Here is a 57,671-nt window from a genome sequence, read left to right as displayed (position 1 = left end):
CCAACAGTTCAGGATCGACCCTTGCCTCAACCTTGCGCCCATAGGATCGTTTCATTGAGGCGCTAGCATCTAGGGCAAGCCCAGTCCGCCAACCCTCGGCAAATTTTCCCTGTGGCTCCATTGAGATCGAGAATTCCACTCGACATTCAGCTATTCCCGAATTTATCCCTGACATATTCCGCCAAACATTCACCTCGCCAAACTCTGCTGCCACTAGATTGGCTGGCATTTGGAAGCTTTTTGATTCAAGTCTTACTTCGTTCTTGCCTTCATTTTTAATTTTATTTTTAATTTCACCATTGTCTGCACGTTCTAATTCAATAGGTTCGGAATTATTCTCATGTAGCATGGCATTCTATTTCTCTTGTTTTTTAATTGCTAATTTATCTAAAACCAAATAATAATTATCAAATCTTGCTTTGCAAGATTTGATAATTATTATTTAGTTCTTAATTATTTACACGAAGTCTATAACGTCTTTCCATTGTTCAGACTCCGTAATCAGAGGAGCCTCTAACTCTGGAGGCAAAGCTTCCGTAATGTCTTGAGTAACATTGCCGCCAGAAAACTCTAGGGTAAAAGCCGTTGAACCCGCAGGCAACTTGAAACGCATCAGGGCAGGGACACCGAAGTTATACTCTTCACAAACCGTTCCCGACTGATTGAGAATGCGTCCATAATGCGTCACAATCGTTTCCGCTGACACAAATTCTTTAAAAATCTGTTCGAGAATCTGGATATCATCAGCAACTTGATAATCCCATAGGTCAATCTCACGACCTGCGGCATCTTTTACAAAGCTGCCTTCAAACATATTGTCTAGTTCTTCTAGTTGTTTTTCATCAATCTCTTTGCCAACGCCGATTAGCAAAAGTTTGATAAATGGTTTGGTTTGATCGGCAATCTCTAGAGCATATTTAAAGCAATATTCCTTCACATCTTCGAGATCTTCGATAATGCCATCGGTGATGATTAGACAAATTGCCGCAGGTTGCTTGACCCCGATCGCAGGTGCGTCTTTATATTTATTAATGAAATATCGTAAAGTCGGTAATAGTTTCGTCCCTGTTCCCCAAGGAATTTTGGGACCTTTGATCGCAATTTGCTCGATCTCTTCACCGCTAAAGCTGCCCAAGTCTTCGATCAGTTCACCTGCTGCGCCACAAGCCCAATTGATCAAGTCAACTTTACCAGTAGCTGCAAAATTGGCGAGATACTTGACCATCACCCTTGTTACTGGCTCGACGACATTGTGAGTAACAGCGGCACTGGCAAAAAAGCTACTGACGACACCACTGATGCCATACATTTTTTTCATCGAGGCAGAACCGTCTAAGGCTAAGCCAACTCTTGCGCCTTCAATGTCTGGAACCATCAGAATAGTTGCAACGATGTCAATATCTCCATTGTTTTGGGGATAAACATTGACTTCACCAAAGGGCTGAACGACACTTTTTAACTGCATACTCGGACTCTCTGATATTTCACATCAAAATATTAACGTATATGGCTTTAACTAGTGGCGATTTAACTAAAAACCGAAAGTATTAGGCTCAATAGGTGTTTCGGGGAGGTAAGGAAAGAAGAGAGTGCCGCAAAGCACGACGATTAAGCCTTCCTTTGCGCTCTTTTTTTAACTTCTTCGGGTTTGTTTGAGATGAAGATGCGATCGCCTATTTTTACCAGTTATGCGTTATCCTAGACAAGCTGTTAAAAAAACACACGCTTGAGGTTTCGGGTGTTTAGAGTTACTCGTAACTACTAGATTCCATCTCAGGCGCAAGGATAAACCCGAACAATAGGAGAAAAATTAAATGGGAGTCGTAACCCTAGCCCAGTTGCTAGAGTCTGGAGTTCACTTCGGGCATCAAACCCGTCGTTGGAACCCCAAGATGGAGCCATACATCTTTACTGAGCGTAATGGCGTTCACATCATTGACTTAGTTCAAACTGCTCAATATCTCGAAGAAGCTTATGTTTATTTGCGTCAAGCATCTGAACAAGGCAAGAAAGTATTGTTTGTGGGTACAAAGCGTCAAGCTGCTGGTCTAATTGCTCAAGAAGCAGCCCGTTGTGGTAGCTACTACATCAACCAACGCTGGTTGGGTGGAATGCTCACCAACTGGACAACCATCAAAACTCGTGTCGATCGCCTCAAGGATCTCGAACGTCGCGACGAAAGCGGTGCACTCGATCGCCTTCCTAAGAAAGAAGCATCGACTCTACGCCGTGAAATGGAAAAGCTACGCAAGTACCTTGGCGGCATCAAGCTTATGCGTAAGCCACCCGACATCGTGATCGTGGTTGACCACAAGCGTGAGTACAACGCTGTCCAAGAATGCCAAAAGTTGAAGATTCCCATTGTGTCTTTGCTTGACACCAACTGCGATCCCGATAGCGTTGATATTGGGATTCCCGCAAATGATGACGCAATTCGCTCGATCAAGTTGATCGTTGGCAAACTTGCAGATGCAATCTACGAAGGTCGTCATGGCGACATCGAAGACATCGAGTATGAAGTATCTGCTGAAGATGCTGAAGCTTATGTTGAAGATGAAGCGATCATTACTGGGGATGAAGAAGAAGCTGCTGCTTAATGCTTCTTTACAGTGCAAAGCTCTGTAAACACATAAAAAAAGGATGCGCGTCGCGCATCCTTTTTTTATGAAATTTTGCCTAATAAGACCGATCGCTTTGCACCTGTGACACTAGGTAAATTGCCCGCACGTTCTTTGAGACGCAAATATCCCAACACGGCAAAGGCGATCGCCTCTTTACTATCACCACTCATCCCAAAGTCATCGGTGCGCTTAACGATCGCGGGAGCTAATAAATCCTGTAAGCGCTCCATCAAATAACCGTTGCGCCCACCGCCGCCACCAATCAAAACTTCATCGGGAAATACAGGCAGAAAATCACGATAACTTTTAGCGATCGCCCTAACTGTAAATTCGGTAAGCGTAGCCAAAATATCGTAATTACTCAAATCTTGACATTCGACTAAACGCGCTTCTAAATAGTCGGGACTAAATAGCTCGCGACCTGTAGATTTCGGTGGTGCAATTACAAAAAATTCTTGCTCTAACCATTTATTGATTAAATCTAAATCTGGCTTACCTTGTCGAGCGATCGCACCAGCACGATCGAAAGGCTCACCAAATAATTTTTGAGTTGCCATATCCATCAATACATTGCCAGTACCATTATCAAAACCAAAAACTTGATCTTGATTCTCCATTGAGTTGGGAGGCAAATAAGTTAGGTTACTGATCCCGCCAATATTTTGGCAGACGCGATATTTAGTAGGATCTGAAAGCAGCAAAACATCTAACATCGATACGAGTGGAGCGCCCTGACCTCCAGCCTCAATATCGGCAACCCGAAAATCGCTGACAGTCTTGATCCCCGTCAATTCAGCAATTACTGCACCCCGCCCAAGCTGCACCGTGTAGCCCATTTGCTCCCCAACAGGAGGACGATGAAATACAGTTTGACCGTGAGAACCAATCAAGTCGGGCTGCCGATCGCCCTTTTCCATAATGGCGATCGCAGCTTGAGCAAAACTCTCGGCAATGCGATCGTCAAGTTCACATATTTGCTGTAGCGATCGCGTTTCCCCTGCACAAACCGCTAATATTTCAGCTCTGAGATCGGCGGGGTATGCGTAAGTATGCCCTGAGATTAAATTGGTTGCGAGATAGTTGTTGCGATCGCTAATTTCCACTAAGGCTGCATCAATGCCATCGACCGATGTCCCACTCATCAATCCGATCGCTAATATTTTGTTATTTGGTGCATTAATCATGAATTTTAACTAAAAAGATAATTGTGATCGCCTTTATTGATTTACTAAGCCTGTTTCCGATTGAGCATCTCAATCATCAGCCTGATACTTTCAGCTTGAGTCTGAGCAACAATGGCTTGCTGTCTGGTGATTTCTTTGATTTCTAGTAATTCGGTGTGAAGAGATTCGCTTTGAGCTTGTGATTTAATGGCTTGCTGTTTAATAATCTCCTTTATTTCAACAAGTTCGGCATGGAGAGTTTCACGCTGCTCCCTTGCCTCCTCTCTGACGCTGTTTATCTCAGCTTTGACTGTTGGCAGTTCGAGGTAAAAAGCCTCTATGAGCCTACCTATTTGTTCGCCTTGCTGGTCTATCTTGTCAGCTATCCGATCTACTTTGTCGGCAAATCGGTCTAATCGTTCATCTGTCCATCTTTCAGTCATTGTTTTACTATCTTATTTATTTTCATTTTAACTCTCTGCGATCGCCAAAATAGCCTTATCTTAAGGTGATTTGTTTGAGGAGAGTGTATAGACTTCGTGAAGATAATTGCATAGGTTATAGCTGTTTTTGAGCAATATACTCGCTAAATGCGATGTATTCACCACTTTTATACTCTTCACGTACCTTTTGCATTTCTGATGCTGTCTTATCGTTTTCTATCCAGTCATTTTCTTCTACTTGTGCGATCGCCTCATCCAGAATTAGCAAGAGTTGATGTTTTTCTTTTAAGCTCAGAGCATTGATTGACTCAATAGCAGAGTGTAATGCTTGGGTCATAATTTACACCTTATAGATTTTAAACTTGTTAACTATTTTACTGGTCTGCAAAGAGATCGCAAATTTCCACTAGAGCTGCATCGATGCCATCGACCGATGTACCACTCACTCATCTCCCCAATTACTAATATTTTGTCCGCTATTTGGTTTGCCAATTCTACAGATAAGTATGATGTATGTTGATGAATCTATTATCGGATAATAATGTTTATTTTCTTAGATATTGATGGAGTGCTTGTTCCAGAAAAAAAGTTTGACAAGCCTGTTTCACAGGAAGAATATATGAAATTCGACACCTATTGCCTGAATGAATTTGAAAATGTTCTTCGGAGCTTTGAGCAGGCAAAAGTGGTGATTAGTTCTTCATGGCGCGAAATTTTTCCATTTGAGGTGATTCCGCCATTATTTTCGCTAGATATCAGGGCGCGTATAGTTGGGGCAACCCCTCTTTTAGAAGCTAAGATTATCCATAATTTCCAGTTTCTCCGTCATCAGGAAGTTATAGAATATCTCTGCCAAAATCAAGCAGAAGATTCTCATTGGGTAGCAGTTGATGATATTCCCGAACACTATGCTCCAGACTCACCAGTTGTCGCAACTGACCCTTATATCGGATTTGATCAAAATGCAGCTAAGCAACTTGTCCAGTATTTAGGCTCATTTAGGAAATAAAAAAGGGCGCAAAGCGCCCTTTTTTATATTCAAGTAAATTTTACTTCATCCACTCGGTGTGGAAAAACTCGCCTCTGGGCTTGTCGGTGCGCTCATAGGTATGAGCACCGAAGTAATCGCGCTGAGCCTGTGTCAAGTTTTGAGGCAAGCGATCGCGTCGGTAGCTATCGAAATAATCGAGAGATGCACTAAACGCGGGGATCGGAATACCCAACTGTGCCGCAGCCATGACGACCTTACGCCAAGCAGCTTCTTTGGTCAGAATAGTTTGCGTAAAGTCAGGATCAACTAACAAATTAGGCAATTGAGGATTGCGCTGAAAAGCTAGCTTGATCTTGTCAAGGAAAGCAGCACGGATGATGCAGCCACCTTTCCAAATACGCGCAATTTCGCCAAGATTTAAGTCATAGCCAAACTCGCGAGAGGCTGCACCCAAAAGCGCCATACCTTGAGCGTAGGAACAAATTTTGGAGCAGTAAAGGGCATCACGTACCGCATCAATAAATTCTTGGCGATCGCCTTCATATTTACCAGAAGTTGAACTGATTAGAACCTTCGAGGCCGCCACCCGTTGTTCCTTATAAGAAGACATCACCCGCGCAGTCACCGCCGCGATCATCGTGGGGATCGGTACGCCAAGATCAAAGGCACTTTCCACAGTCCATTTGCCTGTTCCCTTTTGACCAGCCGCATCCACAATCTTGTTGACTAATGCATCCCCAGTGAGCTCATCATTTTTTGTGAAAATATCCGCTGTGATATCGATTAGATAAGAATCAAGCTCTGAACTTTTCCATGCGGTAAAGGTTTCATGCAACTCACTCGCACTCAGTCCCAAGCCAGTACTGAGCAAATCGTAAGCCTCAGCAATCAGCTGCATATCGCCATATTCAATGCCGTTATGCACCATTTTTACGTAATGCCCCGCACTGCCCTTGCCAATGTAGGTCACGCAAGCACCATCATCGACTTGAGCAGCGATCTTGGTCACGATTGGCTCAATCTCTGCATAGGCAGACTTTTGACCACCAGGCATCATGCTGGGCCCATTGAGAGCGCCTTCTTCGCCACCACTTACACCCATGCCGATAAATTTAAGATTGATCGCCTCTAGCTCTACGGTGCGGCGTTCGGTATCGCCAAACAGCGAGTTACCGCCATCAATAATGATGTCGCCTTCGTCCAAAAATGGGATTAGCTCTTGAATTACGGCATCAACGGGAGCGCCAGCCTTAACCATAATCAGCATCTTGCGGGGTCGCTCTAGAGATGCGACAAAATCAGCGATCGTGAATGTGCCCTTAAAATTCTTGCCAGCAGCGCGGGTGGCAAGAAACTTATCCGTCTTGTCGCGACTACGGTTATAAACACTCATCGAAAACCCATTACGCTCGATGTTTAGAGCAAGGTTTTCACCCATCACCGCCAAACCAATCAATCCAAAATTTTGCTTGTCAGACGTCATAAAATCCTCACTATCCATGAACGAATATGCTTCATTCCCAAAATACAGACCCAGAATATAGGCAAATTGCCTAACTTACAGTGCTTTACGCTCAACACTAAACCAATAAACTTTTTGAAAGTGTTGCTTTGCAACACTTTCAAAAAGTTTATTGTAGTTCGTTTGATCGAAAACTGCTGTATGCACAAAAGTATCGTAATCGCTGATTTAGTGGGGATCGCAAATCCTTTGTAAATCCTTAATACCATCAGCCACAAAAGTGCTATTTACGTATCATAAAAACAAAAATGAGAGGTGGCGCAAAGTGCCGCCTCTCATTTTTGTTTTTTATGTTCTAGAATGACGATATCTATAGAACAGACAAAGAGGACAGAACAGACTAAGAGGACATTTTGCGCAGTTTTCCCCTACTGTTTACGCGAGATCTCCGTGAAATTCTGTGAAGTTCTTAGTTAAGTATTAACAGGACTGACTGAGAACGGTGTATGCTTGTTCTAGCTAAGATATCTAAATCTAAATCTTAACTAATGCTAGATTTGGTAGTTATTGCTAACCAAAATAAAGCCATAAAGCCAATTAGCAAGGGGATTGGTTAGACTACCTAAATATTTTATTTTTTTGCGGAACTTAGTTTAGGTAGGTTTTAAATATGGGGTTATCTCAGTCTTAACTGAGATAAGTATCAACTAAAATTCTTTCTTATACAAATTGTATAAGATAAATGAATTCGATGTTAATTTTTATCACATATTTTTTCTAGCAATTGCTTAGTAAGGTCTAGTCCGCAATTAGACAGCTTATTTTTCTGGAGGTTCAGATGAGTAAAATCAATAAGTCCAGCCAATCCGATGACTCAAATAGTAAATTACCAAAATCTGTTACACCTAAACCTCCGATTAAAGACTTGCCTAAATTAGAAGTTGTCAAAGTTATCGCTCCCAAGGCTCCAGAGTCTACTCCGTCTGAAGAGCAGGAATCATTACAGCAGAGAGAGGAACCAGTTAAATCTGTGTCATCTGTTCCTAAAATTATCCCTGCTGCAGCAAGGTTAAAACTACCTAACTTAAATCGGGGTGGGAATATTCAAACTGTCACAGATAATCGAGCTGAAGAGTCTCAAGAAAATAAAATCTGTTTGCAGCCAATTCCAGAACCAACAGAGCCATTTCAGTACAGAGCGATCGGCGTAATCAACGGCAAATATATTGCTAATGAAGACAACTTTGCGAAAGGATATATCCTGACGACAGATGGTTCTCAAGTTGATGCCGTATTACTGGGGAAAATTATTTCCATTGTTAAAAAACGCTTAGAAGGCGATCTCGAATATTTGTGGGTAGTCTATCCGCGCACAAATGACAAAGCTGGTAAGTTACATGTACAGATATCTGGCGTGTGGGCTCCTGTTGAGCTTGGAAAGACCGATCTACCAATCGATCCTAATGTTCAAGATGGTTATTTTTCGGTGCGGGGTGAGATCTCAAGTCAGTCGATTGAGGATAACTCTGTAATCGTTAAGGTACGCCGTACTGAGCAAAAGTTTGACAAGCAAAAAGATAAGGTTACCAAAGAGTACACTAAGTTTAAAGTCCGCCTCACGGGGCTGCTGCCAACCGATGCTGTGGGGCAGTTCTGGAGTGTGAATGTCCAACGGCAAGGGGATGTTTTGACAATTATTGATGGTGAATTTATTGGGATTATTCCCTATAAAGGTAAGCGGGGATCTCAATTTAAGGGTCGTCCTAGCGGTGGCAAGTTTGCGCCAAGGAAGTACAACGATCGCCCCTATAGCGATCGCCCATTTAAGCCTTCCTATGCGAGTGATGGAGGCGAGGGTTCTATATATCCACCTCGTCCAAGATTTTCTTCTGAAGATCGTCCACCTGTTCCAAAACCATTAATTAAGCGCAAAGATCCAACTGATAGCTAAAAATATCTAGCAACAGTTATAAAACCAAAACGATGAGAGTCGGCGCGAAGCGCCGACTCTCATCGTTTTGGTTTTATGAAGAATTTCTCGCATTGCGAGAGATTCTTTTACGGTTGCAATACCATGCTCCATTCTTTGTTTTGGCTGTCCCAAAACGGAGCGTCAGTTTCGCCAACAATATTTGGTCCCCAGTAAGTGCGGGAACCATCGGTAGCAAAGGCGAAAATTACATCACCTTTACCGATCGCAATTTTATAATTTGGCAAAGACAGCAAAAATCCTTCTTTGCCGCCCTCATTTGGGGCAAAGTCCCAATTTAGTGGCTCGATCGCTTGCCAAACATTTTGAGAGGTAATACGCGAAAATAAGACAATCCGCACAGAGCGATCTGTACGATTGCCAACCCGAAGGCTACCGATATTTTCGCCATCATTGAGGCTGGGGCGCGTAAAAGTTGCAGGCAACGGCGGAACGATTACCTTAGCCGCTTCCGTATTTTCGGGAATATCACGGACTGGCTGTGGGGCAAAACGTTGCCATAGGGAAACACCTGTCAGGGCAATTAGCATTCCCAGACACATCGAATAAGCATGTTTGACATCAAGAGTTGGTATCACAGCTTAGTTTTTGATGTTTATATTGCTATTTTATGCTTTTTGATTGGTGAGGTCGAAATTATACCCAAATCTCTTAGGATTTATAGCTGTCGTCACAAGAGTTATGAGCGCGCAGCGCTCATAACTCTTGTTTAGTTTTTGCGGGCGATCGCTATTTCTTAAAAATTAAAAAAGACATGCCCCGCATGTCTTTTTTAATTAATCTTTTTCGCGGGCGATCGCTACGCCGTGAGATGTACCGAGGCGAGTTGCACCTGCATCGATTAAAGCGATCGCTTGCTCTCTAGTACGAATCCCCCCTGAAGCTTTAACGCCAACCTTCCCCCGTGAAATTTCCTTGAGAAATTTCACCATTTCAATCGTGGCAGCCCCAGCCCAGCCTGTGCCAGTTTTCAAAAAAGCTACTCCCGCATCCATACAAACCTCGGCAGCGAGTTCCTGCTCATCGGTTGTGAGCAAGCTCAATTCTAAAATAGCCTTGACGGGTTTACCTGACTCCTCACAGATTTGAGCAATGTCCTGATGTAATAAATTAGTTTGACCAGTTTTTAACCAACCAAAATTAATCACGACATCTAATTCCGTTGCACCATTTTCCACAGCTTCCATAGCTTCATAAAGCTTAACGTTTGAGGTGGTCGCGCCGCTGGGAAAACCAATCACTGTGCAAATTTCCACCTTAGTTTTGAGTAGTCGTTCTGTTACGCGCCTGACATTGCAAGGGTAAACGCAGACGCTAGCAAATCCTAAGCGATCGGCTTCTTCGCAAACACGATCTACCTGTTCATCACTGGCGACGGGATCTAATAGGGCGTAATCAATGTATGGAGCAGGGTTGATATCAGTTTGAGGCATAAAACTATACACACTTAGGCAAGCGAGAGGTTACATTGGAGATTAGTGACGATAACTTCTTATAATTACTTATTCACGTCATTTCTCACGACTTATTCTCGACTGATTAAAATTAAGCAAATATAGGCAGATATTAAGTAAATATGCATATTTCTGAATTAGATGAACTGGAAGCTTCGGTTAGCGACTTGCTGACGATGGCAAAGGTAGAGTTAGAGCAAAATCGACTGCAACAACAGCGCGATCGCCAAATCCAAGAAGCAGTAGCTCAAATTGAAGCAAGATTGAAACCGCTACTTGCCAAAGTCGAGCAGATGCTCCAAGAATATAGCCGCGAAGGAACACATCAAGACAGCGAGACTAAGCAAAGGCTAGAAAAAAAGGCTGCCGATATCCGACAGGAAATCGCTGAAGCCCCTACTCTAGCAGCCCAGCTAGCAGATCGCCAATTGATCTTGAGTGAAGAAAGACTACTAGATGAACGAATAACTGAACAAACGGCTCAATGGCGACTGGAATTAAAGGCCGATCTATTGGAGATGATCGAAGAACAACGCGATTTCTTTAGCGCTACCGACGCTTCGATCGCAGTTCGGGGATATGCCAATGACTTAAAAGCGATTGGTGCACTCGAAGAAGTCGTCGAGGCGTTGATCAATCAAATAAATTCCCACAGTGAAGAAGGTCCTGTTGCTCGATTGCGTGGCAGCCACGAACAAACTCTCACCTTTATTTACAACAAAGCTCTCGAAAATCGCTCCCGTGTTGATCGCGCCCCCGATGTCCAACCTACAGCAAGACATCGCAAGTCGGAAAAACGTCCTGCACTATATACCGATCTCAGTGGCAAGGTTTTGGTATTTGGTGGACACGATCGCTTACAAACAGCCGTAAAAAATAGGCTGCGCGATTCGGCAATTAATTTAATGTGGTATACCGAACAAGATGGCTTGCAACTTGCTGCTCAAGGTGAGAGTCAAATTTCAGGTGGCGATCTAATTATTATTGTGACGGGTTATGCAAGCCACTCACTCACCGAAAGAGCGATCGAGGCTTGTCGTCGGGCTAATAAAACCTATGAAATTGTGAATACAACAGGTATGACCAGACTACTCGAAGTAATCGAATCGGGACTAAAAGCAAAACAATTAGCGCGTCACTGGAAACAAAACTAAAGTCATAACCGCGCTTTGCGCGGTTATGACTTAACTAACAATTAAGCTTCAAAATTTATGCCCCAAACATCTCGCAATTCATCGCAGCCGCCTAAAAGATCTAAAAGGTCTAGCTTTTGGAAAGAAACGGCTCAAACTGTAGGATTAAGTGTTGCTCTAGCATTGGGCTTTCGGGTTGCTGTTGCTCAGGCTTATTATTTACCGCCTTCTGGATCGATGGAGCCAACTTTACAAAATTACGATCGCGTCATTGTTGATAAATTGAGCTATCGGTTCCAAACACCACAGCGATTTGACATTGTGGTATTTGAGCCAACTGAAGCAGTAATAAAAGGTTGTGGACTATCAGCCGAAAAGCAAAAAAGTTCGTTGATTAAGCGGGTGATTGGGTTACCAGGCGATCGCGTGGAGATCAAGGAAGGCGTGACTTACATCAATGATCAGCCGATATCAGAACCATATTTAGTCAAAGCACCTGAATACGATTTGCCTTTAACGACAGTGCCTGCTAATTCCTACTTTGCTTTAGGTGACAATCGCAATAATAGTTGTGATGGGCATATTTGGGGTTTTGTGCCAAAGGAAAACATCATTGGCAAAGCTACCCTTCGATTTTGGCCTCTAGCCCATTTTGGCAACATTGATCGGAAAGACTAACTTGATATGGAAAAACAAGCTATAAAAGTGCTCACGGCTGTAGACATCGATCGCATTGTCGAGATGGACTGGGAGGATCGCACCACCTTTGATACGATTTACGACCAATTTGGCATTTCTGAAGTGGATGTGATTAAAATCATGCGTAAGTCAATGAAACGCTCATCTTTCTTGATGTGGCGAGAAAGGGTAAGTGGTCGTAAAACTAAACACGCAAAGACCTCTGAGGCGCAAAGATTTCACTGTAGCCAACAAGATAAATTCAAATTAAAGAGGTAGTCTATCTCAAACAATATTCTAAGTCCTTGTGCAAAATAAATTACCCAAACCCGTAAAGTTACGCCCCTCAGGGGCGTAACTTTACGGGTTTGGGTGTGTAATTAATTATGTGCATATACTTATGAATACTATTCGATGGATGCGTGCAATTCTTTCCAGTATTTTCATTCTAATTGGGTTGATTTTTGGCACATATTTTTATATCAAAGAGCACTCTTTAGTTGCAGTCGAGCCTCAAGGATGTATCGTCAGGATTTCGCCAAAAAACAACATTACGATTCTTCCTTTTGTCGATTTGCAATACCCACAATAGCGATCGCTATTCCACAAAACCTATACCAATTCTCGAAAGTGTAGTCACACTTTCGAGAATTGGTATTACAGCAGTTTGAGGATCAAATGAGCCAATAAATTCTTTAAAAATGTTGCAAAGCAACATTTTTAAAGAATTTATTGGCTTGGGTTCAAGATCGCTGTACAAGGGCACTAGCAATAAAAAGACCATAGATACCTATCTTTAGCAAGATTGTTATTTCAAAATATTCTGTTACATTACTTAATACAAAGTGGTTGCTCGGTAAAAATGAAATGATTTTAAAATTTATTGTTCTTTTACTTAGCGCAAAAGTTTCTCGCAAATATAAAGTAGTCCCACAGAGAAAATAAGAGTCTCAAGGGATTTAAGGCGATAAGAACAGGCTCAAAAGCAGATTAACTTTGCCTTTTTCCATTGTTGACAATTTACTTTATTTGCCTTCCTGCACTCCCGATTTGAATTTGATTGAGCGGCAATAGAAATTTTTGAAAAAGCAATTTTTGCATACCAGATATTATTCTGATTTTTTGCTTTTCTCCTCGGCGATCTCTGATTGTTTAGCTCAACCACAGATTCAGTTTAAACTTGAAATTGCTTCCCTTCATACTTGTACAGCAATTCCCGATCAAACGAACCACAATAATTTTTTTAAAAGTGTTGCTTTGCAACACTTTTAAAAAAATTATTGGTTCGGGTTTGAGCACAAAGCGCTATAAGTTTCAGTCTTTTAATAAAACTCAAGTTGTAACCGTTTAAAACATATAAAAATTTATAGCTACCTGTATTCACTCAATAGACGAGAGACGGCGCTTAGCGCCGTCTCTCGTCTGTTGAGTTTTAAAGTATTGTGACTATAAAAGTCCAGTTGGTAAACCATCTATACTTTGCTGATTGTTTTTTTGCCAATATTCATAGATTCCCTCTTCACCCCTTTTTTCTGCCCATTCTTTTAAGACATGGCGATCGCCTGAAAATTCATAAAAGGGAACCGCAAAGCCACAGGATGTTTGTACAGATTCGACTTTGACACTCACGATTTGGCGAGTACCCGCGATCGCAGGAAATAGTGATATATATTCTTGCCATGCGGTATCTCTGGGGCGAATCGGTTTGCCTTGACCATAGAGACGCAGGATTAGAGGCTTCTCAGTGAAACTACATAGCATGATGGTGACTCTGCCATTTTCTAGCAAATGAGCAGCCGTTTCGTTGCCGCTTCCTGTGAGGTCGAGATAGGCGATTTCGGATTCGTTGACTACTCGTAAAGCATCCATTCCTTTTGGCGACAGATTCACGCGCCCATCATTAGGAGCACTTGCCACAAAGAAAATATGCTGAGCTTCGATGAATGTCTGTAGCTCGGTCGTCAGGCGATCGTAAAATTTAGCCATCCCTTTAACTATCCAATCCTCTTGTATTTCTATAATTGGTAACAATAAATTTTCATAACATCAAACCCATATTTTTTGTAAGAGCCATGCGAAGCATGGCTCTTACAAAAAATATAGTGGTTTGCTTGTTTGCAATTTTCTGCCGCCAATTTGGTTCGTGAGTATTTTCAATAACTCATCGTTAAGCATTGTATAGCCTTGGCTATTGAGATGCAGAATATCACGGCTATAGATTGGGCGAACCTTGCCACGCTCATCTGCTAAGAGTGTTGCTGCGTCTAGAATAATAACTCGATCGCTCTTGAGGGATTTGATAAATTGATTAATCTCAATAATTGCGCGATCGGCTTCCTCTGACCAATTAGCTCGTAACGATTGAGATAACTCGCTAGTCGGGAAAATCGTAGTGAGAATGACGGTTGCTTTTAGTTCTTGGGTTAATCTATCAACAATTTTTTGAATATTTTGTTTGCAGTTATTGATTACATTCCGCGATTCATTGGGAAAAGCTGCAAAATCTCTCAGGTCGTTCACACCGACTTGGACAACCACGATTTGGGGAGACAACGACGCAACATGAGTAGATAATCTTCCTAATACTTGGTCAGTAGTTTGTCCATTAATGCCGCGATTGATAAATTCAAAGGGGATATTGGCGATCGCTGGCCAAGCCACTGCACGGGAGTCCCCAAAAAACACGACTAAAGGTTTGCTTAGATCGCGGTTTGACAGATTGGGATTGGTAGGATAAGTTTTCAATTCGTAGGGATCTAAGCCTAGAGATTCAGTGATGACATGTTGTTGAGAGCGATTGTCCAGCAACCAAAAATTTAGACCCAAATATCCACAGATCAAAATAACAATGGCTGTTATGGCAAAGTAAATTTTGTTCATATAAAGCTACCAAAAGAAAAGGCGGCGCATTGCGCCGCCTTTTCTTTCTATTTAGAGATTAGAAATGTTTTTCGACAAATTGGCGAATGCGATCGCATCCTTCGCGAATTGTTCCTAAATCAGTGGCATAGGAGAGCCGAATACAATCGTCTAGACCAAAAGCAATCCCTGGAATTACAGCAACTTTCTGATCCTCTAGCAATTTGTCACAAAATTCTAGAGAAGGAATTCCAAAGGCTTTGATGCTAGGGAATAGATAGAATGCACCGTCGGGTTTAGGACAAGTAAATCCTTTGATGGAAGTTAACAGGTCATACATTACATCGCGGCGTTCGGCAAAAGCTTTACGCATTGTTTCTACGCAATCTTGCGAATCATTTAGCGCTGTAACCGCACCATATTGAGCAAAGGTGCAAATATTCGAGGTGCTATGTCCTTGAATCAGCGTAGCCGCCTTGATGATTTCGGGTGCGCCAGCCAAATAGCCAACCCGCCAACCTGTCATCGAGTAAGCCTTGGCAAAACCGCTACTGATCAAAGTGCGATCGTACATCGACTGACTCACTGCCGCGATACTGAGATGGGTTGCCCCATCATAGAGAATCTTTTCGTAAATCTCATCGGAGACGATATAAACATGGGGATGTCGGTCTAGGACTTCGGCTAGAGCCTTAATTTCCGCAGGCGAGTACACCATACCCGTGGGATTAGAAGGCGAATTGAGAACAAATAGCTTGGTTTTTGGTGTTATGGCCGCTTCTAATTGTTCAGGAGTGATTTTGTAGCCAGTTTCTTCAGTTGTAATCACAAATACTGGTGTCGCCTCAGCAAGCTTTGCCATTTCGGGATAGCTCACCCAAAACGGCACAGGAATAATTACTTCATCCCCCTCGTCAAGGATTGCCATCATCAGGTTATATAGCGAGTGCTTACCACCATTGGTGACGATGATTTGTTCGGGCTTGTAGGTTACGTTATTGTCGCGCAGGAGCTTAGCAGCGATCGCTTGCTTGAGTTCGGGTATACCTGCGGCGGCAGTATAGCGAGTCTTGCCTTGATCGAGTGCGAGTTTGGCAGCAGCCTTGATATGGTCGGGTGTATCAAAGTCTGGTTCGCCAGCACTAAAGCTACAAATATCAATTCCACTAGCCTTCATCGCCTTAGCTTTTGCGTCGATCGCTAGAGTTAAGGAAGGCTGAATATTACGAAGTCTTTTTGCCAGTTGCATTTTTTCTGGAGGAGCGGAGGCAGCATTACGGGATTAGGTAAGCATTGTATCAAAGCATACTTGCTAGAGTTTGCTAGATTTTTAACAATTTACGATTTAAACCCCAAAAGTAGTGGCGGCGCGAAGCGCCGCCACTACTTTTGAAAATACGCAAAGCCTCATTGATAAGCACGGATCATTGCTTGTGTACCTTGCTCTGCACCTTGTCCGTCATCAAGTTGACTCACTTTTTGGAAATTTTTCATGGCGAGAGCGATCGCAGGTAGATCTACAGGAAAATCTAAATTTTGGCGATCGCTAATTTCCTGCACAAGCCTTAAGTCCTTAAGCATGTGTTTAATTGCAAAACCAGCCTGATAATCGCCCGTTGCAACTTTCATTCCAAGATTTGTTAAAGCCCAAGATCCCGCTGCCCCACTACCACAAACATCGACTATTAATCGCGGATCGAGCCCCATTTGCTCGGCAAACTGCATGGTTTCACAAAGAGCCAGCATATAGACTGACACTAGAGTTTGATTGCAGAGCTTTACGGCTTGACCGCTACCGATCGCCCCGCAATGTTTAATATTGCTGCCCATCGCCTCAAATAGGTATAAACACTCCTGTAAATCTTCGGGATTACCGCCAACCATAAAAGTTAATGTGCCATTGCGTGCACCCACATCACCACCCGAAACTGGCGCATCCAAGAAGCGTAAACCGTCATGCATTAAGGCATTGCCAATCTTCTTCGCAGCATCACTGCCGATCGTGCTGGTATCGATAAATAAGGTATTGGCTCTAGCAAAGTGCATCGCCCCACGCGCACCAATGAGTACCTCGGTGACATCAGGGACATCGCCTAGGCAAGAGAACACCACTTCAGCTTCACTGACTGCATCTTCTAAGGAATTAGCTAATGTACCGCCTACACTGGTAAATGTCGCGATCGTGGGGCGATCTTTAGTGCGATTCCAACCTAGTACTGAATATCCCCGTTTGACTAAGTTGGCAGCCATTGCCCCACCCATTACGCCTAAACCAAGAAATGCAATCTTTTGAGTCATATTTGCAATTTATCAAAACTTTATCAGCTTAATAAATTTACTATAGCGATCGCCATGATGCTTACTCCCAAAACAAAAGGTAGTGCAAAGCACTACCTTTTGTTTTGGATTAATTAATCTTCTCATACCCAGATGGACAATCTGGCAATGGTTTGAGAATGAATTTGGGAGGACTCTGACGAGTAGCTGTCAGGCTTTCACAGAGTATGGTTGTGGTGTAGGGTTCTGGATCATTAGGAGTTTTGGCAAGATAGACCAATCCTGTATAAGATTTCAATCCGTCACTCTTAGCGATCGCAATATTCTGAACTGCCTTAGTGCTGTCTAAAACAATGATTTGATACTTGTAGTTTGCAGTTTCAGATGGGATGCCTACCTGTAGTGTTTCAAGGTTGCCTGCAAAGTAATTTTTTTCCAGAAAGAAAGCTTGTTGTGCGCGATTCATGGAACCAACATAAGTTTTCGCTTCGCTCTGTCTTGCTGAACTTACACCAGATTGAAGGGGAATAATCTCAAGGTCTTTAGGCAAACTAGTGTCATTAGAAATGCGATTAAGAAATAGCGCATTGGGCAGGAAAAAGCCTCCAGAAAAAGGGCTGGAATACTGGAATACGGCTGGAATAACTAGTTGCTGCAATATCAGTTGACCTTTTTGGCTAAAGTCAAGGATGGTTCTGGAGGCAAAACCACCTTGCAAAACATCTAAATATATCTGTCCATTATTCGTATTAACTTGATATTCCAATGCAAGTGCTGACTTCTGGCTTGTGCTGACTATATATAACTTGCCATCAGCCGTAAAGATAAAGTTCAATGATTCAGTATTACTGACAGAAGGCGCTAGTTGCCATTGCCCCGTTAGCCGCTCAATCAACTGTTTTGTTTCCACAGATACGGGAGTGTTTTCGGCAGCGATCGCATCAGGAATATGATGCTTAGAAGTTGCAGAATATCCAATGTTTATGGAAATTGCGATCGCTAAGGAAGCAAAAACTTTAGTAACGTAATTTAGCTTGGACATAGTCTTTTACTGGTAATTTTTTAGTTGATTAGTGGTCTAAATCCATGTTTGATCGAGACTTCACCAATTTTGTCCATATTCTCAATGCTGATTTGATTCCGTCCCCAAGAGAAGCTAGTATGCCAACCTTCAAACTCTAAAAGCATCGCTTCCGCAAAACAGGCAAAAAGCTGACGAGCAGGAGCAGTCATATTCACGATCTTCATAATCTTCCAGTCAATATCGAGACTATGCTCAACGATGCCGCCATCAATCACATGAATTCCTTCTTCTTGCACCAGCGTAGACATATTTTTAGGATAGCCACCATCGATGAGAATGCAAGGACGCTTGAGAGTAGCTGGATCGATCGCCATGCCCTTCGCCATACTCGCCACCCACACGATAATGTCCGATTGCGGCAGAGCATCCTCCATATCCATGACCTTACCGCGTCCAAGTTGGGCTTGCAATTCTTGTAAGCGTTCCCGATTCCGTGCAACTAGCAATAATTCTTTGATGTTGGTACGTGTATCTAGCCAACGACAAACTGCACTGCCAATGTCCCCCGTTGCGCCACAGACAGTCACGGTAGCTCTGGCTAAGTCAACACCAAATTTACGACTTGCCTCTTCGATCTGACGACAAATAATGTAAGCGGTGTGGGTGTTGCCCGTTGTGAAGCGATCAAATTCTAGTTGAATATTTCGCACACTCGACATCTGACTGAGATTAAAGTTCTCAAAAATAATCGATGAAAATCCACCCAAAGCAGTAATATCAACATCATTTTTTTGAGCAAGCGCCATCGCGTTGAGGATCTTGCGAATGGCGGTTTTAATTTTACTACCTGCTAACATTTCAGGTAAAAAACAGGATTCCACATATAGCCCTTCGATCTGCTGACCTGTGGCACTCGTAACTTTGATGCGATCGACGATTTGGGGCGGGGCGCTACACCAAAATTCCAAACCTTGATCGGCGTATTCGGGATAGCCTAATTCCCTTGCTACAGACTGAGCGTGTTCAAGACTTGTCAAATGCCCTATAAGACCAAACATCGATTGCAGTTACCAGTTTTTTTATTAGCTACTAGCTATTAGCTATTAGCTGTTAGCTTTTTTATTTAGAATTTTTAGAAATAATTATTTCTTTTTTGAGAATTGAAAGATGATTAGCTGTTGGCAATTAGCTATAAGCTAACAGCTAACAGCTAATTGCTACTAAGCAGCGACCAAACCCATTGCTGACATTCTCATGATGTCGCGGGTGTTGAAGCCGATTTTGCCGAGGCTTTCGCCATATTGAATCATGAAGTCTTCAACCAAAGCTTCTTTTTCCATGCCAAGAACTTTGGCATCGGCTTCGACTTGGTTGAGCATTTTCCAGACGATAGGCAAGTTTTGACGATTTGCTTGCTCTAGGGTTGCCTTGGAGTCATCAAAATGATTTTGCAACCATTCTTCACCAAAGTTGAGATGCAAGTATTCGTCTTTGACCACGCCTTCGGTGATCTTGCGCGCAAAAGGATCAGCGACGGGAATATAGATGTTGTAGGCGGCGATCGCAAAGCACTCAATGATGAGTGATTGGATCAACAGACAAGTGACGATATCCCCTGTTGCGAATGCTTTTTGAAAATTGCCATGCAGTTGCGCAAAGAATTTTTCGGCAAAATCCATGTCAGGTGTGACCTTGAGGTTCTTACCACAGGCGATAAAACCTTTTTTGTGGCGATCCTCCATCTTGGCAAGTCTGGTAAAATCTTCAGTAAATTCGGGCATTAGTTCTCCTAATTGGAGATAGTTGCTGTACGCCTCAGCTTCGCCCTCAATGACGATCGCATTGATTCGACTGTAGGCATCGCGATAGTTTTCTGTTTGATAGTCAATCGCTACAGCTTCGAGTGTTTGCCCCATGTTTTGCCTCTTAAAATATCCCTGCTCAATAAAAGTTAATCTCTTGCTATTTTATGCTAAGTGGACTATGCAATAAAATTAAAACCCAGAAAGCTACGGTGAAGCTTCGCTCCGACATACTTTATCTAAGTTTTAGTTTTTTACACGTCAAAGCGTTAAACTGAAGATTGTCCCTCAACTCGTGGTTATGGCAAGTTTTCTGTTAGAAGTTGGTACTGAAGAGCTACCTGCTAGCTTTATTGTTGACGCTTTGCGCCAATGGCAAGAGCGCATCCCCAAAAATTTAGATGAACACCAATTAACTACGAGTAAGGTCAATGTTTATGGTACGCCGCGCCGTCTTGCCGTATTAATCGAAGGCTTACCAATTCAACAAAGCGATCGCAATCTAGAAATTAAGGGGCCAGCGATCGGTTCAGCCTTTGTTAATGGCGATCCGCAAGGCGAACCAACCAAGGCTTTATTAGGTTTTGCCAATTCTAAAAGCCTAGATCTGAAAGATATTTTTATTAAAGAAACTGATAAGGGTGCATTTGTATTTGCCAATCAGCAAATTGTTGGTCGCGAGACTGCTGATATTTTGCAGGAATTAGCACCAACTTGGATTACAGGTTTAGAAGGTAAGCGCTTGATGCGTTGGGGTAATGGCGATCTCAAATTTCCCCGTCCGATTCGCTGGTTGGTGTCGTTATTTAATTCCAAGCTTTTGCCGATCGCTTTAGAAAATGTCCAAAGCGATCGCATTAGTCAGGGGCATCGAGTCCTGCATCCGCGATCGGTAATTATTGACACGGCGATAGATTATGTGGCGACTTTACGTGAAGCTTTTGTGGTTGTAGATGGCAACGAGCGCCAAAAGCATATAGTCACCCAAATTAATAGCATTGTGGAGTTATTTGGCGGTAAAGCCGAAATTCCTGATGATTTACTTGAAGAAGTTACTTATTTAGTGGAATTTCCCACAGCGCTAATTGGTGAGTTTGAACGGGAATATCTAGAACTGCCTCAACCTGTAATCAAGACCGAAATGGTTAGCCATCAGCGCTATTTCCCCGTACATTCACTTAAAAATCCCGATCGATTACTACCTCGCTTTATCACTATTTCCAATGGCGATCCCGATAAATCGCGTTTGATCGCGTCTGGGAATGGGCGTGTAATTAGGGCGCGGCTCTCCGATGGCAAGTTTTTCTACGATAGCGATCGCGCAGTGCATTTAGAAACTTTCTTGCCACTTTTAGAAAAAGTTACTTTTCAAGCCCAACTTGGCTCTGTTGCTGAAAAAGTAGCCAGAATTCGGGCGATCGCTAAAGTTGTAATTGCATCTATCGCTAATTTAGAAACCACTGAGGCTGATCAGGCGATCATAGATCGCACGGCTCAACTCGCTAAAGCCGATCTCGTTACCCAGATGGTCAAGGAATTTCCTGAGCTGCAAGGTCAAATGGGTTATTATTACGCACTCTCTAGCGAAGAACCGATTGCAGTCGCCACTGGCATTCGTGAGCATTATCAACCACGCGGCGCTAGTGACTCATTGCCAACTTCTTTGGCGGGTAAGATTGTGGCGATCAGCGATCGGATTGATACCCTCGTTGGTATTTTCGGTTTAGGGATTATTCCTACAGGCTCGTCTGACCCATTTGCGTTACGTCGCGCCGCTGCTGGAGTTGTTCAGATTGCTTGGGAAAGTGATTTTGCCCTCAATTTGCCTAAGTTATTGCAAGCAGCGATCGCAATTTACGCCGAAAAGAATTTGCTAGCAAAACCTGCGGAAACCGTTTTGGAGAATCTCTACAAATGGTTTAAGCAACGCTACGAGACAATTTTGGCAGATCAAGGGATTGAATACGATCTTGTTAATGCTGTCTCAGGTACTGAAGATCTCGCCTACACCTTGCAAGGGTTGGGCAATCTTACTCGCATCAAGGAACGCGCTCACTTCCTGCAAAAATCTCGCGAAGATGCGACACTCAGCGCCATCTATGAGCCAATTGTCAGAGCTTCTCGCCTCGCGGTTCAAGGTAATTTAGATAGTGTGACCGTTGATGTGAAGGCAATTATTAATCCTGCAACTTTAACTGAACCTGCGGAACAGGATTTATATCAAGCGATCGCCGCTTTGCCCAGTCAGCCTAGTGACGAGCAACTCATGGAAGGGATTATTGCGATCACGCCAGTTTTAGCGAAATTCTTTGATGAAGTGTTAGTCATGGCAGAAGATCCGCAGGTACGCCAAAACCGTCTCAATCTGCTCGGCATTATCCGCAACTACAGCCGCAAACTCGCAGACTTTAGCACCATCCTTAAATAAAGAGAAAGGGACGTATTACGTCCTTTTCTCTTTATTTAAGGATGCGCCAGTCATGTAAAACCGAAAAGAGAGTTACGGTGCGAAGCGCCGCAACTCTCTTTTCGGTTTTATATCTCACACTTGGCGATAGCCATAACAGATAATCATTGATTGAATTTTCATATCAAAAATGGGTATGTGATTACGTCTGTGGATGAGATTAGAAAAACTTATCAAAAAAATCAAAATACAAACGAAAACTCATCATTTTCCTAGGCTGCTAAAATGCTTGAAACTATTGCCTAGATAGGATTTAGGCTATTTAAATGGTCTTGAAAGCGATCGATAACTATCACCTATAACCAATGGTAGAAATAATAAGCTAGTTGTTCGCTTGGTTGCCAAGAACGATATGATGCGTGTTGATACCCTTGTGGGTGATTGAGATAAACGTAACTTGGCTGACTACCTTTAATTGGGTATAACTTCAAGACCTCGTTTATTTTTTTGGCTGCAATCTTTAAGAGGTTTATTACATACATGGCTACCTTCAAAGTAAGACTGATTAATGAAGCTGAAGGACTTGATAAAACTATCGAAGTTCCTTCTGATGAGTACATTCTTGATGTTGCCGAAGCTCAAGGCATCGATCTTCCTTACTCTTGCCGCGCTGGTGCTTGCTCTTCTTGTGCTGGTAAAATCGTTAAGGGTGAAGTCGATCAAGGCGATCAGTCCTTCTTGGATGATGAACAAATTGAAGCTGGCTACGCTCTCCTTTGCGTAACCTATGCTCAGTCTGATTGTGAAATCTTGACCCACCAAGAAGAAGCTCTCTACTAATCGCTTCTTTTCATAAATATTTTAAAAGCTCCGATCGCTAGTACTTTATGTGCAACGTTCGGAGTTTTTTAGTCTTTACCAAGTAATACCAATTCCCGAAAGCGATCACAATTCTAGGTATGAAAACCCTAAAATCGTTTTTGATGCAAGTCCGCCGTCGGCGGACTTGCATCAAAAACGATTTTTATAGTGAGAATTAAAGTGAATTGCGGCGCGAAAAGCTGCTATTCACGGTTTGGATTTATGACAACATCGATACAAGCTCAATCCAGTATGGATTTAAAATCCCCAAATAGGGCTGCCATTTTGAGGATTTGTATAAAGCACATTACGCAAGCTTTCGTGTGAGTGGTATTTTGGTGCTACATTTCTCAAAGCCTAAAAAGTCAAAACTGCAAAGAGGCATCACCAATTTTGTCTGGCAACGAAGAAGAAATTAACACGAAAACGCAGGAATCACAATCCACTGGACAGTCTGCTAAGCGATCTCTACTGAACATCGCTACGATTGTCGCGATCGCCACGTTACTGAGCAAAATATTTGGATTACTGCGTCAAGTGGCGATCGCAGCCGCTTTTGGTAACGGTACTGCCTACGGCGCTTATAACTTTGCCTACGTGATTCCAGGCTTCTTGCTGATCTTACTGGGCGGCATTAATGGACCTTTTCATAGTGCGATCATTAGTGTTTTAGCTAAACGAGATCGTAAAGAAGTCGCAGCAATCATCGATAGCATCACCACCATCGTTACAGGGATTTTATTGCTGGTGAGTATCGCTCTAGTGATTTTTGCCGAACCATTGATGCATCTGGTTGCGCCTGGGTTATTTGTCCCAGAAGCAGATTTACTCGTAAAAGGAATTACCCCTGAAACTATTCAGAACCTGAAGATCACTAAAGATATTGCGATCGAGCAGTTTCGGATCATGGCTCCAATGGCAGTTTTGGCTGGGCTAGTGGGGATCGGGTTTGGAGCGCTGAATGCTGCTGATGCTTACTGGTTGCCATCGGTCAGCCCTATATTTTCTAGCTTGACAGTGCTCATTGGCATCGGCGGCTTGTTTTGGACTATGGGCAGCAAAATGTTGTTGCCAGAAAATGCGGTATTGGGCGGTGAAGTGCTTGCTTGGGCAACTCTAGCTGGGGCAGTTTTGCAATGGCTGGTGCAACTACCTGTTCAGCTTAAAGCTGGCATGGGCGGATTTAAGCTGCGATTTGACTTTCAGCGTCCTGAGGTCAAAGAAGTCTTAAAAATTATGATCCCCGCAACTTTTTCATCGGGGATGCTGCAAATTAATGTCTGGACAGATTTATTTTTTGCTTCTTTCATCCCTAATGCGGCGGCAGCGGTGTCAGCGATGGGTTATGCAGGGCTATTAGTACAAACGCCTCTGGGGATTTTGTCGAATGTAATCTTAGTCCCTTTGTTTCCAGTACTTTCTAAGCTAACCGATCCCGAAAATTGGGGAGAACTGAAACAACGTATTCGTCAAGGCTTAATGCTCACGGCGCTTACGATGTTGCCGATCAGTGCGGTAATGGTAGCATTGGCTTTGCCAATATCTCAGGTGGTTTATGAGCGCTATGCTTTTGATGCTGAGGCTTCACAGTTAACATCTGTAGTTTTGATGGCTTATGCGGTGGGCATGTTTGTGTATTTAGGGCGCGATGTGTTGGTGCGAGTATTTTATGCACTCGGCGATGGCGATACACCTTTTAAGATCAGCGTTGTTAGCATTTTCTTGAATGGACTATTTGATTATTTATTAGTCCAAAGATTTGGCGCGGCAGGAATTGTTTTGGCGACGGTTTCTGTGAATGTGCTCTCCATGTTTGCAATGATTTACTTCCTCGATCGCCGCCTGAATGGGATGCCACTAAAAAGTTGGAGCATAACCATCTTAGGTTTGATAATCGCCAGTGCGATCGCTGGTGGAGCAAGCTGGGGCGTTTATCATTTACTCAGTCAGAGTTTTGACAGTTTCGGCACTGTGGCAAAATTTGGAGCAAAGCTAGGAGGTTTAGCGATCGCTAGTGCGGTCGGGTTCGCTATTTTTGGTGCGATCGCTGTCCAAATGAAAATCCCTGAGATCAAAGCTTTAACCAATCAAATCAAGCGTCGCTTTTCGCGTTAACTATAAAACCCAAAGAAGATAATTCGCCAGCGAAGCTAGCGAATTATCTTCTTTGGGTTTTGATTTTTCCAAGGCACTTAGGACTAACTAACAGTTACCGAACTAATTGCCATCGCATCAGAGATATAACAAACTCCACCAAACTTTTTGGTAACTGGCTTGAGTTTCTCGACCAGCAATTTGGTTTTGTCTTCCAAAAAGAAAGCAATCACATAGTCGTTCTCCAGCATACTCATATCAAGATCGCCTGAATTAGTACCACTGACTCCTTTACCCACGACATTCCGAATTACTGTGTAGTTCAAAACCCCAACTTTTTCTAACACCTTGATAATCTTGTGCGACTCAACAGAATCAGATACAATTTCGATTCTTTTAACAGCTTGCATGATTTTATTTTTACTAAATTCTTACTAAAGTTTTTTACCGATCATCAAAATTACTGACGACGCTTTGCGTCGTCAGTACCTTTTAAGTAGTTACCCAAAACAAATTAATCACGTACATATATAAAGGAATTCCCACAATAATATTGAAAGGGAATGTAACAGCCAAAGCCGTCGAAACATAGAGGCTAGGATTAGCTTCTGGCACAGTCAGACGCATGGCAGCGGGTACGGCAATATATGAGGCACTGGCACATAGCACTGCAAACAACAGCGCGTCTCCCTGAGACATAGAAATTAATTTGGCGATCGCAATGCCAACACCCGAATTCAAGATTGGCATCAAAATCGCAAAAGCGATTAAGAAAATGCCTGTTTTTTGTAAATCTTTAATTCTTTTGGCGGCGACTAGCCCCATATCCATCAGGAAGAAAGTCAACACACCATAAAACATGTCTTGAGTAAAAGGCGACAATACATGCCAGCCTCTTTCACCAGTCAAACAACCAATAATCAAGCTACCAACTAGCAAAAATACCGAGCTGTTTAAAAAAGCTTCACGTAATACTTCTGACCATGCAAATTCGCTAGTTTCTCCTTTGTTCGCTTTTTCTGCGGCAGTAAATAGGCTAACTAGGATCAGTCCCACAATAATTGCAGGAGACTCCATCAGCGCCAATGCTGCGACCATATAGCCATCAAAAGCAATACCTAACTGGTTCAAAAATGAACTCGCGGTGATAAAGGTAACAGCACTGATCGAGCCATAAGTTGCTGCGATCGCGGCGGCGTTGTAAGCGTCAAGCTTGATCTTAAGAATAAAGAATGAGTACACAGGGACAATGCAAGCCATCAGGATCGCGGCAAGCATGGTCAGAATTACTGCTTGACTAATTCCACTTTTGACGAGTTCGACACCACCCTTAAATCCGATCGCCAGCAGTAGATATAGCGAGAATAATTTCGGGATTGGCGGCGGGATTTCTAAATCTGATTTAATCAACACCGCTAACATGCCCAGAAAAAAGAACAGGATTGGCGGGTTAAGCACATTAGAAACAATTAGGTCTAAATCCATTTGGACAGATCCATTAAAAATAAAAGGATTTTTTTAAAACAATTCGTACATCATGACAGTCTACAGAATTGTATGGCGATCGCCATCGGAAATACGTTATGAGAAACACACCCTTGTATCAAAACAAAAAGACTAAAGAGTGCCGCTTTTAGTCTTTTTGCTTTGATAACATAGAGCAAAGTATTGTTTTTGGGAGAATATGAAATGACAGCGATCGCACCTCCCCCTATCAAACAACAGGAAAACTTAGCAGATTCACGATCCCAGCAACTCATCACTGATCAGTGGATTAGTGCAACTTGGGACGAGTTTGTCCAGATTCTCGAAAATCCTCAGTATGCAGAATCTCGCTGCTATTACGACAAAAATCAAATTAAGCAAATGAGGATCGAAACTATGCCCGTTGGGTCGGAACATGCTGATGACAATACGCTCATCATCTTTGCGATTAGTTTGTACTGCACATTAAAAAATATTCCTGCTAGAGGTTTGACCAATTGCAGCTATGTCAAAATAGGCTTTCAAGGATGCCAGCCAGATATTTCGTACTACGTTGGTGAAGTCGCAGCCCGCGCACCTCGCAGCAGTTCCATCGTCAGTCTTGACGAATCACCAGTACCAAATTTGGTGATTGAAATATCTAGCTCCACGATCAACGACGATCTAGGCAAAAAACGATTACTTTATGAACAATTAGGAATTAGTGAGTATTGGGTGGTTGATGTCCAAGAAGTGAAAATTATTGCCTTAGAAATGTTGGAAAACGGTGGCAGTCGGCAAATCACTGCTTCTAAATTATTAGGTGGACTAGCGATCGCTGATCTCGAAGCCGCCCTAAAACTCAGCCGCGAGAAATCTCAATCTGAAGTTGGGGCATGGCTCTTACAAAAATATAGCCATAATCAATAAGAGGCCGTCCTTTCGTGACTGACTCTTATTGATATTCAAAAGTTTAGATAGGTATTTTAAATCAGACGCTATACTATGTTTAGCCATCAAGCTGCCTAATATTTTCTGATCAGTTGCTTAGCTACTTTTTTCAGCAAATATATAGCGAACTCTACAAATATTCATAGTTGGAAAAATGAGCGAACCAACTCCCTACGACAAATTAGGAGTCAATGACGAAGCCTCCTTTGAAGAAGTGCGCGATGCACGCGATCGCCTATTGCGCGAAAATGAGGGGGATGAGTCTCAACAAGAAATGATCGAGGTTGCTTACGATTCCATCCTCATGGATCGTTTACGCGCCCGAAAAGAAGGCAAGATTGCCGTACCCGATCGCATTCGTTATCCTGAACGTCTATCTGCGGCGATCCCTGCTTCGCTCCAAAATAATACACAGCGTCGCGCCCCATCTTGGTTGTCGAGACTATTGGACAGCCCAAGCAAAAAAGACATTTATATTTCGCTGGGAATTTTTACGGGACTTGGAGCAGTTAGCTTTTTTGTCCCTGCTGTCACTACTACATGGCTATCATTGGGTTTAATTGCCAGTGTTATTTTGCTAACCCGCAAAGAAAATCGCTTTGGACGTGCTCTGCTGATCTCCCTATCAGGAATTACAGTCGGTGTATTATTAGCAACTTTAACTAATCAAGTTTTAGTAATATCTCGCTTGGTAGGAAGTGGATTTTTTCCTAGCCCAATCCAGACAGTAATTATCTTGTTGGTGATGTGGCTACATGCTTGTTTCTTGCGCTAGAGCTATACAAAAAACAAAAATGATGGGGCGGGCTTTGCCCGCCCCATCATTTTTAGAGGGATAAATCAAACATGAGCCTAGGTAATGCAATTTTTGGGATCGCACAACTTAATCCAGTAATTGGTGACTTGGTCGGCAACTGCGATCGCATATTAGCTGCTGTTAAGAGATTAGCTGAGCAAGGGGCGCAGCTAGTGCTCACACCTGAGTTATCACTTTGTGGCTATCCACCTCGTGACTTGTTGATGAATCATCAATTTGTGCGCGATATGGAAACTGCGATCTCCGATCTTGCTACTCAACTTCCGCCTGATGTTGCAGTACTGGTAGGTACTGTATCGGTAAACCCTCATGCTAACCAAGCAGGAGGAAAACCCCTATTTAATAGTGCGGCTCTATTGCAAGGTGGCAAAGTTCAGCAAATTTTCCACAAGCGATTGTTGCCAACCTATGACGTATTTGATGAAGATCGTTATTTTGCGGTGGGGAATGGGAGCCAAGTTTTTACGCTAAATCTGAAGGGGGGAACATCTCTAAATGTAGGTGTCACCATTTGCGAAGATATTTGGAATGACGAGACATTTTGGGGCAAGCGTAGTTATGCTGATGATCCTGTTGCTGAACTAGCTGAGAATCACGAATTAGATTTGCTGCTCAATTTATCGGCTTCACCCTATGCGGTTGGTAAGCAGAAGTTGCGTGAAGCGATGTTGAGTCATAGTGCGCTTATGCATGACTTGCCATTGCTTTATGCCAATCAGGTTGGGGCAAATGACGATCTGATTTTTGATGGGCGGAGTATGGCTTTTAATCGCCATGGCGAAATAATTGCGCTTAGTAATGGTTTTGAGGAAGATTTATTGATTTTGCGTTTAGATGGAGTGGGGCTTAGCCCCACTCCATCTAAATACGAAAGTGCCGATGCGGAAATTTTTGCGGCTCTGGTGCTTGGTGTGCGTGACTATGTACAGAAATGTCGATTTCGTCAGGTGGTGATTGGTTTGAGTGGCGGTATCGATTCGGCTCTGGTGGCGGCGATCGCGGCTGAGGCGATTGGTAAAGAGAATGTACTGGGTGTGCTGATGCCTTCGACCTACAGTTCTGCGCATTCGATTACCGATGCGATCGCCCTCTCTCATAATTTAGGAATCTCTACGCAAACAATTCCGATTCAACCAATGATGGAAGCCTTTGACTCTAGTCTTGCCAATCTATTTGCGGGGCAAACTAGTGATGTCACTGAAGAGAATTTGCAGTCGAGGATTCGCGGTAGTCTGCTGATGGCAATCTCTAACAAGTTTGGACATTTACTCCTTTCTACAGGCAACAAATCAGAAGTTTCGGTGGGCTACTGCACGCTTTATGGTGATATGAATGGTGGTCTTGCTGCGATCGCTGACGTACCAAAAACACGAGTGTTTTCCATCTGTGAATGGCTAAATCGTACTAGTTCCCATTTATCAATTAAGCAAGGGAATACAGAAGTGATTCCCCTGAATATTATTACTAAGCCGCCTAGTGCCGAACTCAAGCCCGATCAACTGGATCAAGATTCTCTTCCTCCCTATGACATCCTTGATGATATTTTGCACAAGCTGATTAATCAACATCTCGCTGCCGCAGAAATTATGGCAACAGGTCACGATCCAGCGATCGTCGATCGCGTAGTGCGGTTGGTCAAAATCGCGGAATTTAAACGCCGCCAAGCTGCCCCAGGTTTGAAAATCACCGATCGCGCTTTTGGTTCAGGCTGGAGAATGCCGATCGCTAGTAAAGTTACGTCATTATAGGCTTTTGAGATTTTTGAGAAGTACACACTTCTCAAAAATCATTTTGGATTGCTCTTTGCTATCGATTTCAAAGAAATTGTTGACATCTCTATCTGTGGGAGTAATACCAATCCTCAAAAGTGCGTCTACATTTTTGAGGATTGAAACCCATGCCCAGTAAGGCTTTAGAACCCTCAAAATGGCAACGCCATTTTGAGGGTTGGTATAAGGAGTCTCAAACAGGAATATTGATAAAGATATACAATGTAAGGCTCAGGCTATTGCACCTAACGATTGATTTGTATATTTATTCCTTCCAGCTCTTTGCGATTAAGCTTGAACCAGTAAATTTTTCAACAGTGTTGCGAAGTAACACTGTTGAAAAATTTATTGAGCTTTGTTTGATTGTAAACAGCTATAAGGAATGGGTTCTTAATCTCTCAGATTGTTTCTATAAAAGTATTTGTAAAGCAAATTACATCGCTTTGCCTAGGGCAAAAGTGAAAAGTTTAATTTGATATTCGTTATATTGGGCTTAACCAAATGTATACAGTTTTAGAAGCGATCGCTACAGCGAACCCACCTTATAAACTAACACAGGCCGAAGCTGCGGACTTTATGTTAAAGACAGAAAGTTTATCAGCTTCCATTAGAAAAAGAATTCCAGCAATTTATGCAAATTCAGGAATCGATTATCGCTTTAGCTGTATTTCAGACTATGGTGGCGATCTCCAAAATTTTGAATTATATCCTCATAATTGGGAACTCACGCCTACCCCAACTACCTTTAGCCGTAATCAAAAATATGAAGTCTATGCGCCAAAAATTGCTTTGCAAGCAGCACAACAAGCGATCTCTGAAGCCGAAAACCTTAATGCTCAAGACATCACCCATTTAATCGTCGTTAGTTGTACTGGCTTTTCTGCCCCTGGCTTAGATATTCACCTAATCAAGCATTTGGGACTTTCCTATAGTGTTTCGCGCACGATGATTGGCTTTATGGGCTGTCATGCAGCTTTTAATGGACTCAGAACTGCTCATGCCATCTGTCAAAGCGATCGCCAAGCTAAAGTTCTCTTAGTTTGCGTTGAGCTATGTTCATTGCATTTTCAAGTCGCTGACACCTTAGAGAATACAATTATCAATGCCATTTTTTCCGATGGAGCTGCTGCCGCGATTTTGACTTCGAGTCCATTTGCTCAAGCGGAAGGAAAGCTGGCTTATACCGATGGATATAGTTTGCTGATCGAAAACACTGAAGAACTAATGAATTGGACAATCGGTGATACTGGTTTTTTGATGGGCTTATCACCGAGGGTTCCTGATGTAGTAGTATCGCATCTACCTGATTATTTGCAAGCTTTCTTAAAGCAACATCATCTCACGACCAATGATCTGGATTTTTGGGCAATTCATCCAGGGGGAAGAAAGATTATTGAAAATATTCAATCAGCTTGTGAACTTAGCGATCGCATGGTGTCTGATTCCTTTGAGGTCTTGCGCCGTTATGGCAATATGAGTTCGCCAACGATTCTATTTATCCTCAAACAGATTTTAGATAAGCATCAATCAAGAGCAGATACTCCGTTTCAAAATGGGATTGCCTTAGCCTTTGGTCCCGGGCTATCGATTGAAGGTTGTCTATTTCAAAAAGTCTAAGTGTATAAAACCCTAAAAACTTTACCGCTCGCGCAGCAGGCGGTAAAGTTTTTAGGGTTTTTCCAAGCTACTTCATTATCAATCTACACAATTAGGAACATATATGCCTTCATTCCAAATCCGTACTAATCAAGATGAATTGATGGATGATTTCTCAATTCAGGATGAACGCCTCACCGATGCATTGGAACAACTTCGTCCGATCAATCAACTATTTGGCGGATATGCCACTACGATGGAAGTTCTCTCGCCTTTTCTAAAAGCGCGATCGCAATCAAATCAAATCACCCGCATTCTCGATATTGGCACTGGTATCGGCGATTTCCCTGAATACATCGTGCGTTGGGCTGCGGCTCAATCTCCTGCAATTAATGTAGAGATTGTGGCGATCGATGCTAATCCTGTCACTGTGGATTATGCCCGTGAAGCTTTAAAAAAGCGATTGCCAGCAGATCTGCAAACAAAAATTAAAGTGGAAGTTGCAGATGCTTTGGCTCTACCCTATGCTGACCATGAGTTTGATATTGCGATCGCCGCGATGTTTTTGCATCACTTTGCCCATGAGAATGCAGTCCAAATTGTGCGATCAATGCAGCGAATCTCGAAGCATGGCATTCTGATTAATGATTTACATCGTCATCCATTTGCCTATTATGGAATCTATGCGCTTACAAGGCTATTGCCAGCAGTGCAAATGGTTCGCAATGATGCACCACTTTCAGTTTTGCGCGGATTCAAATCCTCTGAATTAAAAAGTATCGCTGAATCCGCAGGATTAATTAATTTCTTGCTCAAATGGCGCTATGCCTTTCGCTGGGTACTTAACACAATAAGTGTTTCGGGGAGGTAATACACCTCGAAAGCCCGAAGTGCTTGATGGGCAATGTTTTTAGCATCGGAGGTCTTCAATGTCTGACATATCTGTCCTTAAAAGCTTTGAGCCATTTATCATGTTTGACTTCCCCGAAACCCCTATAGAGCCTAAAACTTTTGCCTTTCAATATACAAGAGGCGATCGCCAACTAAACATCATCTAAACGCAGTCTAAACGGCTAAATCTTTGCCAAGCTTAGAATCTAGATGCTAGTAAGCAAGAGCGGTCTAAACGCAAAGATATACCTTGTCAAGTGGAGGAAATGGATCGATGATTTGACTGTTAGGAATGGTTTCCTGATAGTTTTATCGACTCAAAAGGAAAAATCTCCACCATGCTACAGGGATGGATACAAATTGGACTGACACTGGTGCTGATTGTGGCGATCGCTCCGATCTTTGGCGGCTACATTGCACGAGTGTTTCTAGGACAAAAGACAATATTGGACTCAGTTTTAAACCCATTCGAGAGGTTGCTTTTTAACCTCAGTGGAGTTAAGCCTGAAACGCAGATGACAGGATGGCAATATGCTCGTGCTGTCTTGTACAGTAGTTTAGCCATGTCAATACTGGTATTCTCGCTGATCATGTTTCAGGGAGCTTTACCGTTCAACCCAACGGCTCTGAGCGCCCCAACTTGGGATACAGCGCTCCATACCACGATTTCATTTATTACGAATACCGATCAACAGCATTATTCAGGTGAAACCACGCTTAGCTATGCTTCGCAGACGCTGGGACTTGGTTTCATGTTTTTTACCTCCGCAGCAACAGGGCTTGCCGTGGGAATCGCCTTTATTCGCGGTTTAACAGGGCGATCGCTAGGCAATTTCTACGTTGATCTAACCAAATCAATTACTCGGATTCTGTTACCAATCAGTATTATCGGCACGATCGCCTTTATTGCCGCAGGTGTTCCTGAGACTTTAGCGGGACCAGTGGTTGTCCCGACTTTAGAAGATCCGAATATCAGTCAGGCGATCGCCCTTGGACCTGTCGCCCATTTCGAGTTCATCAAACAACTAGGTGAAAATGGCGGTGGATTTTATGCAATTAACTCCGCCCATCCCTTTGAGAATCCCAGTGGTTTCTCTAATCTGCTTCAGACTTTGGCGATGGTTGCGATTCCTACAGCGCTAATTCATACTTATGGAATAATTGCTAATAACCGCAAACAAGCTTGGTTATTGTTTGGCATGGTGTTTATTCTCTATGTTGCTTTCATTATCGTTACAGGAATAGGCGAATATCAGGGTAATCCCCTTGTGAATTCTTTACTTGGTTCACAAAGTCCCAACTTAGAGGGTAAAGAAGTTAGATTTGGTTGGGCGCAGTCGGCTCTGTTTGCAGTGACAACAACTGGAACGATGACGGGAGCCGTTAACTCTCTCCACGACTCGTTTATGCCAAACGGTGGTTTTATAACTCTATCCAATCTCTTTCTGCAAATTATTTGGGGTGGACAAGGCACAGGAACCGCTTATCTATTTGCCTACTCGATTTTGGCAGTATTTGTAACTGGGCTGATGGTTGGCAGAACTCCAGAATTTCTAGGTCGCAAGATCGAGAAGAATGAAGTGGTCTTAACCAGTTTCTTGATTCTGCTTATTCACCCAATTGTGATTCTCATCCCTGCGGCGATCGCTTTAGCATTCCCAGATCAATTAGCAGGGATTAGTAACCCTGGGTTTCATGGAATTTCTCAAGTAGTTTATGAATATGCCTCGGCTGCGGCAAATAATGGTTCTGGCTTTGAAGGTTTAGCCGATAGCCAACCCGCCGCAACAGGACTCTGGTGGAATCTCAGTACCTGCGTTAGTTTGTTAGGTGGTCGTTTCATACCAATTACGGCTTTGCTGTTATTAGCCGATGGAATGTCCCGCAAGCAACCAGTTGCCATGACCACAGGTACGCTTCGCACCGATACAGTTCTATTTACCTCTGTCACCGCAGGCGTGATTTTGGTGATGGGTTCATTAACTTTCTTTCCCGTGCTTGCATTAGGTCCAATTGCCGAAGCATTTCTGATCGCTAGAGGCGGCTAAAATCTATTAAATTTATGAACAACAATACAACCAGTAATTTGTCATCTCAAAAGAAACGCGAACTTGGCAGCACTCGCGAGTCCCGCAGACACACCCCTAAAGTGTCAATGGATGGAATGTTTCAACGAGCAGTTCGGGATGCCTTTGTCAAACTCGATCCCCGCATTGCTGTCCGTAATCCTGTCATGTTTATGGTTTGGGTCGGTACGATTGTCACTTTACTCGTTACTATCGATCCCAATCTATTTGGCACTGTTCAAGCTAATGCCAATCAAGAACGCATTCTCAATGGTTCGATTACTGTAATTCTCTTTTTTACAGTATTATTCGCCAACTTTGCCGAGGCGATCGCTGAGGGACGCGGTAAAGCTCAAGCGGACTCATTACGCACTACTCGATCTGATACGATCGCTCGTAAAGTCTTGCCTGATGGTTCAATTCAAGAAACCAGTTCCACAGAATTGCGCCGTGGTGACTTGGTAAAAGTGAAAATCGGCGAACTAGTTCCTTCCGATGGTGAAGTAATTGCTGGCATAGCTTCAGTCGATGAATCCGCAATTACAGGAGAATCGGCTCCAGTCCTCAAACAACCAGGAACGGATATTTCCAGTTCGGTTACAGGTGGTACTCGCGTAGTTTCCGATGAATTGACGATTAAGATTTCGGCTGATCCTGGGCAAGGATTTATCGATCGCATGATCGCCCTTGTGGAAGGAGCCGAACGCTCGAAAACACCTAACGAAATTGCTTTGACGGTTCTGCTGACCGTACTAACACAGGTGTTTTTAATCGTCGTGGCTACGATGACCCCGATCGCTAATTATGTAAATACTCCCACAACCATCGCGATTTTAATCTCCTTATTAGTGGCGCTAATTCCCACTACGATTGGCGGTTTATTGAGTGCGATCGGCATTGCGGGTATGGATCGGGTCGCACAGTTTAATGTGATTGCCACCTCTGGTCGCGCCGTTGAAGCTTGTGGTGACATCAACACACTGGTTCTCGACAAAACTGGCACGATTACTCTCGGCAATCGCTTAGCCGAAGAGTTTATTCCTGTCAATGGTCATAGCCTCGCTGAAACCGCCACTGTTGCACTTGCCGCCAGTATCTTTGATGAAACTCCTGAAGGTCGCTCTATCGTGCAGTTAGCTGAACAATCAGGAGCCGTGATTAAATTCGATCGCGATCAAGCCAAAGGCGTTGACTTCTCCGCCCGTACTCGCATGAGTGGCACTGATTTACCTGATAATGTTGAAGTTCGGAAAGGAGCTATTGATTCAATCAGAGGCTTTGTGCGATCGCGATCGGGTGAAATCCCCCCAGAATTTGAAGCCGCCTATGAGAAAGTCTCTAAGCTGGGCGGAACCCCATTGGGCTTGAGTTTAGGAGGTGATTTGCATGGTGTGATCTATCTCAAAGATATTGTCAAGCCAGGATTACGCGAACGATTCGACCAACTAAGGCGGATGGGTGTTCGCACGATTATGCTTACGGGTGACAACCAAATTACGGCTTCTGTAATTGCTGAAGAAGCAGGTGTCGATGATTTTATTGCCGAGGCAACTCCCGAAGATAAAATCGAAGTAATTCGCAGTGAACAGGCTCAAGGTAAATTAGTTGCAATGACTGGTGACGGCACGAATGACGCTCCTGCATTGGCTCAAGCAAATGTCGGTGTCGCGATGAACTCAGGCACACAAGCCGCTAAAGAAGCCGCAAATATGGTGGATTTGGATAGCGATCCGACTAAGTTGATTGATTTAGTCGCGATCGGTAAGCAATTACTGATTACACGAGGCGCGTTGACTACTTTCTCCATCGCTAACGACATCGCCAAATACTTCGCGATCATTCCCACGATCTTCGCCGCCGCAGGTATTGGTGCATTGAATGTGATGGGTCTCAAAAGTCCCCAATCGGCAATTCTCTCGGCACTAATTTATAATGCCTTAATCATTCCTGCTTTAATTCCACTTGCTCTCAAAGGCGTAAAATTCCGACCTCTCACTGCCGATCAACTCTTGCAGCGCAATATTCTGCTTTACGGTTTGGGTGGCGTAATTGCTCCATTTATTGCAATTAAATTCATTGATATTTTGCTACCCATCATTTGATCGCGGATTAAACGGATGATTGGATTTCACGGATTTTCTTGATCCTCTCTAAAAATCTGTATCTAAAAATCCGCGCAATCCTTGAATCCGTCTAATCTGTGATTCTGACTTTTTATTTCCCAATCACCATGAAAAAAACTCTCCCCAATGTTTTCAGCGATTTTTCTATCGAAGACCTGAAAGGGCTTTGGCAACTCTCAATCAAAAAGAAATATCCAAAATATCTATTTCTCTTGCTCTGCTTTAATTTGATTGTTGCTCCCGCCGTCTATGCAGCCAATGCTGATAGCTTTACGCGCACGCAGGCTTACGCATTAGGACTACTAGGAATCGTCACAGTCGGCTTCTCGATTTATCTATTTGTCGTCATGTTTCAACCAGAGAAATTTTAAATTAATTACGAATTACTAATTAACCAAAATCTATGAACGAAATCATCAAAGCCATCCGCGCTACCCTAGTTCTTTGGGTACTAGTCGCCGTGATTTATCCTGCGGGAGCGCTAGCGATCGCGCAATTACCATTTCTCTCAAATCAAGCTAAAGGAAGTTTGATCCGTAATGCTCAAGGACAAGTAGTCGGTTCGGCGCTGATCGGACAACCATTTACCAGCGACAAATATTTCAACAGCCGCCCCAGCACCTCTAGCTACAGTACCGCCGATCCCAAGAAAGATGATGCTGGCATTCTCAAGACAGGCGTTTCAGGCGCAAGCAATCTCGCACCGAGCAATCCTGCACTCTTAGATCGAATTAAGGGCACTAAAGATCCCGATCCAACCAAACAAATTAAAGGAGAATTAAACCGTCTTCAAGAAGCGGGGATACCTCCAGTCGCGGATCTAGTCTATACCTCTGGCTCAAGTCTCGATCCACACATTGCGCCTGAAGCCGCAAAAGCTCAAATCCAAAGAGTAGCCCTAGCCCGCAAAGTTGAACCTAGCAAGCTAGAATCACTCATTCAACAAAATACTGATGGGCGTTTTCTAGGCATCTTTGGCGAAGATGGTGTAAATGTCTTGAAGTTAAATTTAGCTTTAGATTCTTTGTGATTTCGATAAGCTATACCAACCATACAAATTGTGGCGAAGTAGATAGCTGTCGCTTCGACTTCGCTCAGCTATTGTTCACTCAGTACCACTAAAAGCAAGGTATAGCCACTCAAACCATCCAAAAATATGTCATACACAAACTATAAAAGAGTTGATGAAGTACTGGGAGAGTTCGATATCAACTACTCTGAACAAAACTTTATTCAAATGATGGAAATACCAGTTTTAGAATACTTTGAAGCTGAGATCAAATTGACGCTGAGTGAAAGCGTGTATAGAAACTCGGAATCTGCTCTCTGTGAGTCCTTAATCTATCCCACACTCAGAGAAGTCTGGAAACTATACAAAAAAGATTTGCTTTTATGGAGCCATCAACCACTTAATTATGGAGATAATCGTTTCGTAGTTCCAGATTATTTGATTGCCAAGCGATCGCCTATGGGCAACATCTTTTTAGAGAAACCTAGACTCATCATTATTGGGGTCAAACGTGAGAGCTTTGAAGACGCTTGGATTGATTGCATTTCTGACATGATGGCTGCGCGTAGAGCTAATCAGACATCTAAAAACGAAACAAATTTCGCCCCTGTTTTTGGAATTGTATCTAACGGCATAATTTGGGAATTTGCTATACTTGACACCAACTATTTTGTAAAAGAAATTACCATCCACACCATCCAAAATCTAAAACTGCTTTTTACAGCAATTGGCTATATGTTTGAGCAATCTAAATTAGCGATCGCGACACTATGATTAAAGCTCATCGGCGCGGTAAGCATAAAATATTTATCGGCATGAGTCCAGGTGTCGGTAAAACCTATCGGATGCTAGAGGAAGGGCATCGCCTACGTTCTGAAGGAATTGATGTGGTTATTGGTTTATTAGAAACCCATAATCGCGTAGAAACTGTGGAAAAAGCAATCGGCTTAGAACTAATCCCACGCCAACAGATTAAGATGGAATCAGTAACTCTCACGGAGATGGATACTAATGCGATCATCAAGCGACAGCCACAATTAGCTCTAGTAGACGAATTAGCTCATACCAACGTCCCAAATGCAGAGCGCGAAAAACGCTATCAAGATGTGGAAATCTTGCTCGAAGCAGGAATTGATGTCTATTCCACTGTAAATATTCAACATATTGAGAGCCTTAATGATACCGTAGCAAAAATTACGGGAGTGATCGTGCGCGAACGCATTCCCGATCACGTTTTAGAAGCTGCCGATGAACTGGTGGTGGTTGATGTTACGCCTGAAACTCTTCAGGAACGTCTGCGTGACGGCAAAATATACGCACCTGAGAAGATCGATCAATCTCTGAACAACTTTTTTCAGCGTCGCCATTTGATTGCTTTGCGAGAATTAGCCCTGCGGGAAATTGCGGATAACATCGAGGATGATCTAGAAGCCCATGAACAGTCAGGTTATTCTACAAATCTCATTTGCAATATTCACGAACGAGTTTTGGTTTGTGTTTCCACTTATCCTAATTCTCTTCAATTGCTACGCCGAGGAGCAAGGATATCAAGCTATATGCACGCGCAACTTTATGTTCTATTTGTTGATGATCCCGATCGCTTTTTAACCAAAACCGAAAGTCTACATATTGAAACCTGTGAGCGTCTGTGCAAAGAGTTTGCAGGCACTTTTATTCGAGTGCGAAATAGTCAGCCTTTAGATGCGATCGTGGATACGGCAAAAAATTATCGAGTTACGCAAATTGTGATGGGTGAAAGCCAGAAGTCACGCTGGCAAATCTTGTTTAAGGGATCGCTCACGCAAAGGATTTTACGAGTACTCAAAAATGTGGATATTCACATTATTTCAACTAGTAAAGCAGGATCTGTCGATAATCCTTGAATTTATAAACCTTCGACATCAGGAGCAGCAGCAATTTTGTAGACTAGGATAACTTTGGCTTGGGAATAAGGTGGGAGATGCAAATTCCAATTGCAAAAACCGTTGAGATCGGGTTGGATGCGATCGCTGGTTTCATCCTGCACTACTTCAATTTTTACCTTCTCCAATTCTGAGACAGGCATTCGCTCAGTCATGGTGATTTTTCTAGCTTCATCGCCAATATTTGAGAGAAAGATACTTACAGTGTTGGTAATTGTATTCCATTGGGTGAGATGATTCTTTTCTCGTTTTTGTGACTGGGTGCGCTGGACACGCATATTTGCATCAGTTCCCCAACCAAGGGCAAATTTTTCTTGGGGAGCGATAAAAGATACAGTTGTTCGCCCGACATATTCTGTAGACCGCACTAGATCGACGGGGCCAGCTAAAATTGGCAATGTGGAATTATTAGTGTGTTCACTTTTGAGAACGACTTGCAAAGCTATTTCGGGTATAAGCACATACTCAATCTTAGCTAAGGATTGAAATTGAAATAATGGCACACGATAGGGATTGCCATTGGAGGGAATATTCGCTTTTTTAGGGGCGCGGAGAGTTCTCACTTCTCCGCCATCATCAACCCCAGGTAAATCGATCGCATCTGGTATTGCTCCTCCACCTAGCCCCGTCGTTTTAACCGTTTGATCGCGCATTTCTACGGCAATCTTCTTAGCTTTTTCGCGGATATTCAGCCAATCATCGGTAAGTAAAGGTGGCTCAGTGCCAAGGGACGCACGAGCGGTGGAAAAGACTAAATCCACATTTAGCCAGTCTTCGCCTGTGTTTTGCCAAACGCAACCATCGGTACGGAAGGTTAATTGCGAATTTTCTCCCGTTTGCTTATCTCTCATCTGTAACTGGGCTTGATGATAGGGTCGCCAGAAGGCATTGGGAACGACATAATCAAAAGCTAGTTCATATTCACCAGTTTCCGCGATCGCTAAATCCGCTTCGAGATGCGCTGTGAAAATCTGATCGGGTCTAGCTTCAGCTTGAATACGGCTCACCAGCCGCTCGATCGCAGATTTCAACTTCGCCTGTGCATGGTAAGTATTGAGGATTTCGCTACGAGCTTCCCGCATTTTTTGAAATAGTGGCTGTAATTGCGATCGCCATGCCATGGGATCGACTTGTCCCCAAGCAGCGTCAATGGGGAGCTCTTGCAAAGCTTTCCCCAAAATTATGCCGATTTGTTGAAACTGGTCTTCGAGTTGTTGGCGATCTTCAGTGAGGACATTGTATTGATCGAATTGCGATCGCCATTCAAGCATTAACTCTTCTAACAAACCTGAGCGATCGGATTCCTTAATTAACATCCGTCGGCGAACACGTACATCGTTTACTCTTGCACCAGATATGCGATCGCTAAATTCGGCACGAAGGGACTTATCAGAGAGAATGGGCGCAACTTTAGCAACATGAACTCGCCAAAGTCCTGATGTTAAAGTTACCTTCGCCATGCGTTGAACTTGAGCGCGATCTTCGAGTAGTGTCACGGTAGTAACAGGAGCATTTAGATCTAGGGTCTGAATTTCGGTTGATATCATGTTCTATGCCTCTCTCCGATTACCGTTAACTAATTCGTTATCCACAAAAGTCTTAATTGTATAGTCGGCGGTTAATTCCGTTTCACCACCTGCGGGAACGTTGATTTGCCAACGATAGCCACCTTTAATCACAGCATTGCGCTCTTGCTGTTCGTATTTCTCCCATGCTGGGGCAACCTGTGTAACAGTCACATCTACTTTTACATCAGCTTGTGGCACAGGAATACGTTCGCGTACTTCAATTCTGGCATCTCGCCCTAGTCGATTTGCGATCGCAATATGAATACTGTGACGCAATTCGTTAAAGGCGACCAGACTCATACCCGATCGCACTTCTTTAAAGGAGGTATTTCGCGCCACTTTAATCGATTGCTCTACGCCTAAGCCTAGTTCCATTTGTCCTTTGGGTGGCACGGTGTTAATGCGAGTTGAGAGAATATATTCACCATCAACATAGACATCCGTAGAGCCTGCTAATAATGGCGATCGCAGCGGGTTGCGAAGTTGCGCTATCCGAAAAACATTGGTGTCTTCACGGGGGACGACGATATAACGCAGATCGATCTCCGCATTTTCTTCGAGTAATGCAACTGAATGAAACTGTCCATCGGATGGAATATCCACTCTTCCAGTCCCAAGATAAGCAAAGTCAAAAGAGCCTACCATCTGCCGCACATTGATCGCACCCGCAGGTAAATGGGTATTCTGACAAGCAGCTAGACTTAATGCCTGTTGCAACACTAAGGACAAATCGAAATTAACTGTCATTTGAGATCGCTTCAGGGATTCCAAATAAATTGTCTGCACATCAGGCAAACTAAGTTTGCCGCGTTGTGAGGTATTACTAGGATCAGCCAATCGCATCAGTCCATAGTTCGTAATCTCTTGAACAGGATCGAAGATAGATTCTCGCATTACTGCCCCTGGACGATCGAGAAGCGTAGACCTTTGTGCAGGAGCCATAGCCTTACTCATAGCTGGTTGCGGCGATCGTGCTTCACTCATCATAACTCTTGCCCCCATTCTTTCTAGAGCCTGTGATGATGCACTTCTACTAGCGTTAGATTGCATCATAGATTTAAGTTCTGCCAACTCTGCATCAATTTCTAATGACATACCACCAAAATATTGGCTCTGTTCGTCAAACGAGGTGGTTTCACTTGCTAACTCAACCGAGTTGACTCCACGACCCAGCAGATTTTGACTAAGATCGGCAAAGGTATCTATTTTTAAATTTTCAAGCTTCTGGTTCAGAATCGATTGGGTTACTGATGATAATGGCTCTAGTGCTAGAATTTGAAAACTTTGCGAAACTGAAGTAGTACTAATGGCGCTATAGGCGATCTGTCTCTGAAGATCATAATCTTCAAACAGAATCTCTGCTCCTTTGGGTGGGTTTCGCCAAGCCTTTTTGGACGCAAATGCTTGCGATCGCCCTAACCTCAGAGACGGTAACTCTGGTAACTCACACCAACCAGTCGGCGTAGCAGTCGAAAGCTCTATCTGCACACCCGACCAATCCTCACCAGTACGCTGACAAATCAAAGCCCGCAAGGCGATCGCCGCCGTATTAGTGGCACTATTCAGCCGACAGACATAAGTGGGTGTCCATTTTGCACCCTGCACAAAATATTCCACAATCAGTTGCAGATTGTCAGGTATGGCTAAAGATGAGGCAATGCGATCGCTAATTTGCAAACGAGCGACAATGGTTTTGCGTAACTCATTTTCTTTGGCAACATTCGCATTTGAAGCAAGGATTTGCTGTTGTTGCAGATCGCGCAGGTTTTCTATGGCTTTTCGCAATTGCATATCAAGTTCGCGCTTTTCTTTAATGCGTAGTTGCTTCTGCTCATCCTTGAAATTTGCTAAAGCTACTCTTGCTCCTGTTGGTGAGGTTGGTGGGGCTTTGCCCTCTTCTCCTATAGGGCGATCGGGAACATTCAACACATTCAAAGCCGACATTTCTAGAGCAATTACACCTTGGAGATCATTTAAGCGATCGACCTCAGCTTTTGCTGACCGTATTAATTCATCTAAATCTGATATCGGAACTTCCACAGGTGAGGGGACACTCAAACCAACCCGCACATCTGTAACAATTACATTCTCATCTGCCCCAGTTTCGCCATTGTCCACCCGCACCCTGACACTCGCATCATCCAGAGCCAGCGGTAATCCCACGATCTCGACTTCGACATTTTCAGTATTTTCATTTTGCCATGCGATCGCTGACAAATTTGCCAAACGCCTCACAGTGGAGCCTTCGGAGTAAACTTTAACTTTTTCGATTTTGGAGGCAAGCTGAGCGATCGACATAAATTTATGCTTTATACAAATCTTGTCTTGTTTTCTTGAATTTATTATATACCCCTAAAAATAATTTCAATTGCCAATTTAGTTGTCATTTATGGAGAATCATAGAGATAATGGTCATGGTTGATTGATCCATCATGGGGAAGTTTGTCCCATTCTTCGGTGGGAACTTGGGCTTGAATTTCTTTGACGCGATTTAATAGGTCGAGAATTCCGTTTGTTTTTGTTTCAGTTGCTTGATTATTAACTTTGGCTTGCTCACGTTGTTTGAGAAATAGGCAGAAGTCAAGGATTTCTTCAACTAATGAGTCGGGGGCTTGTTCAAGTTCTTTGCTAAGTTGTTCTCTAACTGTCATTTGGGTATCCTCTTAGTGTAATTTTAAATGTCATATTAAGTTTCTAATTCAGTTTACCGAAATAAACTTTTAGTTTTTTAGATTGCGCTAATCATCTTACTTATTTTCTCTTCTAATTTATGCGCTATGCCAAAAAGTATATAGAGTTTGCCGTGAAATGAATTAGAGGCTTTTTCGCAGTGACCTTTCTTTAGATCTCCATTTCCGCAAAGTAATCTTGTAATAGCTTATGGATAAAGCGATAGCGTCCTCCCACGCGCTGGAGAAAAAGTAATTCAGTGCAGTAGTTAAGGAAACGAGCGTAATTCCATGGAATAGTCCCATTGTGGTAAAGGATGAGTCGTAAAGAAAGATGTTGTAGACAAGCTTTCCCAAAAATCAGCCCAAAAATCAGCCCAAAAATCAGCCCAAAAATCAGCACCCACTTCATCCCACTCAAAACTATCTGAAAGGAATCATCGGAATCCAGAAAAGAAGACATCAGCACACTGAACAGCACACTAATCAGCACACTAATCAGCACACTAATCAGTGTAATAAGAAGTGCATTGCGTGCTGTTTTGCGTATCCCTTGATTTGGACTAGTCTTAACATCCAGTTCCGAAGAAATCAGCCCAATATTGACCCCCAGAATCAGCCCCAGAATCAACCCAATACTTAGCCCAATAATCAGCACCACCTGCATGTTGAACTCACGCCCCTGAGTCAGCCCAATACTTAGCCCCAGAATCAGCCCCAGAATCAGCCCCAGAATCAGCCCAAAAATCACTTTTTTAAAAGACAATTTGATTGTCTCCACTAAGTTAATTTTACTGCTGCTGAGACCCAAAATCAGACCAAAAATCAGCCCCTCAGTCAGCCACCCAATCGGCCACCCAATCAGCCCAATAGTTAGCCCAATAGTTAGCCCAATACTTAGCCTATACATTCCTTGCTGTTTACCGAATAACCACACAGATGGTTGCATCCTTTCGATCAGAAACTCTGTCTGTGACTCTCTTTGCATTTGCAGGGATAGAACTCTCAACCATTTCTGTGTTTGTCTATCTGACGGGACTTTGCTTTCCCTATAAGCCCTACTGTTAAATCTCCTCTCGAACATTGTTGTAATGTAAGCATCCAGTAACAGATTTATTCGTTGCTTTGTCGAATTTAATGCCTGCCATTGCTGCAAAGAAAGTTTTGCATAGGACAAAATTGTTATGCTCAATAGCAACGGAGTTCTGACTAATTCCAGTAACTCTGTATCTTGTTGTAGTAACTGCCATAGTTCTGTCCGATTCACCCCTAATAAATACTCTTGAATTTGCTCCTCTGTCAGCGATTGCAGCAAAATCGCACCATTGAGATTTAATCGTGTCTGATAGTTGGCATACTCCTCTTGACGGCTGCACACCACTACAGATGGCGGACGCAAATCTCCTTGTAACCAGAGATTTATTGCAGCTACACAAGATTCCTGATGCTCTATTTTGACTTCATCTAAACCATCTAACATTGGTAAAATTAGTTTCTCTTGCAGCCATTGCCCAGCAAGAGCTTTACCTGCCCCATACTTTGATTTAAGTTCCTCTACCAACCAGTCAGGCATTAACTGACGCGGATCTGTCCAACTCGACAGGTTAAAAAGTACTGGGATTGGTCGAACTGAATCTTGCTCCGCTTGGGCAACGAGCGCTTTAGCGAGGTCTAGCATCGTTGTTGTCTTACCAGAACCTGGAGCGCCCAAAATTAGCAACCGTCCAGCAATTTCTGTTTGCTCAAATGTCTCTATAATGCTTGTCTTTGGCGGGATAGGTTGTGGAGGCTTTGCTCCAATCTTAATTTCTGTATCCCACAAGTGTTTTACTTGTTCTGGATGAGATTCCTTGTCCAAAGTCACGAATACATGGTTGTGTAGCGACTGCGCGAGTCTGGAGTCAACTTCTTGTTCTATTGCTTGTAAGAGTAATAGCTCGTTGCGCGAACGAATAGGCTGGTTCTGAACTATTACATTTCCCTGAACCTGTTCGATATTGAATTGATCTCGCCCACGGTTGTCATATTGCCGAGACATGGTTAAGACCCGCCAATTTTCGGATTACCTTGGATATTTTCGATGTTGATCTGATCGCGCCCGTAGTTGTTATATTCCCTAATTGAATTGTTTTGATTTTGGATATTGATAATTTGTTGAGCAATTTGCCTTACTTCCGTCGCAAAAGCCTCATCTTCATCCAACTCAAGGTCTAGATATTTTTTAACTTTGTCTAGTGCCGTTGAATCACCATTTTGTTCCACCTCAGCTAAGGCTTTTTCGGCACGTTCATTGCCTTGAAATTTGGCTTTAATTTTGTCGCGCAGATTTTTTACTAAGTCGATCGCACCACCAACAGATTTCTTAGCCAATTCCCCAGCCCCAGACTTCGCAAACTCCTGAAAAGCAATTTTGACAATTTCCGCCGCAGCGATCGCAGTTATCGGTTCCATAAAATCACCCTTGATTACAATTGCTGATCAGATTGTACATCGTCAGATGATTATTAACTTTACTATAGATTGAAGATGCAGATGATTGTAATGGCGATCGCTATGCCAACATATGATTGAATGGCAATGATTTACAACAGTGTTAGCGTAAGTGGCGATTTATAACTTTCGGAATAAAGCGACCGAAGACATAAACTATGGTCGTGTAACAAAAAACAGCTTAAAACTTTTGCCAAAAACATTACATCAAAAGGCTCAAATTAAGCTTGCTCGAATTTCTGCGGCAACCTCACTCGAAGACTTACGCGAACTCCGTGGAAATCGCCTAGAAACCTTGCAGGGAGATAGAGAAGGACAATACAGTATTCGTATCAACGATCAATATCGCATTTGCTTCCGATGGCTACAAGAGAATGCTTATGATGTAGAGATCATTGACTATCATGATTGATAGCCATAAATTATTTGTTAAACCATTAGACTTGTAACATAACCAATCATGCAGCAACTACACCTAACGCCTATTCACCCTGGAAAAGTTTTACAGGATGAGCTAGAAGAAATTAATATCTCCTCTGAAGCCTTAGCTAACCATATAGAAATACCATCCAGCATCATTCACGATATTTGTGATGGAAAGAAAGATATTAACGCACTACTAGCCATGAAGTTGTCTCGTGCATTGGGAGCCAGTCCCCAATTTTGGTTAAATCTTCAAAATAATTGGGAGATTAGCCAGATTAAAGAATCCGAATATCAAAACATCCAATCAATCGCCGCTTAATAGCAATCGCCCTCTTTATGCACCATCAACTGATTGATGAAATCATGAACTAATTGCGCGATCGCATGATAGAAGCATATAGCGATCGGTCAATAGTGATAATTAAAAATCAAATCCAGTAAGCTTCTTGGATTCTCAAAATGGCAACGCCATTTTGAGAATTGGGATTACGTTAATTAGCGATCGCCTCGCATTAACAACAACTGCACAAGTTGAAGTGCGGCATAAATTGCAGTTGCTACATATGTCCATGCAGCAGCGTTAAGTACATTGCGAGCGCCGATATTTTCGTCACCTTGGAGAATACCTAGCTCATCAATTAGCTTTAAAGCTCGGCTAGAAGCATCAAACTCCACAGGTAAAGTCACAATGTGAAATAGGATCGCGCTAGCAAATAAGGCAATACCAATATTGATGAAAACTACACTCAGACTGCCGAGGGATGTCAGGAACAGCCCAGCCATCACCATCAAGGGGCCAAAGTTAGCGCCGATATTTGCTACTGGCACAAGGGATGCACGGATATTCATAAATTGATAACCGCGTACATCTTGCAAAACGTGACCACATTCATGGGCTGCGATCGCGGCAGCAGCTAGTGATGATGATCCATACACTGATTCCGATAAGCGCACTGCCTTCGCAGAAGGATCGTAATGATCGGTCAGTTCTCCTGCTACTTGCTCTACAGTCACATCATGAATACCCATGCGTTGCAGGATGGTCTTAGCAACCTGTGCGCCTGTCATTCCAAGGCTCGATCGCATATCTGCATATTTTTCGTAAGTTGCTTTGACTCTCTGCTGCGCCCAAAACATCAAGATCATCCCTGGGATGAGGATCAAATAGGATGGGTGAAAAAACATTTACTTTTCTCCTTCAGACATTTCTATGTATGATTATGCCCTTGTTGCTATAGTCTCTGGCGGTAGTGAAAACACTACTGAATTGGAAATTGCTGTAAGTTTCAACCAACTAAATTTGCCATGAAAAAATTACATCTGAGTTTCCTCAGTTTGCCTATATTCTGGTTTGCAGGACAAGCAATGCAAGCGATCGCCGCCCCCCAGCCTTGCCAAGAAGGTAATATAGCTCCTACAAATCTAATGACGAAAGCATCAAATCATTTCACCGTCACCGCTCTTGAACAGAAGCCTCTGCTTGGTCATTTGGGGCAACCCCTCGGTAAAATCATCACGATCGCAGGTGTCGTTCGACAAGGAGAATTGGGTGCAAAAGCTAGCCCAAGAGAGGTGTTAAGCGTCGAAGTTGTAAACGATCGCCCTCTCGCTCAGCCAGTAACCATCGAATTTAATTTATTTGTGACGGCTCAAGTTGCCAAACCTGTTTTAGGGCGATCGTTTAAATATGTAGGCTACGAAACTGGAGGATTTACGGGAGTTCCTCAAGAAGCATTCAAGTTCGTACCCGCCGTAGCGACGACTGGTCATCGCTTTAATACTTATTTTCAAGTGCTGCAAGAAGAGTTAGATGTTGTTAAAACAAAATCTGATTTGGCTCAGTTTGACAATCGCCGTGTTCAAGTGATCGGGCGCTATGTGTCGCACAGTAGACCAGCCCCTGCAATCACGTCCAGCCTAGACTTTAAAGGAACCTATACAACGGCGAATATTGTGCTAGAAGATGGAACGGAAATTCCAATTTACCCAACTTACCTTAAGCAGTCGTTGCGATCGCCCGAAGAAGTCAAAACCTATGATGGGAAAATCGTTAAAGTAGTGGGTCAGATTAATCTTGATCGCGAACAAAAGCTAAATCCCAATCAACAAACCACTCTGACAACATTTGATGGAATCTGGCAATATACTCCCTTCCCACCGAAAGAATAGGTGTTGTAAAGTGAATAATTAGTGTTGCGCGGCTTTGCCGCGCAACACTAATTATTCATTGAGAAAGAAGTAGTTATAGTCAGAATTAGGTGATTTACAAGCTATTACTAATCAGAACAAAAGCCGACCAAAAATAAGGATGATTATAATTCACAGCGCCTTCTTTAATATTGCGCTTAATCATGCTTAACTGAGCTTCCCGTAAAGCTATAGATGTATCACTATTTGCCTTTCGCAAATTGTTATAAAAAGCAGACATCAGTATTTGTGTACCACCATCAGAAACCTTCCACAGTGAAGCAATCGATGCTTTTGCACCTGCCCGATGGACTTGATAGCCAAAGCCTAAAATCTCTGTACCAGTTCCTAAACTACCTAATCCTGTCTGGCAAGCACTCAAAACTACGAGATGTGTATCTTTCAGCTTTAAATCATTGACTTCTGCTAATGTGAGCTTACTGCCATCACCAAATAACAGATAGGATTCAAAAGGACTACCATTTTTAAATTCGGCATGGGTTGCCAAATGGACGATCGTATTACCTGCTGCTTTATCCCGCATCGTCTGACTCGTAAAATTCTGTTCGATATATTTACTAGCCCTAGGAAAAGTTGATGCAATGTTCTCAACTTCTGTAATAGATGATGGCAGTCCACTTAAACCAAATTTACTCTCTCCAGCTTTGCCGCCAAATGCTCCCGCTAAGATGGTTAAGTCATTCAGTGATTGGCGATCGCGATCCAGCAAACTGTAGGAAATTAGATTATTGATGCGATATCGTTCCACTAACCATTGCTTGCCATCGTAGAGTGTAGCGAGGGGTATATAGCGCAATAATCCATCAGGAGCATAGAGAATAGTCGTAGCATTGGCTTGCTTAAGATCGGATTCAATCGGTTTAATGAGCAGATCGTATAGCTTCTTCGCCGAAGTCTTGATGTCGTCGGAGCTAGGATCTTGCAAGTCAGTACGAAAATCTGCGATCAGCTCTTCTAGTTGAGGTTTAGCGATCGCCACAGTCCGCGCAGTGGGCATAGAATTAGCCGCAAAAACGACGATTTCTAGACGATCTAGCAACACTAATGGATAGATGAGAACCACCCCTTGCGGTAGCTTTTGTAAGTATTCGGGAGCCTTATTAATTTCCGATGGAGCGAGCTGCTGGATCTTTTGGGTTAGCTCGCGGTTCAGCAAGGGAATTCCCTCAAAGCTTACCGTTGATAACTGGCGACTCATTTTTGACTCAGGCTCTAAAATTCGCATTCCTTGTGCCGTGCGATCGTTCCCTTTGACATTTTGGAGATAATCTTCCAGTTCTTGGATTTTTAATAAATCGATGATTTGCAGAGCTTCCATTACTCGTCCTTGCTTGAGCAATAAATCCGCAAGGCTACGATATGTACCTGCCACCGTTCCCAAAAAAGAACGCTGTTCGTCTTTACTCAGTCCGCGAATATCTTGGCGAATCGATTCTTGAATGTTGACCGATTGTTTGTAATAAAGGATTGCAAGTTCGGGGCGTTCTAAATCCCCAAGTAAAACCCCCAAATTATTCAGCGCTCTTCCTTCGCTATTACGATCTTTAAGTTGACGGGCGATTGCTAAATCTTGCTGGTAAAAGACGAATGCTTTTTCATATTTTCTTAACCGATTATAGGCAATGCCCAGACCAGCAGAAGCTTTCCCCTCAGTGGCAATATCTTTAATGTTACGGGCTATGGTTAATTGCTGCTGAAGAAAAGCGATCGCCTGCTCGTATTGTCCTAGCTGCCGATAGTCGTTGCCGATATTGCCGAGGGTTCGACCTTCCCCATTGCGATCCTTAAGCGCGCGAAATATTTCTAAGCCTTGTTTGTATAAAACAATTGCTTGCGAATACTTCTCCAAGTTGCTATAAGCAGTACCCAAATTATTCAGCGCCCTCGCCTGTCCGCTAAGATCTTGCAATTCGCGGGCGATCGCTAAATCCTGTTGATAGAATGCGATCGCTTTTTCATATTGCCCCAATTCGCGATAAGCAATACCAAGTCCGCCTAGCGCTCTTCCTTCGCCAGCACGATCTCTAATCTCGCGGGTAATTGCCAATTGTTGCTGATGGAAGGCGATCGCTTTGGCATATTGCCCCAATTCACGATAAGCAATACCAAGATTTCCGAGGGCATTGCCTTCATTTTTACGGTCATTGAGTTGGCGCAGGATTTCTACAGCAGGTTGATAAACAGCGATCGCTTGTTCGTACTGCCCTAATTGAATATAATTCAGTCCTAAACTATCAAGGGCATAGGCTTCAGCCTGACGATCGTTTAATTCACGCGAGATCGTCAAGCGTTGTTGAAATAAAGGGACTGCCTTCGCAAATTGTCCGAGACTGTAGTAAGCAATGCCAAGATTATTCAATACCTTGCTTTCGCCAGCGCGGTCTTTGATTTCTTGATAAATCTGTAAAGCGCTTTGCCATGATTGCAAGGCTTCCTCATACTCCCCCCCACGATATTGCCGAAGTCCTTGGTTGAGTAATTGAACCGCTTTAGTCTTGCGATCGCTCTGCTCTTGCGCCACCAGGCGATCGCATATCAATACTTGCAGAGGCAAGCTCGACAAAATAGTGATTAAGGCGATCGCACTCAACTTTCTATGCATAGCATTGATCCTAATAAACCAAAAAGCACCACCCGAAGGCAGTGCTTTTTAAGATTGAATTATCTAAGAAATACGCAATAGCTCGACATCAAACATCAATGTCGCATTAGGAGGAATGACTCCGCCTGCTCCACGAGCGCCATAACCGAGATCGGGAGGAATAATCAAGGTGTAGCGATCGCCAACGCGCATAATCGATAAACCTTCATCCCAGCCCTTGATCACTTGACCAACGCCAAGCTTGAACGAAAAAGGACTATTGCGATCGCGAGAACTATCGAACTTAGTTCCATCTTCGAGCGTACCCGTGTAATGCACGATTACGGTATCGCCCTTCTTAGGAGTTGCACCTGTACCCGCAGTGATCACTTTATATTTGAGACCAGTGCCAGTTTCTTTGATTTCAGAATCACTCATACTAATTAAAGGTGCTGCTGCTATTTTTACTTCTGTTTGATTTGGTACACCTGTAGATGGCGCACCAGTGCTAGCAACTGCTGGCTGTCCGCCTGTAATTTGAGCAACTACAATGACTAGAACAGCAACTGCCATAATGCCAAAGCTAATCAAAATTCCTTTCAAGGTTACATTCTCCAATCAATTACGTGATGACTTAGCTTTTGGAATCTTACAGCGATTTGCTACCAAAAATAAAGGGTTCGCTTAGCGAACCCTTTATTAAGACATATGCCAGGAACGAGATTTGAACTCGTGACACGTGGATTTTCAGTCCACTGCTCTACCAACTGAGCTATCCCGGCGCTGTGCGTTTTTTAGCGCTTTACTAAGATAACACCGAAAGGGAATTTCGATCAATAGAATTTTTTTAATTTTCTAGAGCTTTGTAATGAGGTACTTATCGCTGTCGCCATTCTTTTTAGGACATAAAACCCAAAAGATGACAGGCGACACTAAATGCCGTCCATCATCTTTTGGGTTTTATGTCCAGCGCAAAGCGCTGTAATTCTCAAGGCGACAGCGATATTATGAGCCAGTGACTAGCCAAACCACCGATCGCAAACCATCGCGCAGAGATTTAGCAGGATCTTCAGATTTGATGCTAGAAGGAATCGATATGGGGTGCATCTCAATGCCGCGACTACCTAAAATAATTTTGCCAATCACAAGAGCGCGGGGCATGTGAAACTCCGAAGTCAGTACATACACATCCGTAATTTTGCGTTTCTGAAGCTCTGTCACCATTACCGTAAAATTAGTGACCGTATCGACGGCACGATAATCTAAGTGAATGCGATCGCGTTTTACCCCAGCCTGCTCAAACACATATTCAGCATATTCCTCTGGGCTACCTGATGATACAAAAATCGGGAGCTGTGGATGTTGTAAAGCAAACTGAGCAGCAAATTTTTCGCGGGTGGGAGAGCCACCCAACACTAAAATAGCCTGTGGCTCTCTAGGTGCAGGACTGGAGATGATTGGTGGTAAGCATGGCACTCCAAAAATCATGCATCCAGAGCCAATTAACCCAGTTAAAGCTGTCATAGAACTTCTGCTAGGGAATTGGTTAATCATCATTATTAATGCGTTGCGAATCAGCAAAATATTATCTGCTTGATGGAACAATATGCAACATAAAAGTGCTAGAAAATGCCATGTTTAGCTATTGGCTGTTAGCTAACAGCTAAAAATCTAATTCGCGTCGGCCCTCGATCGCTTTAGCAAGTGTTACCTCATCTGCATATTCTAAATCACCACCCATCGGAATGCCAAAGGCAATTCGCGTAACTTTTGTAAAAGGTCTCAATAATCCGCCCACATATAACGTGGTAGTTTCACCCTCGACACTGGGCGCGATCGCCATAATCACCTCAGAGACCTTGTTACTACTGACCCGCCGCACTAAGCTTTGGATATTCAGTTGATCGGGGCTAATCCCATCCATGGGCGAAATTAGTCCCCCAAGAACGTGATATTTCCCACGATATTCGCGAGTTCTTTCAAGGGCAATCAGATCGCGGGAGTCAGCAACTACGCAAATCACGGAATTATCGCGGCTAGAATGGGCGCAAATTTCACAAATTGGTTCTGCCGAAAGATGTCCGCATATAGTGCAACTACCAACCTGCTGCTTTGCCTGAATTAATGCGTGAGCAAGAGCTTCAACCTCTTCTGTTGGGCGTTTGAGAATATGAAGCGATAGGCGTTGAGCAGTTTTTGCCCCAACACCTGGCAAGCGCTGCAATTGTTCGATGAGATTGGCTAGGGGTCGAGTATACAAAACAGCGAAGGCATGAAGTAACGTTAACAATTTTAACGTTACTTCATGCCTTCGTGCGGTTAATTACTAATCAATAGGGGCAGCTCTTCGCGCTGCCCCTATTGATTGTTTTTTGCGAAGCGAGATTGTATATCATAGGCTTCTCTTTCCATGAGATTATTTTCGTACTTTTGCTTGGCTCGTTTATATTCCACAAAATATTGATAGCCAAATTGGTCTAGCCCCCCATTTTGAAAGCATTGACGGACATGTACCATTTCATGAGCTAAAACTGATAATTGTTTGGCATCTTCGGACTTGTAATCATCTCGGAGATAAATACGATCGCAATAGGTTTGGGCGATCGTCTCGACTTGGCCAAAATGGACGGCGACATTGCCAAGTATCCAACGATCCATCATTTGGGCGTTGTAAATGATCTGCACGCGATCAATATAGTTAAGAAAATATCGCCTTAAATAACGCTTCTGAACATTTTCTAAAGGTACGCCTTCGCCATTTTTAGAACGCATTGTTCTCGCCGCCGCTTGATAGGCGATCGAGCCTGCCTGTCCCCAAGCCTCATCAGCTAGGCTTGATTTTGTTTCAGAGTCCGCAAAAAACCTTACATCTGACATGCCTATGGTTGCGACTAACGCTAGGGTCATCAAAATTAAAAAGACTATTCTCCGAATGCTATTCATATGCTTTACAGAGCTTTTAGGGATGCGTCAGTTTTTAGTGGCGCGGCTCCGCCGCGCCACTAAAAACTGTTTCTTTATCTTTATCTTAATATTAGTCTTCTTGAGAGTTTTGATTTAATTCGTTAGAGACAATCACAATAGTGATATTGTCTCGACCGCCGCGTAACTTGGCTGACTCGATCAGTGTTTGAGCTGCTTGCTGACAGTTGCGAATGCCCTTGAGATGGTGTGCAATTCGATCATCACTGAGTTCTTCAGTCAAACCATCACTACAGATCAAGAAGCGATCGCCTTGTTGCCATTCGATTTCACGAGCCGCTGTTGATTTAACATCTTCGCGTCCAAGACATTGCAACAACATATGTCGCCAAGGATGGCTTTTAGCTTCTTCAGGATTGACGACTCCTGTTTGAATCGCTCTAGCAATCCATGTATGGTCTTCACTGATTTGATCAAGCTTTGCACCGCGTAATCGATATAACCGCGAATCACCAATATGAGAGTACCAAGGCTGATCATCGCGAAAGAGTAATACGACAATAGTTGTGCCCATATCCGACCGCACAGGATTAGCAGCTTGATCGTTAATAATTGCTTGATTAGCCTTACTAATAGCGTCTTGCATCAATTTTTGGGTGTCTGTTTCAACATCCCAAAATGCTTCTAAACATGCGCGAATGGAATCGACAGCAATCTGACTTGCTACCTCGCCGCCTGCATGTCCTCCCATTCCATCAGCAACTACAAAAAATCGTCCCTCAGGGTCGATATGGTATGAATCTTGGTTGGCTGATCTGACGCAGCCAGTATCGGTTGCTCCCGCAAATAGACGCTTCATGTTATGTGGTTCGGCTCGACGTATTGAATTGACCAGTTTTGCTACAGCAATCTTTAGTTTACCCCTCACAGGCAAAAAACTAAAATATTGATTATCGTTCAGCAATTCCCGTTATAAAAATCGGTTTTGATGAAAGTCCGCCTTCGGCGGACTTTCATCAAAACCGATTTTGGGTTTTACAGCGCCTTAGGCGCTGTAAAACCCAAAATCGGTTTCATTTAATGATAATTGCTGACTATCGTTCGGGACGATCAATTTTTGACAGCAATCGTAATAAAACTAAGACAAAAAGCCCTGCCACGATCGCAGCTATCACGGCAGGAATCTGCAAACTATTAATAAATAAAAGTGTGGCGCATAATAAACAAGTTGCACCCAATAGCGCATAAATTCCGCCGATACCGACATTACTTAAGCGTCGTAATAGGCGATCGGTTTCTTGAGATTTGACTCTGACCCGAATATCGCCGCGATCTAGTTTGGCGAGAGTATCATCAATGCGACGAGGCAATGCGATCGCAGTGTTACTAACTTGTGCAGCTTGTCTACCTAGCTCACCAAAGAAAGCGGTGGACAAATTTCCTGATTCTTTAGAACTACCATTTTCCATAAGATTTGTTGCGTAAGGTTTCGCGACTTCCATAAAGTTAAAGTTGGGATCGAGTCCTTTACCTAAACCTTCGAGCGTGGAAATTGCTCTTAGAACAAAGGTAAATGTAGCGGGGAATCGAAATGGTTGGTCATAAGCAATATCGTACAAATCATCACTGATCGCCGCTACCGATTGTTTTTCTAAGGGTTGCCCCATGAAATTGTCGAGCATATATTGCACCGATCGCCTAATTGGACCAGTATCACCTGTAACTTCTAAAGCGCCTAGCTCGATTAGTGAATTAATCACTGCTTCCGCGTCTTTTTGGGCGATCCCAAAGAAAGTCTTTAATAGTTTTTCACGGGTAATCGATTGGATCTGCCCCATCATCCCGAAATCATAGAAAATTAATTCGCCATTACCAGTCACCGCTAAGTTTCCAGGGTGGGGATCGGCGTGAAAAAATCCATGATTTAGTAACTGTTCTAGATATGATTCGGCTCCAATTCTAGCGATCGCTTTGCGATCGATGCCAGCAGCTTCCAGTGCCTCATAATTGCTAACCTTGATTCCCGGCATATACTCCAGCGTCAGCACCCGCCGTGAGGCGTAACGCCAATACACACGAGGAACCATGATGCGGCGATCGCTACGGAAGTTACGTCGAAAGGTATCCGCATTTTTCCCTTCGTTTAAGTAATCTGCTTCTTCGTAAAGAATTTTGCTGCATTCTTCATAAATGCCAACCCAATCGCGTCCCCGTCCATGCTTAGGATGATTTTGGAAGTACTGCGCGATTCGCTTAAGAATCCCTAAATCGATCGCAAATAATTTTAATAAACCCGGTCTCTGTACCTTAACAACGATTTCTTCACCAGTATGCAATTGTGCCTTATGCACTTGTCCGAGACTCGCTGCTGCAAGGGGGATGGGATCGAAGTAACCAAACATTTCGGCGATCGGCTTACCTAAATCTGACTCAATGATTTGTTGTGCTTTAGTTGCCGTGAAGGCGGGAACTTTATCTTGTAATTTTGATAGCTCCTCTACGGACTCGGCAGGCAAAATGTCAGCGCGGGTAGATAGAAGTTGACCGACTTTAATAAAAGTTGGTCCCAGTTGCAGCATTGACTCGCGTAGCCAAATGGCTCTTTTGCGAGTACGCTTTTTGGCTTTGGCTTCATTCTTGCCGCCGACATAGCTCCATTTTTTGCCATCGATCCAAACCATCCACGAAAATGTCAGGACTGTTCGCCAAATGTCGATGCTACGGGCAAGTTCAGAGTAGTTGTCACGACTCCAGCGATAATTTGGTTCAGACGATAAAGCTGGCACGGTTCACTAACTTTGGTAGGACTATCAAAAATCTGTAACAAACCTTCACATCTTAGCCTAAATCTTTACATTTTAATGCAACTGCTGTCTAGCCACAGCAATTCTCATTTTAAAAATCGGTTTTATAGCAATAAAAGGTTTACTTAGGAAATAA

General features: G+C 43.2%; 56 protein-coding genes and 1 tRNA gene (1 of these 57 running past the window's edge). 26 read left to right on the top strand and 31 right to left on the bottom strand.

Features of this window, described 5'->3' with window-relative positions; translation table 11 throughout:
• Together APA_RS01645 and APA_RS01640 are read right to left on the bottom strand one after the other, a co-directional pair.
• Window positions 1-349 carry the beginning of an OmpA family protein gene (locus APA_RS01645; RefSeq protein WP_201320585.1) on the bottom strand. Its footprint begins 1,934 nt before the window's first position, so only the first 349 of its 2,283 coding nucleotides appear in the window; the start codon lies at window positions 347-349; the stop codon falls past the left edge of the window.
• A gap of 108 nt (window positions 350-457) precedes the next feature.
• Window positions 458-1,465, bottom strand: coding sequence for a VWA domain-containing protein (locus tag APA_RS01640; protein ID WP_201320584.1), 1,008 nt, complete (start codon window positions 1,463-1,465; stop codon window positions 458-460).
• A gap of 349 nt (window positions 1,466-1,814) precedes the next feature.
• Between APA_RS01640 and rpsB the strand changes: the two genes are divergently transcribed.
• Window positions 1,815-2,597, top strand: coding sequence for a 30S ribosomal protein S2 (gene rpsB, locus APA_RS01635; protein WP_201320583.1), 783 nt, complete (start codon window positions 1,815-1,817; stop codon window positions 2,595-2,597).
• 65 nt (window positions 2,598-2,662) lie between these two features.
• Here rpsB and APA_RS01630 read toward each other — a convergent pair whose 3' ends face one another.
• The 3 genes from APA_RS01630 to APA_RS01620 all read right to left on the bottom strand — a co-directional run bounded on the left by APA_RS01630 (window position 2,663) and on the right by APA_RS01620 (window position 4,564).
• Entirely contained in the window at window positions 2,663-3,781 is a 1,119-nt protein-coding gene (locus APA_RS01630) for an anhydro-N-acetylmuramic acid kinase (RefSeq protein WP_201320608.1), read from the bottom strand.
• A gap of 68 nt (window positions 3,782-3,849) precedes the next feature.
• Window positions 3,850-4,227 (bottom strand): hypothetical protein, encoded by a 378-nt coding sequence (locus tag APA_RS01625; protein WP_201320582.1) that lies wholly within the window; start codon window positions 4,225-4,227, stop codon window positions 3,850-3,852.
• Between the two features lie 115 nt (window positions 4,228-4,342).
• Window positions 4,343-4,564: a hypothetical protein gene (locus APA_RS01620; protein ID WP_201320581.1), complete on the bottom strand. Its 222-nt coding sequence runs from the start codon at window positions 4,562-4,564 to the stop codon at window positions 4,343-4,345.
• Between the two features lie 204 nt (window positions 4,565-4,768).
• On the opposite strand from APA_RS01620, the gene APA_RS01615 reads away from it, so the two are divergent.
• Window positions 4,769-5,236: an HAD domain-containing protein gene (locus tag APA_RS01615; protein ID WP_201320580.1), complete on the top strand. Its 468-nt coding sequence runs from the start codon at window positions 4,769-4,771 to the stop codon at window positions 5,234-5,236.
• A gap of 40 nt (window positions 5,237-5,276) precedes the next feature.
• Here APA_RS01615 and gnd read toward each other — a convergent pair whose 3' ends face one another.
• Window positions 5,277-6,701, bottom strand: a complete 1,425-nt coding sequence (gene gnd, locus APA_RS01610; RefSeq protein WP_201320579.1) for a decarboxylating NADP(+)-dependent phosphogluconate dehydrogenase — start codon at window positions 6,699-6,701, stop codon at window positions 5,277-5,279.
• A gap of 817 nt (window positions 6,702-7,518) precedes the next feature.
• Here gnd and APA_RS01605 point away from each other — a divergent pair.
• Complete coding sequence (locus APA_RS01605) at window positions 7,519-8,631, top strand: hypothetical protein (RefSeq protein ID WP_201320578.1); 1,113 nt, start codon at window positions 7,519-7,521, stop codon at window positions 8,629-8,631.
• A 107-nt stretch (window positions 8,632-8,738) separates the two neighbouring features.
• Here the strand turns inward: APA_RS01605 and APA_RS01600 are convergent, their stop codons facing one another.
• Both APA_RS01600 and deoC read right to left on the bottom strand, forming a co-directional pair.
• Entirely contained in the window at window positions 8,739-9,248 is a 510-nt protein-coding gene (locus APA_RS01600) for a hypothetical protein (protein ID WP_201320577.1), read from the bottom strand.
• A gap of 198 nt (window positions 9,249-9,446) precedes the next feature.
• On the bottom strand, window positions 9,447-10,103 hold the full coding sequence (deoC, locus tag APA_RS01595) for a deoxyribose-phosphate aldolase (protein ID WP_201320576.1): 657 nt from the start codon (window positions 10,101-10,103) through the stop codon (window positions 9,447-9,449).
• Window positions 10,104-10,246: 143 nt separating this feature from the next.
• On the opposite strand from deoC, the gene APA_RS01590 reads away from it, so the two are divergent.
• The 4 genes from APA_RS01590 to APA_RS01575 all read left to right on the top strand — a co-directional run bounded on the left by APA_RS01590 (window position 10,247) and on the right by APA_RS01575 (window position 12,527).
• The gene (locus APA_RS01590) at window positions 10,247-11,278 is read left to right on the top strand and encodes a DUF2325 domain-containing protein (RefSeq protein ID WP_201320575.1); all 1,032 of its coding nucleotides are present in this window, start codon (window positions 10,247-10,249) and stop codon (window positions 11,276-11,278) included.
• A gap of 57 nt (window positions 11,279-11,335) precedes the next feature.
• The gene (gene lepB, locus APA_RS01585; protein ID WP_201320574.1) at window positions 11,336-11,935 is read left to right on the top strand and encodes a signal peptidase I; all 600 of its coding nucleotides are present in this window, start codon (window positions 11,336-11,338) and stop codon (window positions 11,933-11,935) included.
• A gap of 6 nt (window positions 11,936-11,941) precedes the next feature.
• On the top strand, window positions 11,942-12,214 hold the full coding sequence (locus APA_RS01580) for a TIGR03643 family protein (RefSeq protein WP_201320573.1): 273 nt from the start codon (window positions 11,942-11,944) through the stop codon (window positions 12,212-12,214).
• Between the two features lie 121 nt (window positions 12,215-12,335).
• Window positions 12,336-12,527, top strand: coding sequence for a hypothetical protein (locus APA_RS01575; RefSeq protein ID WP_201320572.1), 192 nt, complete (start codon window positions 12,336-12,338; stop codon window positions 12,525-12,527).
• A gap of 854 nt (window positions 12,528-13,381) precedes the next feature.
• Here APA_RS01575 and APA_RS01570 read toward each other — a convergent pair.
• The 7 genes from APA_RS01570 to APA_RS01540 all read right to left on the bottom strand — a co-directional run bounded on the left by APA_RS01570 (window position 13,382) and on the right by APA_RS01540 (window position 20,011).
• A complete protein-coding gene (locus APA_RS01570) occupies window positions 13,382-13,921 on the bottom strand; it encodes a pyridoxamine 5'-phosphate oxidase family protein (RefSeq protein ID WP_201320571.1) in 540 nt (179 codons plus the stop codon).
• Window positions 13,922-14,023: 102 nt separating this feature from the next.
• Window positions 14,024-14,815, bottom strand: coding sequence for a GDSL-type esterase/lipase family protein (locus APA_RS01565; protein WP_201320570.1), 792 nt, complete (start codon window positions 14,813-14,815; stop codon window positions 14,024-14,026).
• A gap of 58 nt (window positions 14,816-14,873) precedes the next feature.
• Window positions 14,874-16,043 carry a pyridoxal phosphate-dependent aminotransferase gene (locus tag APA_RS01560; protein ID WP_201320569.1) on the bottom strand — a complete coding sequence of 390 codons (1,170 nt, stop codon included), beginning with the start codon at window positions 16,041-16,043 and terminating at the stop codon, window positions 14,874-14,876.
• Window positions 16,044-16,201: 158 nt separating this feature from the next.
• Complete coding sequence (locus tag APA_RS01555) at window positions 16,202-17,092, bottom strand: NAD(P)-dependent oxidoreductase (protein ID WP_201320568.1); 891 nt, start codon at window positions 17,090-17,092, stop codon at window positions 16,202-16,204.
• A 109-nt stretch (window positions 17,093-17,201) separates the two neighbouring features.
• Entirely contained in the window at window positions 17,202-18,113 is a 912-nt protein-coding gene (locus APA_RS01550; RefSeq protein WP_201320567.1) for a type IV pilin-like G/H family protein, read from the bottom strand.
• Window positions 18,114-18,133: 20 nt separating this feature from the next.
• Entirely contained in the window at window positions 18,134-19,153 is a 1,020-nt protein-coding gene (locus APA_RS01545; RefSeq protein WP_201320566.1) for a long-chain acyl-[acyl-carrier-protein] reductase, read from the bottom strand.
• Between the two features lie 162 nt (window positions 19,154-19,315).
• A complete protein-coding gene (locus tag APA_RS01540; protein WP_201320565.1) occupies window positions 19,316-20,011 on the bottom strand; it encodes an aldehyde oxygenase (deformylating) in 696 nt (231 codons plus the stop codon).
• Window positions 20,012-20,198: 187 nt separating this feature from the next.
• Between APA_RS01540 and glyS the strand changes: the two genes are divergently transcribed.
• The 3 genes from glyS to murJ all read left to right on the top strand — a co-directional run bounded on the left by glyS (window position 20,199) and on the right by murJ (window position 25,280).
• The gene (glyS, locus tag APA_RS01535; protein WP_201320564.1) at window positions 20,199-22,325 is read left to right on the top strand and encodes a glycine--tRNA ligase subunit beta; all 2,127 of its coding nucleotides are present in this window, start codon (window positions 20,199-20,201) and stop codon (window positions 22,323-22,325) included.
• 519 nt (window positions 22,326-22,844) lie between these two features.
• Entirely contained in the window at window positions 22,845-23,144 is a 300-nt protein-coding gene (locus APA_RS01530) for a 2Fe-2S iron-sulfur cluster-binding protein (RefSeq protein ID WP_201320563.1), read from the top strand.
• A 414-nt stretch (window positions 23,145-23,558) separates the two neighbouring features.
• Window positions 23,559-25,280: a murein biosynthesis integral membrane protein MurJ gene (gene murJ, locus APA_RS01525; protein ID WP_201320562.1), complete on the top strand. Its 1,722-nt coding sequence runs from the start codon at window positions 23,559-23,561 to the stop codon at window positions 25,278-25,280.
• Window positions 25,281-25,363: 83 nt separating this feature from the next.
• Here the strand turns inward: murJ and APA_RS01520 are convergent, their stop codons facing one another.
• Both APA_RS01520 and APA_RS01515 read right to left on the bottom strand, forming a co-directional pair.
• Window positions 25,364-25,669 (bottom strand): P-II family nitrogen regulator, encoded by a 306-nt coding sequence (locus APA_RS01520; protein WP_201320561.1) that lies wholly within the window; start codon window positions 25,667-25,669, stop codon window positions 25,364-25,366.
• 82 nt (window positions 25,670-25,751) lie between these two features.
• Window positions 25,752-26,744, bottom strand: coding sequence for a sodium-dependent bicarbonate transport family permease (locus tag APA_RS01515; protein ID WP_201320560.1), 993 nt, complete (start codon window positions 26,742-26,744; stop codon window positions 25,752-25,754).
• A 204-nt stretch (window positions 26,745-26,948) separates the two neighbouring features.
• Here APA_RS01515 and APA_RS01510 point away from each other — a divergent pair, with 204 nt between their 5' ends.
• From APA_RS01510 to APA_RS01455, 13 genes are all read left to right on the top strand, one after another.
• Window positions 26,949-27,653 carry a Uma2 family endonuclease gene (locus APA_RS01510; protein WP_201320559.1) on the top strand — a complete coding sequence of 235 codons (705 nt, stop codon included), beginning with the start codon at window positions 26,949-26,951 and terminating at the stop codon, window positions 27,651-27,653.
• Window positions 27,654-27,828: 175 nt separating this feature from the next.
• Complete coding sequence (locus tag APA_RS01505; RefSeq protein WP_201320558.1) at window positions 27,829-28,449, top strand: CPP1-like family protein; 621 nt, start codon at window positions 27,829-27,831, stop codon at window positions 28,447-28,449.
• A gap of 71 nt (window positions 28,450-28,520) precedes the next feature.
• Window positions 28,521-30,239: an NAD+ synthase gene (locus APA_RS01500; protein WP_201320557.1), complete on the top strand. Its 1,719-nt coding sequence runs from the start codon at window positions 28,521-28,523 to the stop codon at window positions 30,237-30,239.
• A gap of 149 nt (window positions 30,240-30,388) precedes the next feature.
• Window positions 30,389-30,736 carry a hypothetical protein gene (locus tag APA_RS01495; RefSeq protein ID WP_201320556.1) on the top strand — a complete coding sequence of 116 codons (348 nt, stop codon included), beginning with the start codon at window positions 30,389-30,391 and terminating at the stop codon, window positions 30,734-30,736.
• 25 nt (window positions 30,737-30,761) lie between these two features.
• Complete coding sequence (locus tag APA_RS01490) at window positions 30,762-31,877, top strand: type III polyketide synthase (protein ID WP_201320555.1); 1,116 nt, start codon at window positions 30,762-30,764, stop codon at window positions 31,875-31,877.
• A gap of 103 nt (window positions 31,878-31,980) precedes the next feature.
• Window positions 31,981-32,727: a methyltransferase domain-containing protein gene (locus APA_RS01485; protein WP_201320554.1), complete on the top strand. Its 747-nt coding sequence runs from the start codon at window positions 31,981-31,983 to the stop codon at window positions 32,725-32,727.
• A 58-nt stretch (window positions 32,728-32,785) separates the two neighbouring features.
• Entirely contained in the window at window positions 32,786-32,914 is a 129-nt protein-coding gene (locus APA_RS25395) for a hypothetical protein (protein WP_268961847.1), read from the top strand.
• 171 nt (window positions 32,915-33,085) lie between these two features.
• Complete coding sequence (gene kdpA / locus APA_RS01480) at window positions 33,086-34,795, top strand: potassium-transporting ATPase subunit KdpA (protein WP_201320553.1); 1,710 nt, start codon at window positions 33,086-33,088, stop codon at window positions 34,793-34,795.
• A gap of 14 nt (window positions 34,796-34,809) precedes the next feature.
• Window positions 34,810-36,915, top strand: a complete 2,106-nt coding sequence (gene kdpB / locus APA_RS01475) for a potassium-transporting ATPase subunit KdpB (protein WP_201320552.1) — start codon at window positions 34,810-34,812, stop codon at window positions 36,913-36,915.
• 128 nt (window positions 36,916-37,043) lie between these two features.
• Window positions 37,044-37,307 (top strand): potassium-transporting ATPase subunit F, encoded by a 264-nt coding sequence (locus APA_RS01470; RefSeq protein ID WP_201320551.1) that lies wholly within the window; start codon window positions 37,044-37,046, stop codon window positions 37,305-37,307.
• A gap of 32 nt (window positions 37,308-37,339) precedes the next feature.
• Entirely contained in the window at window positions 37,340-37,966 is a 627-nt protein-coding gene (gene kdpC, locus APA_RS01465; protein ID WP_201320550.1) for a K(+)-transporting ATPase subunit C, read from the top strand.
• A 126-nt stretch (window positions 37,967-38,092) separates the two neighbouring features.
• Complete coding sequence (locus APA_RS01460; protein ID WP_201320549.1) at window positions 38,093-38,719, top strand: hypothetical protein; 627 nt, start codon at window positions 38,093-38,095, stop codon at window positions 38,717-38,719.
• Window positions 38,716-39,828 (top strand): universal stress protein, encoded by a 1,113-nt coding sequence (locus tag APA_RS01455; protein WP_201320548.1) that lies wholly within the window; start codon window positions 38,716-38,718, stop codon window positions 39,826-39,828. The genes APA_RS01460 and APA_RS01455 overlap by 4 nt, the downstream gene beginning before the upstream one ends.
• Before the next feature lie 2 nt (window positions 39,829-39,830).
• On the opposite strand, the gene APA_RS01450 is transcribed toward APA_RS01455, so the two are convergent.
• The 5 genes from APA_RS01450 to APA_RS01430 form a co-directional block, all read right to left on the bottom strand.
• Complete coding sequence (locus APA_RS01450; protein ID WP_201320547.1) at window positions 39,831-41,414, bottom strand: mucoidy inhibitor MuiA family protein; 1,584 nt, start codon at window positions 41,412-41,414, stop codon at window positions 39,831-39,833.
• A gap of 3 nt (window positions 41,415-41,417) precedes the next feature.
• Window positions 41,418-43,733 carry a DUF4139 domain-containing protein gene (locus APA_RS01445; RefSeq protein ID WP_201320546.1) on the bottom strand — a complete coding sequence of 772 codons (2,316 nt, stop codon included), beginning with the start codon at window positions 43,731-43,733 and terminating at the stop codon, window positions 41,418-41,420.
• Between the two features lie 89 nt (window positions 43,734-43,822).
• On the bottom strand, window positions 43,823-44,086 hold the full coding sequence (locus APA_RS01440; protein WP_201320545.1) for a hypothetical protein: 264 nt from the start codon (window positions 44,084-44,086) through the stop codon (window positions 43,823-43,825).
• Between the two features lie 190 nt (window positions 44,087-44,276).
• Window positions 44,277-46,142, bottom strand: coding sequence for an NACHT domain-containing NTPase (locus tag APA_RS01435; RefSeq protein WP_201320544.1), 1,866 nt, complete (start codon window positions 46,140-46,142; stop codon window positions 44,277-44,279).
• A gap of 2 nt (window positions 46,143-46,144) precedes the next feature.
• Entirely contained in the window at window positions 46,145-46,555 is a 411-nt protein-coding gene (locus APA_RS01430) for a hypothetical protein (RefSeq protein WP_201320543.1), read from the bottom strand.
• Between the two features lie 229 nt (window positions 46,556-46,784).
• Between APA_RS01430 and APA_RS01425 the strand changes: the two genes are divergently transcribed.
• Window positions 46,785-47,006 carry a type II toxin-antitoxin system RelE/ParE family toxin gene (locus APA_RS01425; protein WP_236579360.1) on the top strand — a complete coding sequence of 74 codons (222 nt, stop codon included), beginning with the start codon at window positions 46,785-46,787 and terminating at the stop codon, window positions 47,004-47,006.
• Between the two features lie 48 nt (window positions 47,007-47,054).
• Window positions 47,055-47,339, top strand: coding sequence for a HigA family addiction module antitoxin (locus tag APA_RS01420; protein WP_201320542.1), 285 nt, complete (start codon window positions 47,055-47,057; stop codon window positions 47,337-47,339).
• A 176-nt stretch (window positions 47,340-47,515) separates the two neighbouring features.
• Here the strand turns inward: APA_RS01420 and APA_RS01415 are convergent, their stop codons facing one another.
• Entirely contained in the window at window positions 47,516-48,205 is a 690-nt protein-coding gene (locus APA_RS01415; RefSeq protein WP_201320541.1) for a zinc metallopeptidase, read from the bottom strand.
• 120 nt (window positions 48,206-48,325) lie between these two features.
• Here APA_RS01415 and APA_RS01410 point away from each other — a divergent pair, with 120 nt between their 5' ends.
• Window positions 48,326-49,189 (top strand): hypothetical protein, encoded by an 864-nt coding sequence (locus APA_RS01410; protein WP_201320540.1) that lies wholly within the window; start codon window positions 48,326-48,328, stop codon window positions 49,187-49,189.
• A 94-nt stretch (window positions 49,190-49,283) separates the two neighbouring features.
• Here the strand turns inward: APA_RS01410 and APA_RS01405 are convergent, their stop codons facing one another.
• The 8 genes from APA_RS01405 to APA_RS01370 all read right to left on the bottom strand — a co-directional run bounded on the left by APA_RS01405 (window position 49,284) and on the right by APA_RS01370 (window position 57,517).
• Entirely contained in the window at window positions 49,284-51,830 is a 2,547-nt protein-coding gene (locus APA_RS01405; protein WP_201320539.1) for a CHAT domain-containing protein, read from the bottom strand.
• 63 nt (window positions 51,831-51,893) lie between these two features.
• Window positions 51,894-52,412, bottom strand: coding sequence for an FKBP-type peptidyl-prolyl cis-trans isomerase (locus tag APA_RS01400; RefSeq protein ID WP_103670284.1), 519 nt, complete (start codon window positions 52,410-52,412; stop codon window positions 51,894-51,896).
• Window positions 52,413-52,518: 106 nt separating this feature from the next.
• A tRNA-Phe gene (locus APA_RS01395) sits at window positions 52,519-52,591 on the bottom strand.
• Between the two features lie 223 nt (window positions 52,592-52,814).
• Window positions 52,815-53,333, bottom strand: coding sequence for a YdcF family protein (locus APA_RS01390; protein ID WP_201320538.1), 519 nt, complete (start codon window positions 53,331-53,333; stop codon window positions 52,815-52,817).
• Between the two features lie 139 nt (window positions 53,334-53,472).
• On the bottom strand, window positions 53,473-54,069 hold the full coding sequence (gene recR / locus APA_RS01385) for a recombination mediator RecR (protein WP_201320537.1): 597 nt from the start codon (window positions 54,067-54,069) through the stop codon (window positions 53,473-53,475).
• Window positions 54,070-54,167: 98 nt separating this feature from the next.
• On the bottom strand, window positions 54,168-54,752 hold the full coding sequence (locus APA_RS01380) for a DUF4157 domain-containing protein (RefSeq protein ID WP_201320536.1): 585 nt from the start codon (window positions 54,750-54,752) through the stop codon (window positions 54,168-54,170).
• A gap of 91 nt (window positions 54,753-54,843) precedes the next feature.
• The gene (locus tag APA_RS01375) at window positions 54,844-55,590 is read right to left on the bottom strand and encodes a Stp1/IreP family PP2C-type Ser/Thr phosphatase (RefSeq protein ID WP_201320606.1); all 747 of its coding nucleotides are present in this window, start codon (window positions 55,588-55,590) and stop codon (window positions 54,844-54,846) included.
• A 235-nt stretch (window positions 55,591-55,825) separates the two neighbouring features.
• Entirely contained in the window at window positions 55,826-57,517 is a 1,692-nt protein-coding gene (locus APA_RS01370; RefSeq protein ID WP_201320535.1) for an AarF/ABC1/UbiB kinase family protein, read from the bottom strand.
• Window positions 57,518-57,671 lie beyond the last annotated feature (154 nt).

The organism is Pseudanabaena sp. lw0831 (assembly GCF_016584665.1).
Classification (GTDB): domain Bacteria; phylum Cyanobacteriota; class Cyanobacteriia; order Pseudanabaenales; family Pseudanabaenaceae; genus Pseudanabaena.
This window is presented reverse-complemented; position numbering and strand designations above follow the sequence as displayed.

What these genes read in the sequence shown, in the direction of transcription:
- APA_RS01620 (WP_201320581.1), bottom strand. Translation starts at nt 4,564, where the DNA reads ATGACCCAAGCATTACACTCTGCTATTGAGTCAATCAATGCTCTGAGC.
- APA_RS25395 (WP_268961847.1), top strand. Translation starts at nt 32,786, where the DNA reads ATGTCTGACATATCTGTCCTTAAAAGCTTTGAGCCATTTATCATGTTT.
- APA_RS01570 (WP_201320571.1), bottom strand. Translation starts at nt 13,921, where the DNA reads ATGGCTAAATTTTACGATCGCCTGACGACCGAGCTACAGACATTCATC.
- APA_RS01560 (WP_201320569.1), bottom strand. Translation starts at nt 16,043, where the DNA reads ATGCAACTGGCAAAAAGACTTCGTAATATTCAGCCTTCCTTAACTCTA.
- APA_RS01435 (WP_201320544.1), bottom strand. Translation starts at nt 46,142, where the DNA reads ATGTCTCGGCAATATGACAACCGTGGGCGAGATCAATTCAATATCGAA.
- APA_RS01555 (WP_201320568.1), bottom strand. Translation starts at nt 17,092, where the DNA reads ATGACTCAAAAGATTGCATTTCTTGGTTTAGGCGTAATGGGTGGGGCA.
- APA_RS01380 (WP_201320536.1), bottom strand. Translation starts at nt 54,752, where the DNA reads ATGAATAGCATTCGGAGAATAGTCTTTTTAATTTTGATGACCCTAGCG.
- kdpC (WP_201320550.1), top strand. Translation starts at nt 37,340, where the DNA reads ATGAACGAAATCATCAAAGCCATCCGCGCTACCCTAGTTCTTTGGGTA.
- deoC (WP_201320576.1), bottom strand. Translation starts at nt 10,103, where the DNA reads ATGCCTCAAACTGATATCAACCCTGCTCCATACATTGATTACGCCCTA.
- APA_RS01590 (WP_201320575.1), top strand. Translation starts at nt 10,247, where the DNA reads ATGCATATTTCTGAATTAGATGAACTGGAAGCTTCGGTTAGCGACTTG.
- kdpA (WP_201320553.1), top strand. Translation starts at nt 33,086, where the DNA reads ATGCTACAGGGATGGATACAAATTGGACTGACACTGGTGCTGATTGTG.
- APA_RS01545 (WP_201320566.1), bottom strand. Translation starts at nt 19,153, where the DNA reads ATGTTTGGTCTTATAGGGCATTTGACAAGTCTTGAACACGCTCAGTCT.
- APA_RS01625 (WP_201320582.1), bottom strand. Translation starts at nt 4,227, where the DNA reads ATGACTGAAAGATGGACAGATGAACGATTAGACCGATTTGCCGACAAA.
- APA_RS01615 (WP_201320580.1), top strand. Translation starts at nt 4,769, where the DNA reads ATGTTTATTTTCTTAGATATTGATGGAGTGCTTGTTCCAGAAAAAAAG.
- APA_RS01510 (WP_201320559.1), top strand. Translation starts at nt 26,949, where the DNA reads ATGACAGCGATCGCACCTCCCCCTATCAAACAACAGGAAAACTTAGCA.
- APA_RS01445 (WP_201320546.1), bottom strand. Translation starts at nt 43,733, where the DNA reads ATGTCGATCGCTCAGCTTGCCTCCAAAATCGAAAAAGTTAAAGTTTAC.
- APA_RS01390 (WP_201320538.1), bottom strand. Translation starts at nt 53,333, where the DNA reads ATGACAGCTTTAACTGGGTTAATTGGCTCTGGATGCATGATTTTTGGA.
- APA_RS01455 (WP_201320548.1), top strand. Translation starts at nt 38,716, where the DNA reads ATGATTAAAGCTCATCGGCGCGGTAAGCATAAAATATTTATCGGCATG.
- APA_RS01375 (WP_201320606.1), bottom strand. Translation starts at nt 55,590, where the DNA reads ATGAAGCGTCTATTTGCGGGAGCAACCGATACTGGCTGCGTCAGATCA.
- APA_RS01405 (WP_201320539.1), bottom strand. Translation starts at nt 51,830, where the DNA reads ATGCATAGAAAGTTGAGTGCGATCGCCTTAATCACTATTTTGTCGAGC.
- APA_RS01530 (WP_201320563.1), top strand. Translation starts at nt 22,845, where the DNA reads ATGGCTACCTTCAAAGTAAGACTGATTAATGAAGCTGAAGGACTTGAT.
- APA_RS01415 (WP_201320541.1), bottom strand. Translation starts at nt 48,205, where the DNA reads ATGTTTTTTCACCCATCCTATTTGATCCTCATCCCAGGGATGATCTTG.
- APA_RS01450 (WP_201320547.1), bottom strand. Translation starts at nt 41,414, where the DNA reads ATGATATCAACCGAAATTCAGACCCTAGATCTAAATGCTCCTGTTACT.
- rpsB (WP_201320583.1), top strand. Translation starts at nt 1,815, where the DNA reads ATGGGAGTCGTAACCCTAGCCCAGTTGCTAGAGTCTGGAGTTCACTTC.
- APA_RS01495 (WP_201320556.1), top strand. Translation starts at nt 30,389, where the DNA reads ATGCCCAGTAAGGCTTTAGAACCCTCAAAATGGCAACGCCATTTTGAG.
- APA_RS01580 (WP_201320573.1), top strand. Translation starts at nt 11,942, where the DNA reads ATGGAAAAACAAGCTATAAAAGTGCTCACGGCTGTAGACATCGATCGC.
- APA_RS01460 (WP_201320549.1), top strand. Translation starts at nt 38,093, where the DNA reads ATGTCATACACAAACTATAAAAGAGTTGATGAAGTACTGGGAGAGTTC.
- APA_RS01575 (WP_201320572.1), top strand. Translation starts at nt 12,336, where the DNA reads ATGAATACTATTCGATGGATGCGTGCAATTCTTTCCAGTATTTTCATT.
- APA_RS01490 (WP_201320555.1), top strand. Translation starts at nt 30,762, where the DNA reads ATGTATACAGTTTTAGAAGCGATCGCTACAGCGAACCCACCTTATAAA.
- APA_RS01485 (WP_201320554.1), top strand. Translation starts at nt 31,981, where the DNA reads ATGCCTTCATTCCAAATCCGTACTAATCAAGATGAATTGATGGATGAT.
- APA_RS01540 (WP_201320565.1), bottom strand. Translation starts at nt 20,011, where the DNA reads ATGGGGCAAACACTCGAAGCTGTAGCGATTGACTATCAAACAGAAAAC.
- APA_RS01520 (WP_201320561.1), bottom strand. Translation starts at nt 25,669, where the DNA reads ATGCAAGCTGTTAAAAGAATCGAAATTGTATCTGATTCTGTTGAGTCG.
- APA_RS01440 (WP_201320545.1), bottom strand. Translation starts at nt 44,086, where the DNA reads ATGACAGTTAGAGAACAACTTAGCAAAGAACTTGAACAAGCCCCCGAC.
- APA_RS01640 (WP_201320584.1), bottom strand. Translation starts at nt 1,465, where the DNA reads ATGCAGTTAAAAAGTGTCGTTCAGCCCTTTGGTGAAGTCAATGTTTAT.
- lepB (WP_201320574.1), top strand. Translation starts at nt 11,336, where the DNA reads ATGCCCCAAACATCTCGCAATTCATCGCAGCCGCCTAAAAGATCTAAA.
- APA_RS01430 (WP_201320543.1), bottom strand. Translation starts at nt 46,555, where the DNA reads ATGGAACCGATAACTGCGATCGCTGCGGCGGAAATTGTCAAAATTGCT.
- APA_RS01565 (WP_201320570.1), bottom strand. Translation starts at nt 14,815, where the DNA reads ATGAACAAAATTTACTTTGCCATAACAGCCATTGTTATTTTGATCTGT.
- APA_RS01470 (WP_201320551.1), top strand. Translation starts at nt 37,044, where the DNA reads ATGAAAAAAACTCTCCCCAATGTTTTCAGCGATTTTTCTATCGAAGAC.
- APA_RS01515 (WP_201320560.1), bottom strand. Translation starts at nt 26,744, where the DNA reads ATGGATTTAGACCTAATTGTTTCTAATGTGCTTAACCCGCCAATCCTG.
- APA_RS01550 (WP_201320567.1), bottom strand. Translation starts at nt 18,113, where the DNA reads ATGTCCAAGCTAAATTACGTTACTAAAGTTTTTGCTTCCTTAGCGATC.
- APA_RS01410 (WP_201320540.1), top strand. Translation starts at nt 48,326, where the DNA reads ATGAAAAAATTACATCTGAGTTTCCTCAGTTTGCCTATATTCTGGTTT.
- gnd (WP_201320579.1), bottom strand. Translation starts at nt 6,701, where the DNA reads ATGACGTCTGACAAGCAAAATTTTGGATTGATTGGTTTGGCGGTGATG.
- APA_RS01605 (WP_201320578.1), top strand. Translation starts at nt 7,519, where the DNA reads ATGAGTAAAATCAATAAGTCCAGCCAATCCGATGACTCAAATAGTAAA.
- glyS (WP_201320564.1), top strand. Translation starts at nt 20,199, where the DNA reads ATGGCAAGTTTTCTGTTAGAAGTTGGTACTGAAGAGCTACCTGCTAGC.
- APA_RS01420 (WP_201320542.1), top strand. Translation starts at nt 47,055, where the DNA reads ATGCAGCAACTACACCTAACGCCTATTCACCCTGGAAAAGTTTTACAG.
- APA_RS01505 (WP_201320558.1), top strand. Translation starts at nt 27,829, where the DNA reads ATGAGCGAACCAACTCCCTACGACAAATTAGGAGTCAATGACGAAGCC.
- APA_RS01500 (WP_201320557.1), top strand. Translation starts at nt 28,521, where the DNA reads ATGAGCCTAGGTAATGCAATTTTTGGGATCGCACAACTTAATCCAGTA.
- kdpB (WP_201320552.1), top strand. Translation starts at nt 34,810, where the DNA reads ATGAACAACAATACAACCAGTAATTTGTCATCTCAAAAGAAACGCGAA.